48 protein-coding genes, 1 tRNA gene, 1 other RNA gene and 1 pseudogene (1 of these 51 running past the window's edge) are annotated in these 57671 nt (G+C 30.0%); 42 read left to right on the forward strand and 9 right to left on the reverse strand.

Translation table 11 applies throughout. The features are described from left to right. Positions 1–249: 249 nt before the first annotated feature. The 3 genes from ACWOBP_RS00005 to ACWOBP_RS00015 all read left to right on the forward strand — a co-directional run bounded on the left by ACWOBP_RS00005 (position 250) and on the right by ACWOBP_RS00015 (position 2546). Positions 250–657: a MarR family winged helix-turn-helix transcriptional regulator gene (locus tag ACWOBP_RS00005; RefSeq protein ID WP_455336919.1), complete on the forward strand. Its 408-nt coding sequence runs from the start codon at positions 250–252 to the stop codon at positions 655–657. Between the two features lie 62 nt (positions 658–719). Then, a complete protein-coding gene (locus tag ACWOBP_RS00010) occupies positions 720–1769 on the forward strand; it encodes an LLM class flavin-dependent oxidoreductase (RefSeq protein ID WP_455336920.1) in 1050 nt (349 codons plus the stop codon). Positions 1770–1862: 93 nt separating this feature from the next. Then, complete coding sequence (locus tag ACWOBP_RS00015) at positions 1863–2546, forward strand: YjjG family noncanonical pyrimidine nucleotidase (protein ID WP_455336921.1); 684 nt, start codon at positions 1863–1865, stop codon at positions 2544–2546. A 45-nt stretch (positions 2547–2591) separates the two neighbouring features. Here ACWOBP_RS00015 and ACWOBP_RS00020 read toward each other — a convergent pair whose 3' ends face one another. After that, the gene (locus tag ACWOBP_RS00020; RefSeq protein WP_455336922.1) at positions 2592–3497 is read right to left on the reverse strand and encodes a cation diffusion facilitator family transporter; all 906 of its coding nucleotides are present in this window, start codon (positions 3495–3497) and stop codon (positions 2592–2594) included. Positions 3498–3668: 171 nt separating this feature from the next. Between ACWOBP_RS00020 and ACWOBP_RS00025 the strand changes: the two genes are divergently transcribed. Then, positions 3669–4316: a GDSL-type esterase/lipase family protein gene (locus tag ACWOBP_RS00025; RefSeq protein WP_455336923.1), complete on the forward strand. Its 648-nt coding sequence runs from the start codon at positions 3669–3671 to the stop codon at positions 4314–4316. Between the two features lie 43 nt (positions 4317–4359). Here ACWOBP_RS00025 and ACWOBP_RS00030 read toward each other — a convergent pair whose 3' ends face one another. Both ACWOBP_RS00030 and ACWOBP_RS00035 read right to left on the reverse strand, forming a co-directional pair. Further along, positions 4360–5241 carry a hypothetical protein gene (locus ACWOBP_RS00030; protein ID WP_455336924.1) on the reverse strand — a complete coding sequence of 294 codons (882 nt, stop codon included), beginning with the start codon at positions 5239–5241 and terminating at the stop codon, positions 4360–4362. A gap of 277 nt (positions 5242–5518) precedes the next feature. After that, positions 5519–6841 carry an APC family permease gene (locus tag ACWOBP_RS00035; RefSeq protein ID WP_455336925.1) on the reverse strand — a complete coding sequence of 441 codons (1323 nt, stop codon included), beginning with the start codon at positions 6839–6841 and terminating at the stop codon, positions 5519–5521. 408 nt (positions 6842–7249) lie between these two features. Between ACWOBP_RS00035 and lysS the strand changes: the two genes are divergently transcribed. From lysS to ACWOBP_RS00090, 11 genes are all read left to right on the forward strand, one after another. Further along, positions 7250–8749, forward strand: coding sequence for a lysine--tRNA ligase (gene lysS / locus ACWOBP_RS00040; RefSeq protein WP_455336926.1), 1500 nt, complete (start codon positions 7250–7252; stop codon positions 8747–8749). Positions 8750–8910: 161 nt separating this feature from the next. Continuing rightward, complete coding sequence (ftsY, locus tag ACWOBP_RS00045) at positions 8911–9972, forward strand: signal recognition particle-docking protein FtsY (RefSeq protein ID WP_455336927.1); 1062 nt, start codon at positions 8911–8913, stop codon at positions 9970–9972. Positions 9973–10193: 221 nt separating this feature from the next. Next, a complete protein-coding gene (locus ACWOBP_RS00050) occupies positions 10194–10697 on the forward strand; it encodes a PTS sugar transporter subunit IIA (protein WP_455336928.1) in 504 nt (167 codons plus the stop codon). A 39-nt stretch (positions 10698–10736) separates the two neighbouring features. After that, on the forward strand, positions 10737–12176 hold the full coding sequence (locus tag ACWOBP_RS00055; RefSeq protein ID WP_455336929.1) for a tetratricopeptide repeat protein: 1440 nt from the start codon (positions 10737–10739) through the stop codon (positions 12174–12176). Between the two features lie 10 nt (positions 12177–12186). After that, a complete protein-coding gene (locus tag ACWOBP_RS00060) occupies positions 12187–12387 on the forward strand; it encodes a YqgQ family protein (protein WP_455336930.1) in 201 nt (66 codons plus the stop codon). Positions 12388–12396: 9 nt separating this feature from the next. Then, positions 12397–12681, forward strand: coding sequence for a DUF1507 family protein (locus ACWOBP_RS00065; protein WP_455336931.1), 285 nt, complete (start codon positions 12397–12399; stop codon positions 12679–12681). 1 nt (position 12682) lies between these two features. Beyond that, a complete protein-coding gene (locus ACWOBP_RS00070) occupies positions 12683–13900 on the forward strand; it encodes an FtsW/RodA/SpoVE family cell cycle protein (RefSeq protein WP_455336932.1) in 1218 nt (405 codons plus the stop codon). 150 nt (positions 13901–14050) lie between these two features. Further along, entirely contained in the window at positions 14051–15079 is a 1029-nt protein-coding gene (queA, locus tag ACWOBP_RS00075) for a tRNA preQ1(34) S-adenosylmethionine ribosyltransferase-isomerase QueA (protein WP_455336933.1), read from the forward strand. A gap of 21 nt (positions 15080–15100) precedes the next feature. Then, positions 15101–16255: a tRNA guanosine(34) transglycosylase Tgt gene (tgt, locus tag ACWOBP_RS00080; protein WP_455336934.1), complete on the forward strand. Its 1155-nt coding sequence runs from the start codon at positions 15101–15103 to the stop codon at positions 16253–16255. An 87-nt stretch (positions 16256–16342) separates the two neighbouring features. Beyond that, entirely contained in the window at positions 16343–16606 is a 264-nt protein-coding gene (gene yajC, locus ACWOBP_RS00085; RefSeq protein ID WP_274459341.1) for a preprotein translocase subunit YajC, read from the forward strand. Between the two features lie 369 nt (positions 16607–16975). Next, entirely contained in the window at positions 16976–20494 is a 3519-nt protein-coding gene (locus tag ACWOBP_RS00090; protein ID WP_455336935.1) for a Rib/alpha-like domain-containing protein, read from the forward strand. Between the two features lie 47 nt (positions 20495–20541). Here the strand turns inward: ACWOBP_RS00090 and ACWOBP_RS00095 are convergent, their stop codons facing one another. The 4 genes from ACWOBP_RS00095 to glyA all read right to left on the reverse strand — a co-directional run bounded on the left by ACWOBP_RS00095 (position 20542) and on the right by glyA (position 25266). Beyond that, positions 20542–21012, reverse strand: a complete 471-nt coding sequence (locus tag ACWOBP_RS00095) for an S-ribosylhomocysteine lyase (protein WP_048802077.1) — start codon at positions 21010–21012, stop codon at positions 20542–20544. A gap of 114 nt (positions 21013–21126) precedes the next feature. Continuing rightward, entirely contained in the window at positions 21127–22440 is a 1314-nt protein-coding gene (locus ACWOBP_RS00100; RefSeq protein ID WP_455336936.1) for a uracil-xanthine permease family protein, read from the reverse strand. Between the two features lie 34 nt (positions 22441–22474). Then, a complete protein-coding gene (gene guaD / locus ACWOBP_RS00105; protein WP_455336937.1) occupies positions 22475–23836 on the reverse strand; it encodes a guanine deaminase in 1362 nt (453 codons plus the stop codon). A gap of 212 nt (positions 23837–24048) precedes the next feature. Further along, on the reverse strand, positions 24049–25266 hold the full coding sequence (gene glyA / locus ACWOBP_RS00110; protein ID WP_455336938.1) for a serine hydroxymethyltransferase: 1218 nt from the start codon (positions 25264–25266) through the stop codon (positions 24049–24051). A 480-nt stretch (positions 25267–25746) separates the two neighbouring features. On the opposite strand from glyA, the gene ACWOBP_RS00115 reads away from it, so the two are divergent. From ACWOBP_RS00115 to murB, 6 genes are all read left to right on the forward strand, one after another. After that, a complete protein-coding gene (locus ACWOBP_RS00115; protein ID WP_304094048.1) occupies positions 25747–26697 on the forward strand; it encodes a ribose-phosphate diphosphokinase in 951 nt (316 codons plus the stop codon). 95 nt (positions 26698–26792) lie between these two features. Further along, complete coding sequence (gene pth / locus ACWOBP_RS00120) at positions 26793–27350, forward strand: aminoacyl-tRNA hydrolase (protein ID WP_455336939.1); 558 nt, start codon at positions 26793–26795, stop codon at positions 27348–27350. A gap of 64 nt (positions 27351–27414) precedes the next feature. Then, entirely contained in the window at positions 27415–30966 is a 3552-nt protein-coding gene (gene mfd / locus ACWOBP_RS00125) for a transcription-repair coupling factor (protein WP_455336940.1), read from the forward strand. Continuing rightward, positions 30959–31522, forward strand: a complete 564-nt coding sequence (locus ACWOBP_RS00130; protein WP_455336941.1) for a DNA-3-methyladenine glycosylase I — start codon at positions 30959–30961, stop codon at positions 31520–31522. The genes mfd and ACWOBP_RS00130 overlap by 8 nt, the downstream gene beginning before the upstream one ends. A gap of 133 nt (positions 31523–31655) precedes the next feature. After that, positions 31656–32177 carry a GrpB family protein gene (locus tag ACWOBP_RS00135; RefSeq protein WP_455336942.1) on the forward strand — a complete coding sequence of 174 codons (522 nt, stop codon included), beginning with the start codon at positions 31656–31658 and terminating at the stop codon, positions 32175–32177. Beyond that, positions 32170–33072 (forward strand): UDP-N-acetylmuramate dehydrogenase, encoded by a 903-nt coding sequence (gene murB / locus ACWOBP_RS00140; RefSeq protein ID WP_455336943.1) that lies wholly within the window; start codon positions 32170–32172, stop codon positions 33070–33072. Before ACWOBP_RS00135 ends, murB begins: the two co-directional genes overlap by 8 nt. A gap of 44 nt (positions 33073–33116) precedes the next feature. Here murB and ACWOBP_RS00145 read toward each other — a convergent pair whose 3' ends face one another. After that, positions 33117–34364 carry a replication-associated recombination protein A gene (locus ACWOBP_RS00145; protein WP_455336944.1) on the reverse strand — a complete coding sequence of 416 codons (1248 nt, stop codon included), beginning with the start codon at positions 34362–34364 and terminating at the stop codon, positions 33117–33119. Between the two features lie 148 nt (positions 34365–34512). Between ACWOBP_RS00145 and ssrA the strand changes: the two genes are divergently transcribed. The 18 genes and pseudogenes from ssrA to tnpA all read left to right on the forward strand — a co-directional run bounded on the left by ssrA (position 34513) and on the right by tnpA (position 53291). Then, positions 34513–34869: a transfer-messenger RNA gene (ssrA, locus tag ACWOBP_RS00150) on the forward strand. A gap of 147 nt (positions 34870–35016) precedes the next feature. Further along, positions 35017–35736 carry an MBL fold metallo-hydrolase gene (locus ACWOBP_RS00155; RefSeq protein WP_455336945.1) on the forward strand — a complete coding sequence of 240 codons (720 nt, stop codon included), beginning with the start codon at positions 35017–35019 and terminating at the stop codon, positions 35734–35736. 6 nt (positions 35737–35742) lie between these two features. Then, on the forward strand, positions 35743–36366 hold the full coding sequence (locus tag ACWOBP_RS00160; RefSeq protein ID WP_455336946.1) for an NfeD family protein: 624 nt from the start codon (positions 35743–35745) through the stop codon (positions 36364–36366). A 21-nt stretch (positions 36367–36387) separates the two neighbouring features. Then, a complete protein-coding gene (gene floA, locus ACWOBP_RS00165) occupies positions 36388–37377 on the forward strand; it encodes a flotillin-like protein FloA (RefSeq protein ID WP_455336947.1) in 990 nt (329 codons plus the stop codon). A 23-nt stretch (positions 37378–37400) separates the two neighbouring features. Beyond that, positions 37401–37880: a crotonobetainyl-CoA--carnitine CoA-transferase gene (locus ACWOBP_RS00170; protein ID WP_455336948.1), complete on the forward strand. Its 480-nt coding sequence runs from the start codon at positions 37401–37403 to the stop codon at positions 37878–37880. Continuing rightward, the gene (locus ACWOBP_RS00175; protein ID WP_448904974.1) at positions 37877–38203 is read left to right on the forward strand and encodes a hypothetical protein; all 327 of its coding nucleotides are present in this window, start codon (positions 37877–37879) and stop codon (positions 38201–38203) included. The genes ACWOBP_RS00170 and ACWOBP_RS00175 overlap by 4 nt, the downstream gene beginning before the upstream one ends. 18 nt (positions 38204–38221) lie before the next feature. Continuing rightward, a complete protein-coding gene (locus tag ACWOBP_RS00180) occupies positions 38222–38770 on the forward strand; it encodes a hypothetical protein (protein WP_455336949.1) in 549 nt (182 codons plus the stop codon). A gap of 51 nt (positions 38771–38821) precedes the next feature. Then, positions 38822–40126, forward strand: a complete 1305-nt coding sequence (locus tag ACWOBP_RS00185; protein WP_455336950.1) for a thymidine phosphorylase — start codon at positions 38822–38824, stop codon at positions 40124–40126. A gap of 10 nt (positions 40127–40136) precedes the next feature. Continuing rightward, a complete protein-coding gene (deoC, locus tag ACWOBP_RS00190) occupies positions 40137–40775 on the forward strand; it encodes a deoxyribose-phosphate aldolase (RefSeq protein WP_455336951.1) in 639 nt (212 codons plus the stop codon). Positions 40776–41259: 484 nt separating this feature from the next. Continuing rightward, positions 41260–47244, forward strand: coding sequence for a ZmpA/ZmpB/ZmpC family metallo-endopeptidase (locus ACWOBP_RS00195; RefSeq protein WP_455336952.1), 5985 nt, complete (start codon positions 41260–41262; stop codon positions 47242–47244). Between the two features lie 324 nt (positions 47245–47568). Next, positions 47569–48900 (forward strand): DEAD/DEAH box helicase, encoded by a 1332-nt coding sequence (locus ACWOBP_RS00200; protein ID WP_455336953.1) that lies wholly within the window; start codon positions 47569–47571, stop codon positions 48898–48900. Continuing rightward, positions 48900–49775 carry a deoxyribonuclease IV gene (locus ACWOBP_RS00205; protein WP_455336954.1) on the forward strand — a complete coding sequence of 292 codons (876 nt, stop codon included), beginning with the start codon at positions 48900–48902 and terminating at the stop codon, positions 49773–49775. The genes ACWOBP_RS00200 and ACWOBP_RS00205 overlap by 1 nt, the downstream gene beginning before the upstream one ends. Positions 49776–49794: 19 nt before the next feature. Beyond that, positions 49795–50244, forward strand: coding sequence for a Fur family transcriptional regulator (locus tag ACWOBP_RS00210; RefSeq protein ID WP_455336955.1), 450 nt, complete (start codon positions 49795–49797; stop codon positions 50242–50244). Further along, entirely contained in the window at positions 50244–51167 is a 924-nt protein-coding gene (gene truB, locus ACWOBP_RS00215; RefSeq protein ID WP_455336956.1) for a tRNA pseudouridine(55) synthase TruB, read from the forward strand. The genes ACWOBP_RS00210 and truB overlap by 1 nt, the downstream gene beginning before the upstream one ends. 10 nt (positions 51168–51177) lie before the next feature. Beyond that, complete coding sequence (locus tag ACWOBP_RS00220; RefSeq protein ID WP_455336957.1) at positions 51178–52095, forward strand: bifunctional riboflavin kinase/FAD synthetase; 918 nt, start codon at positions 51178–51180, stop codon at positions 52093–52095. Between the two features lie 155 nt (positions 52096–52250). Continuing rightward, on the forward strand, positions 52251–52523 hold the full coding sequence (gene rpsO / locus ACWOBP_RS00225) for a 30S ribosomal protein S15 (protein ID WP_003144987.1): 273 nt from the start codon (positions 52251–52253) through the stop codon (positions 52521–52523). 332 nt (positions 52524–52855) lie between these two features. Continuing rightward, positions 52856–52929: transfer RNA gene (locus ACWOBP_RS00230), tRNA-Arg, on the forward strand. Between the two features lie 183 nt (positions 52930–53112). Beyond that, positions 53113–53291: pseudogene (gene tnpA / locus ACWOBP_RS00235) on the forward strand (IS200/IS605 family transposase). Positions 53292–53714: 423 nt separating this feature from the next. Here tnpA and ACWOBP_RS00240 read toward each other — a convergent pair. Next, positions 53715–53969, reverse strand: a complete 255-nt coding sequence (locus ACWOBP_RS00240) for a NifU family protein (RefSeq protein ID WP_455336958.1) — start codon at positions 53967–53969, stop codon at positions 53715–53717. A gap of 462 nt (positions 53970–54431) precedes the next feature. Here ACWOBP_RS00240 and ACWOBP_RS00245 point away from each other — a divergent pair, with 462 nt between their 5' ends. From ACWOBP_RS00245 to ACWOBP_RS00255, 3 genes are all read left to right on the forward strand, one after another. After that, positions 54432–54794 carry a HesB/IscA family protein gene (locus tag ACWOBP_RS00245; protein WP_455336959.1) on the forward strand — a complete coding sequence of 121 codons (363 nt, stop codon included), beginning with the start codon at positions 54432–54434 and terminating at the stop codon, positions 54792–54794. A 37-nt stretch (positions 54795–54831) separates the two neighbouring features. After that, on the forward strand, positions 54832–56022 hold the full coding sequence (locus ACWOBP_RS00250; protein ID WP_455336960.1) for an NAD(P)/FAD-dependent oxidoreductase: 1191 nt from the start codon (positions 54832–54834) through the stop codon (positions 56020–56022). Positions 56023–56232: 210 nt separating this feature from the next. After that, positions 56233–57671: the 5' portion of an aminotransferase class V-fold PLP-dependent enzyme gene (locus tag ACWOBP_RS00255; RefSeq protein ID WP_455336961.1), read on the forward strand. The gene runs 136 nt beyond the window's last position; the window shows 1439 of its 1575 coding nt (coding positions 1–1439); its start codon is at positions 56233–56235; its stop codon lies off the right edge, out of view.

Consider the following 57671-nt stretch of genomic DNA (forward strand, 5'->3'; position numbering starts at 1 on the left):
AAACTAGGATGCTTAAGTCCTAAGCAATATAGAATAAAACATATGACTGTATAAATATAAAAAAGATAGCGTAGCAGTCATTATAACTACTACGCTATTCTAAGTCTAACTTTTTGGGGTCAGATCAATTTATCTCTAGATGTCTTTAGTTTTATTTCTTTGACAATACAAAGTGTATAAAGTATAATTATCTCATATTCGAGATAATTATAAGATAAATAAGTGTATAATAAAAGCAGGAGAATCCTTATGAATAATGAGTTTAAAGCTGTTATTGGAATTATGAGAGCAAGTAATTTATTAGTGGGTGATTTAAAGAAAACTTTAAAGAATTATCCAATAAATGCAACTGAATTTTCTGTTATGGAATTTTTATATAGTAAAGGTGAGAAGAGTATTCAAGAAATACGTGATAGAGTATTACTTGCTAGTGGAAGTGCAACATATGTTGTTGATAACCTTGAAAAAAAAGGATATATTAATAGAAAGATTTGTCAAAAGGATAAAAGAGTAACTTACATTAAGTTAACAAAGGTAGGGGAAGATTTAATGGATGATATTTTCCCTATACATAAAATTAATACTAAAAAAATTTTCGATGATTTAACTGAAGAAGAATTAGATACATTGAAAAAAATATTAAAAAAAATAAACTAGAGGCTTATGCCTTTTTTAACAAATAAATATCTTGAAATTGAGATAATACAGGAGGATAAAAAATGATAGAGCTAGGAATTAGTACATTTGGTGAAACAACTGAAATAGAAGGAACAGGTATAATACCAACGCATGATGAGCGTATTAGAAATATGATTGAAGAGATGAAACTTGCAGATGAAGTTGGATTAGATCTTTATGCAATAGGGGAACATCATAGAGAAGATTTTGCAGTATCAGCACCTGAAATATTATTAGCAGCTGGAGCTGCTGTAACTAAAAATATAAGATTAAGTTCTGCGGTGACAGTGTTATCATCTTCGGATCCAGTAAGAGTTTATCAACAGTATGCAACAATAGATGCTATTTCTAATGGTAGAGCAGAGGTTATGGTGGGACGAGGTTCTTTTACAGAATCATTCCCATTATTCGGTTATGATTTGGCAGACTATGAGGAGTTGTTTGACGAAAAATTAGCTATGTTGGAGAAAATAAAAGCTAATGAGAAATTAACATGGGAAGGGAAACATACACAAAAGGTAGAAAATAAGGGAGTATATCCGAGAAGTGTTCAAAAAGATTTTCCAATCTGGGTAGCGACTGGAGGGAATATAGAGTCAACTATTAAAATAGCTCAAAAAGGATTACCTATAGCATATGCGATAATTGGTGGACAATACAAAGCTTTCAAGGGATTAACAGATTATTATATAGCTATAGGACGTAATGCGGGTCATAGTGAAGATAGATTAAAAATTGCTTCACACTCATGGGGATTTGTAGCTGAAACTGATGAAGAAGCGATTAAAAAATATTTTCATCCAACAAAACAAGTAGTGGATGCAATTTCGAAGGATAGGCCATTTTGGAGACCGCTTACCTTTGAGCAATATTTAAATAGTGTAGGTTCAGACGGATCGATGTTAGTAGGAAGTCCTGAAACTGTCGCAAATAAACTTATTGATATGATAGAAATATTAGGATTAGATAGATTTATGTTACATCTTCCACTGGGTTCTATGCCACATGAAGACATTATGAAAGCTATAAAACTATTTGGTGAAGAAGTTGCGCCGAAAGTTAGAGAGCATTTTAAGAATAAAAATTTATAGAAGATAGTGTGATTCTCATTCCAGTAAATTATAGCGAAAATAATATATATCTATGTTATAATGAGTAAGTAATATAAGAAATGGAGTGTATAGATGATATTAGATAAGTATAAATATTTATTATTTGATTTAGATGATACCTTATTAGATTTTGGTAAGGCACAAATTTTGGCTTTTAAAAAACTATTAGAGGATGAAAATATTGAGTATAATGATGAGCTATTTGAAAAATATGAAACTATAAATAAATCTTTGTGGAGAAGTTTTGAACGTGGAGAAATTTCGAATAAAGAAGTTACGAGTGAAAGATTTATAAGATTTTTTACATTGTTCGATAGAAAAGTCGATGGTAGCGAAATAGATAATAGATATAGAGATTATCTTGCTGAGGGAAATCAACTTTTTGAGGGAATAATTGAAATGTTAGAGAAATTAATAATAACACATAAATTATATGTGGCTTCTAATGGAATTGGGATTACTCAGCATACGAGATTAAAAAATAATAATCTTAATAAATATTTTGAGAGGATTTTTATCTCTGAAGAAATAGGGAGTAAAAAGCCAGATAGAGAATTCTTTGATATTATTTTTAAAGAAATAGGTGTTGAGAATAGGGAGGAAGTTTTAATGATAGGCGATACGCTAACATCAGACATACTAGGAGCTAATAATGTAGGGATTGATAGTTGTTTAGTAGATATTCATAAAATTTCTAATTTAGAAATAGTACCTACATATAAAATTGATAAGACGATAGATTTATTGGAATTATAAAAGAAAATGTCTAGGTTGATATATTATCAACTTAGACATTTTCTTTTATAAACTGTGATCGTTGTATTTAATGTTTTCTAATGCGATGAAGCAATGTTCAATATCGTATTCTTCCTTAAGTACTATTTTAACATTTTCTACAATCTTATAATCATGACTTGTTTCATATTCATCTAGTAAAATATGCATTGCAGCATTGATTTCATTTGTATCTGTGTGCCAGATGTGAAATTCGTGAATATCTGCAATACCTTCTACTTCTTTAATTTTATTGTAAATTTCTTCCGTATCCAAAGTAGTTGCTTCCATTAAAATAACAAATGATGATTTAGTAATTTTATAACCACCTTTGAAAAGAATTATACTGATGATAATACTCATAATAACATCAACGATTTGATAGTTTGTAAAGTAAATAATAGTTGATGAAATTATGATTCCGATTGAACTTATTAAATCACCAAGGAAATGCCATAGAGCACTTTGAATATTTAAATTATCTTCTTCTTTTAAACTTTTTGTTAAAATTATAGTAACAACTATATTAAAAATTAATCCGATAGTTGATATTATAAGCATTGATTTGAAATCAATATCTTTAGGATTGAAGAATCTCATGAATCCTTCAAATATTAAGTAAATCGAAATACCAATTAGCATAAGACCATTGATAAAGGCTGCTAGTACTTCTAATCTGACAAAACCAAAAGTATATTTTTTATTTGGTTTTTTTGAACTGAATAGTAATGCAATTAGACTGAACCCTAATGCAATAACATCAGAGAACATATGGAAAGAATCTCCTAAAAGTGCTAATGAGTTAGAAAGAAGACCTCCGATGTATTCTAATAACGCAAAACCTATTGTTAAAATTAATGTTGTATAGAGTACTTTTTTTGAATATGCTTGAATTTTGTAATGTTTTTTATGATGAAAATTTGTTTGTATCATTTTATTCTCCTTTTTTCTAGAATATTGCTATTATAATTCATGTTAAAGAACATTACAAAAATACTGCACTGATAACAATTATTAGTACTTATATCATTAGGTTCTATTGCATTTTTTATATTAGTTTGATAAAATTAAGAAGAATTTAGAAGAAAAAAGGTGGAAAAAATTATGCGTATTTTATGTATTGGGGATAGTAATACTTGGGGCTATGTTCCAGGAGAAGATGGAGTAAGAACAGACAAACGTTGGACGAAATTATTAGAAAAACTTCGTCCTAATGATACAATAATAGAAGAAGGACTTTGTGGTAGAACTGTAATTGCAAAAGACACAATCGTACCTGTTAGATGTGGTATTGATACATTACCAATTCTAATGTTAAGTCATGTACCTGTTGACTTAGTAATCGTAATGTTAGGTACAAATGATCTAAAAAAACAATTTAATCCAAGTGCTAAACTAATTGCAAAAGGGATAGAAGAATACATTAAATATATTAGGAATCCACATTTAATAGCTGGGTATAAAATCCCAAAAATTCTTGTTGTATCACCAGTTCCGTTACGTGACGAAATAGTGGATAGATATAGTTTATTTGGTGAATTCGATGAAAATAGTTTAAAACAATCAAAATTCTTAGCACAAACATTTAAAGAAGTTAGTGATAAGTACGAAGTTGATTTTTTAAATGCTGGGCGTGTAGCAGAAACTTCATTAGTGGATTGCATTCACCTAGATGATAAAAATCATGAAAAATTAGCGAAGTATATCGCTAGTAAAGTTTCAGAAATCCTGGATTACGAAGAAGCAAGATAAAAAAAGGTAGTAAACTTTCTAACTTAGAGAGTTTACTACTTTTCTATTTTTTATATTGTTTAAAAGATTGATAACTTATAGCATAACATAAAATACATAGTAGAATATATTTCCAATCAAATTCTAAAACAAAAAACAGATTGGTGAATAATAAATTAAATATTGTAAAATATACACCAATTATATACGTGTTACCTGATTGCTTAGTCATTGTTCTATTAATAGTTTTTAGAGTTTTATAAAATATGATTAATAATATGATGAAAATAATACTAATTGACCAATATATATTTGTAGGTAAATCAATTTTGAAATTATTTAATGCTAGAGCAAAGGCAGTCGTGTTAGTCATAATAAATAAATGACTAGTTAAGTGATAAAAATTTATATCTCTTACATGAACACTTCTAGATATAAAGCTTGGAAATAGTTGGCTTACAGTGAAAGTAAGAAGTATAAACCAGTAACTATAATCTATAAATATTAAACCTAATAATAAAGAAAGTGTACGACCAGTATGAATATAACAAAATGGTTCTGTTAGTTTTTTTATCATAAGCTCTTTTTTATCTGTAAGAATATACTCGGTTATATGTTGAACACTTAATATTACAGATAGTATAATTAATGTTGCAAGTATATATTTAATATTTAAAGAGTTTCTCACTAGTAAATTCACTAAAACGAGTATTTGTGAAATTAAAAAGAAGTAATTAATAAAACTATCTTTTCCATATCTGTTTAGATGAACAACTTCCAACAGCCAACTATTAAAGAAAATAATAAAAAGTAGTATAAAGTGAAAGAAGTCATATATTGATTTATTTGAAAATGAATACTCTACTGAGAATTTACTTATTAATAAAGACAATGAAATTGTATAAAAAGAGATTAGAATGGTCTCTTTTTTTAAAATAAAATTCAAGATAAAGCTTCCTCCTTACTACTATAATAACTCTCATTTTGATAAAAAAATATTGAAGTTATCCGTAGCATAGAGCTAGGGGGATAACTCCAACCTTCTAAACAAAACTGAAAGAAGTTATAATCATATTCTAACAAAAAAGTATGAAGATAGCAATAATATAGAAAATGATAAAATAAATATTAGGTGAAAAATGTATTTGTAATAGAAAATTTTGAAAAAGTAACTCCCGATATTAGTTTTTTTAATACTGGGAGTTAGCTATAAAATTTATTAGTTATTTTTTAAATTTTTTATGAGTTTCTGTATAGAATACTAATCCTAAAAGTGTAAGAAGAACGCCACTTATAGCTAATGTAAATTGTGTGATAAGTGCAGCGATAACTATATAGGCGCCACCAATTATAGAAATCCATGGAATTATTGGATATAAAGGAACTTTATAAGGCCTTGGCATATTTGGTTCTTTTTTACGAAGAACAAATACAGCAAAGAATGTTGCGATAAAGAAAATCCAAATTGTAAATAATAAGAAATCTGTCAAAGTATCAAATTCTCCTGTAAACATCATTCCAATTGTTAAAATTAATGTAACAAAAGCAGAGTAATAAGGAATTGAAAATCTATTTAGTTTAGTCCAAAATCTTTTAAATGGAATTTGATTTTTCATAGCCATTGCATACGGGACGCGAATAGCTGTCATAGTAAATCCATTCATTGTTCCATAAACACTAATCATAATTCCAATGGTAATTATCTTTCCTCCATTAGGACCGAATAATTTAGTAGCAACATCATTAGGGACATTTCCATTTCCAGAAATTTGTTCCATAGGCATAGTAAGTAAATATGCAACATTTATTAGTAGATAGATTGTAGTAATTACTAACAATCCATATAGAATCGCTCGTGGTAAGTCTTTTTTAGGATTCTTCATTTCTCCCGCAATTGTGCCAACATTACTCCAACCATCGTAACCATACATGGCGGCTAACATCGCAGCGCCAAGAGCAGCTAGTGCTGAAGATTCAACTGTAGTGTTAGAAGTACTACTAGGGAAAAGCATTATAGTAGTAGGATTTGGTTGTAGAAGTCCGAAAATAATAATAGAAATAATAGGAATAAGTTTACAAATTGTTGCTATAGTTTGTATACGGCCACTCGCTTTACTTCCTAATAAATTTAAACCAGTTACGGTTGTAGCAGCACATGCTCCAATGAAAATTGAGTATTTTTTGTCTATTTGAAATAGATTTAGGAATTGTGTTGCAAAAATAGCAGCAGCTGCAGCAATACTTGCCGGATAATAAATTACAGCTTGAGCCCAACCTAATAAATATGAAACATTTTTTCCATATGCACGCTCTACCCATACAATCATCCCACCTGTTTCAGGCATCGAAGCTGCAAGTTCTGCAGTGGTTAGTCCTGCGCAAATGCTTATGATTCCAGCAAGAACCCATGCAAGTAGACCGAGACTAACACTTCCAGTGGTTTTATAGATTACAGCGGCTTTAAAGAATACCCCTGATCCAATAACAACACCGACGACTGTTGAAAATGCTCCGAAAAATCCGATTTCTTTTTTTAAATTTTCCAAAATATACCTCCTTAATGAATTTTTTGTAATTAATATTTGAAAATTAAGTAAAAATAGTGATAAATGACATAAGTTTTAAATAATCGTTTAAGTATTTAAAGTTTATATTTTAGCGTATTTATTATATATTATTTTTATATTCTTAACAATAGTTTAATTAAAAATAAAGGATAAATTTTAAGGGGAATACATTGTTTAAGAGAAGAAGAAAAAACATAGCTAAATATAAATAACATCTAATTATTATTTATTGTGATAGTCTAATTAATACATTTGATAAAACAAGATAAATTATAGTATTAAAAAATAGTGAAATTCTTATTAAAGATTTAACAAAATCAGTGAAAATATGTTATAATAGTGAGTATCTGAATAAAAATACTAGATTATACTAGAAAGGAATTTAACATGACAGAAGAAATTAAAGTAGATGTACAAGATTTAAATGATCAAATGCTTGTTCGTCGTGAAAAAATGGAAGCTATGAGAGAAAGTGGTTTAGATCCATTCGGAACTAAATTCGAAAGAACTCATCTTTCAAATGAAATTGTAGCAGAATATGATAAATATAGTAAAGAAGAATTAGAAGAAAAAAATATCTCTGTAACAATTGCAGGACGTATTATGACAAAACGTGGTAAAGGTAAAGCAGGATTTGCTCATGTTCAAGACTTAGGTGGTCAAGTTCAAATTTACGTTCGTCAAGATAGAGTAGGAGATTCTTATGAATACTTCAAGACTCTTGACCTTGGTGATATTGTAGGTGTAACAGGAGTACTATTCAAAACTAACGTAGGTGAATTATCTGTTAAAGCTGATAAGTTTGAAATTTTAACAAAAGCACTACGTCCACTACCTGACAAATTCCACGGCCTTAAAGATGTTGAAGAGCGTTACAGAAGAAGATACGTTGACTTAATTATGAATGAAGACAGTAAAGAAACATTTATTTTACGTTCAAAAATTATTCAAATTATGCGTAGTTATTTAAATGAACGTGGATACCTAGAAGTTGAAACTCCAATGATGCACTCTGTTGCTGGTGGGGCTGCAGCTCGTCCATTCGTAACACATCACAATGCGCTTGATATGCAATTATTTATGCGTATTGCTCTTGAATTACCATTAAAACGTTTGATCGTTGGTGGTTTAGAAAAAGTATATGAAATTGGTCGTGCATTCCGTAACGAAGGTGTATCAACAAGACACAACCCTGAGTTTACAATGATTGAGTTATATGAAGCATATGCTGACTATAATGATATTATGGACTTAACTGAGTCTATGATTGCATACATCTGTAATGAAATTCACGGTACTACAAAAATTATGTATGGTGAAGATGAAATTGATTTAACTCCAAAATGGCGCCGTGTTCACATGGTAGATGCTATTAAAGAAGTAACTGGTGTTGACTTCTGGCAAGAAATGACAGACGAACAAGCTCATGCATTAGCAAAAGAGCACAATGTTCCAGTTAGAAAAGACATGAAAGTTGGGCATATTATTAATGAATTCTTCGAAACATTTGTAGAAGAAACATTAGTTCAACCAACATTTGTTTATGGACACCCTGTTGAAGTATCACCATTAGCTAAAACAAATGCTGAAGATACAAGATTTACTGATCGCTTTGAGCTATTTATCGTTAGACGTGAACATGCGAATGCATTCAGTGAGTTAAACGATCCAATCGATCAAAAAGAAAGATTCTTATCTCAAATGGATGAAAAAGATGCTGGTAACGAAGAAGTTTATGAAATGGACGAAGACTTCGTAGAAGCACTAGAATACGGTATGCCTCCAACAGGTGGATTAGGAATTGGAATTGATAGATTAGTTATGTTATTAACTAACTCAGCTTCAATCCGTGACGTATTACTTTTCCCATATATGAAACATAAATAAGAAAATGTTTTCCGGAAAAATCCGCAAAATATCCGCTTATTGAAAAAAGGGCAAATATTTATAAAAATTAAATCTCCCTAAAATTTAGGAAGCTTTAATAGAAAATTAAAGGGAGCTTGGTCTCCCTTTTTGTATATAATAAGATATATAAGGAGTATCAAATGGCAAGTTTTTTTGATAAATTAAAAGAAAAATTTTCTGCTAAGGAAGAATTAAATGAAGAACTGATTTCACTTGATGAATATGAAGAATTCGTCGAGAGTCAGTTTGTAACTGAAAAATTTAAAAAAGGACTTAAGAAATCACGCGATAATTTCTCTAATGCACTTAATAACTTAATTAGTTCATATAGAGAAATTAACGAGGAGTTTTTCGAGGATTTAGAAGAACTATTAATTCAATCAGATGTTAGTTACAACACAGTATTAGAGTTAGTTGATTACTTAAAAGCCGAGTCACAAAGACAAAATCTAAAAGAACCAAGTGAACTTCAAAGTATGATTATAGAAAAACTTGTAGATGTTTATATGGAAGGTACTGTAAAATCTGAATTAAACTATGCACCAGAAAAAGAACTTTCAGTATTTCTATTTGTAGGAGTTAATGGTGTTGGTAAGACAACTTCAATTGGTAAACTAGCTCATAATCTTAAAAAAGAAGGGAAAAAAGTTCTTATAGCTGCTGGAGATACATTCAGAGCTGGTGCAATTGATCAGCTTGATGTATGGGCTAAACGCAGTGGTGCTGATATAGTTAAATCACATGAAGGAGCTGATTCAGCAGCGATAATCTTTGATGCGATTCAATCTGCCAAAGCAAAAGGTTACGATGTATTATTATGTGATACGGCTGGTCGTTTACAAAATAAAGATCATTTAATGAAAGAGCTTGAAAAAATAGTTCGTGTAATTAAGAAGGAAGTTCCAGAAGGTCCTCATGAAGTGTTATTAACAATCGATGCGACAACAGGACAAAACGGAATTCTTCAGGCTAAAACATTCAAAGAAGTCAGTGATGTTACAGGGGTAATCCTTACTAAACTTGATGGAACGGCCAAAGGTGGTATTGTTATAGCTATTAAAAAAGAGTTAGGAATCCCTGTTAAACTAGTTGGATTAGGAGAGAATATTGATGATTTAGAAGTGTTTGATCCTGAGCAATATATCTATGGATTATTCTATCAAGAAAATACCGAACATAAAGATGAACAAGTAGAAGAATAAGAAATAATTTTTATAAATATCCATTTTACAATATTTTATAATATAGTAAAGTGGATATTTTTTACTAATTTATTAATAATTATTAAAATTAAATTGCTATAGTAAATCAATTAAAATATTTTAATATTAAATTAGAATTATTTATTAAAATTAATTGAAAAAAAAGCAATAAAAGTATATAATAGATATATTAAGAAGGCAATAATATATGGAGGATTATAATGGGATTTTTATCTAAATTATTCGGAAAAAAAGAAGAACAAGTACAAGAGTTAGTTTTAAACTCATACATGAAAGGTAAAGTAGTAGATATTACTGAAGTACCCGATCCAGTATTTGCTCAAAAAATGATGGGAGATGGATTTGCGATTATTCCAGAAGAAGGAAAATTAGTATCTCCAGTTGCAGGAGAAATTATCCAAGTGTTCCCAACAAAACACGCTTTTGGTATTAAATCAGGAGAAGTTGAACTTCTTATTCACGTAGGGTTAGAAACAGTTGCTATGAAAGGTGAAGGATTTGATGTAGCTGTATCTGCTGGAGATAGAGTTGAAGTAGGTCAAACTTTATTAACTTATGATTTAGAATTAGTTAAAGAAAAAGCTAAAGATATTATTACTCCTTGTGTAGTTACAAATATGGATTCAGTAGCTAACATTGGTGTATTAAAATTAAATGAATCTGTTGATTTCTCACAAGAAGTAGCAAAAGTAAAACTTAAATAGACCTAGGTCTATTTAAGTTTTACTGTTAGTGGCGAAATTATGAATGATAAGAAATTTTGGAAGATTATATATCTGTATATAACAAAATATAATTATAATATATTATATTATCGTCCAGAAAAGAAAGATGTCTGGCTTATTAATGAAGATAATGAATTAATAAGATTTATATATGGGGATAGTTTTAAATCAACAGAAATAGATAGTATAGTTTCTAATGTAATTAGAAATGAAGTTAGACTTAAAAAAATGTTTAAACTGAGTAGTTTAAAAATGAAAATCCTTTATGTTTCTCCTGACTTTGATGATGCTATCGATGACTACAAAAAATATAGAATTTCAAGTGGTTTAATTATTGAACGCATACTTTATAATACAAAAAATAGTAAACTATTTTTAAGGGAAAAAGATGCTAAATTTATTGAAGAAACACCTGATACTCTTAGATACAAAAATAGAGTAGTTGAACTTTATAAAAATCAAACACTAGATAGAAATACTTTTAATATAAAATATAATATTTTATCTGGAATGTATTTATTATTATTCTTAGTGAATTTCATTGTTGTATATGCATCGTATAGCAATAATTCATTATTTAGTCATTTAGAATATAGTTATCAAAAAATAATTAGTGGACAGTTTTATCGAATGTTTACAAGTGTTTTTGTTACTGATAATTCTTTGAAACTATTATTTATATTACTATTTATTTTTGTAAGTTCGATACTGTTTAATAGAACAGTAAGTATATTAAAGACTACAGGAATATTATTTTTAGTATCATTTATTTTTAATTTATTGTTGATATTAGGTTATTCTGGTACACTTGATATTGCTTTAGTTTCTAATATTGCAATATTCGGTTCGATTTTTATGAATCAACTCAGTAAAAAAAATGATAATTTGAAATTTTTATATTCTGGAGCGGTATCAATAGCTTATTTAATTCTAGTCACACTCGTGTTTGAAACATCCATAATACTTTATATTTTTTCATTCATATTGGGAGTATTTTTAGAACTACTTCTAATGAAGAGAAAGAATTTGAATTTTTTACTTTTATTTATATTAATTTTTTGTATTTCAGGAGAATTGATTCAGGTGATGGGTGTTAATACTAAAAGTATAATAAATGGATATAGAGCGAGTAGAATAGACAGTAGATTAGTAAAAGCGTATACTGATGAAGATATATTTAATTTAGAAAAAGAATTAATCTCTAAGAATAAATCTGTGCTTACATATTATGAATTGGGTATGGTAAAAATAACAACTTCAACTAAGCAAGATGCTAAAAAAGTTTTTCTTGAGGGAATAAATTTTGATGATACTTTTGCGCCAATTTACTATAACTTAGCTGTTATAGAGCGTCAAGAGGGAAATTATGAAAAAGCTAAAGAGTATGCTCGAAGAGCTTTTGCTCTAGATGGTAGTGAAAAAAATAAAAATCTTACAGATGAATTGAGTAAGTTTTAAGGTGATGTAAATGATAAATTTTTACGATTTGCAACAGTTTTTAAAATCTTTTGGTATAATAATATATATGAAAGATAGAAAACATACACTAAGTATGGTAGAATATGAAGTAAGAGAGTTAAGACGTTTAGAATTAATTACTAAGGAAGAGTTTATAAGAGCAATAGCAATTATTAGACATGAACTTAATTGTGAATTATCAAAAGGATAGGTGAGGATAATGGAAAATAACCTTATTTTTATAAAGGTACGTAAGAGAATAGAAGAAGATGTTATGAAAATAGAAGAGATGATAAATGCATGTGTTTCTGTAAAAGGTCAGAGAAAATGTCCATTATATCAAGATGTAATTGATACACAGATTTATGGTCTTTCAAAAGAAATTAATATTGCAGTAGAAATAGGGTGTATTTCTGAAGAAGCTGGACGTATTATTTTGGCTGATTTAGAAGATAAGGCCAGTGAAATGTATGCGAGTGTAATTTCAGAAAGTAAAGCAAATTAGTATGATTTTTTTTAAAAGATTACATAGAGCTATAAAGCATGAGAAAAGGCATGTAAGATTAGATTGGATGGTTGCATTAACATTATTAATTTTACTTGTTTTAAGTTGTATGATGGTTTATAGTGCAAGTATGATAGGAAATAAATATGGAACATTTACTTCAGGAGTTCCTGTACCTGAAACTTATTTTCTGCGACGACAGGCAGCGTGGGTAATATTATCATATGTAATATTTTTAATATTTTCAGTTGCAGTGCCTTTCGAAGTTTTTAAAAATAAATCTGTATTGAAAAATGGATTTTTAGTGATGGTATTTTTACTTCTGATACCTCAACTTATGCCAGCTATTAATGGAGCTAAATCATGGATAAGAATAGGTGGATTTAGTTTCCAGCCATCTACATTGGCTCAGTTATTTATTATTATGTACATGGCGTTTATTTTAGAGACAAGAAAAGAAAAATTGTTACACGTATGTACAAGCTCAGAGTTGATAAAAGTCTTTTGGATTCCGTTGGCGTTAGTAACGTTAATAGCGATGCAAAATGATACAGGAATGATGCTTATAACATTATCTGTAATTGGTATAATGACTTTTTGTTCTAATATGCATTCGCAAAATGTGAAAAAAATCTTATTACTCGCTTTGATTGCAGGTGTAGCAGTTCTTTTCTTATTCATGTTAAAAAGTGCAATATTTAGTAGTGGTACATCGTATAGAACCAATCGTCTTAAAGTATTTTTAAATCCTTTTTCAGAAGATTTAGCAGCGGCAGCCGACCAAGTGATAAATTCATATGTTGCCTTTGGTAATGGTGGATTATTCGGAAGGGGATTAGGTAATTCTATCCAGAAGTTAGGTTATCTGCCTGAAGCTCATACTGATTTTATTCTTGCGATTATAGCAGAGGAGTTAGGATTTATTGGAGTATTATTTGTAGTTAGTTTGTTAATAATAATAATTGGGAAAGTAATTTTTTCTGGTACGAAGTCAAGAAATACATTCTCAGCGATGTATTCTTTAGGTTTTGCTAGTCTATTAGTTGTCCAAGGAGTTGTTAATATAGGTGGGGTTACTGCATCTATTCCAATGACAGGTGTCCCATTACCATTTATTAGTAATGGTGGTAGTTCTATTTTAATATTAAGTATGGGGTTAGGAATAGCTACTAACATTTTATCTCATGTAAAATATTTGCGTAGTAATAGTAAAAAATAATTGAGAATTTGGGTTGATAATATTGATCCAAATTCTTTTTATATTATTTAGATTATGAAATAGAAAAATTTATAATTTATTATGATGAGGCTTGCTAACTTTAGATAATCAAGCTATAATAGTAAAGGTAACTTTTAAAGGAGATTTTAGATGAAATTAGAACAATTTGATTTTTATTTACCTGAGGAACTTATAGCACAAACACCTCTTTTAAAAAGAGATACTAGTAAATTACTTTGTGTAAATAGAAAAAATAATTCACATGAACATAAAGTTTTTTCAGATATTATAGATTATTTTAATCCTGGTGATACTTTAGTACTTAATAATACTCGAGTAATGCCAGCACGATTATATGGTGCTAAAAAGGATACAGGTGCTGCAATAGAGGTACTTTTGTTAAAAAATCTTGGTCATAATGACTGGGAGTGTCTTGTTAAACCTGCTAAGAGAATAAAAGAAGGTAGTATAGTATCTTTTGGTGACGGTATAATGGAAGCAGTTTGTACAAAAGTATTAGATGATGGATTTAGACATTTTGAATTTATATATGAGGGAATTTTCCAAGAAAGATTAGATGAACTTGGAACTATGCCGCTTCCACCATATATTAAAGAAAGATTAACTGATAAAGAAAGATATCAAACAGTTTATTCGAAAGAGGTAGGAAGTTCAGCTGCTCCAACAGCAGGGCTACACTTTACGAAAGAGTTATTAGAAAAGATAAAAGAAAAAGGTGTAAATATAGCTTATTTAACCCTTCATGTAGGACTAGGAACATTTAGACCTGTTGCTGTAGAAAATATTGAAGAACATGATATGCATTCAGAATACTATACTTTAGACGAAGATACAGCAAAAATAATTAATAAAACAAAAGAAAAAGGTGGAAGAGTATTTTCTGTAGGTACTACTTCTACAAGAACATTAGAAACAATTGCACGTGATAATAATGGGAAAATTGTTGCGGCTTCAGGATGGACAAATATTTTTATTTATCCAGGATTTGAATTTAAATGTGTTGATGGTCTTATTACAAACTTCCACTTACCAAAATCATCATTAATAATGCTTGTAAGTGCATTTTATGATAGAGAAAAAGTTATTGAATTATATAACATAGCAGTTGAGAATAAATACCGTTTCTTCAGTTTTGGAGATGCGATGATAATAATCTAGTTTAAGAAAGGAAATATTTATATGAGAGATGTAAAAGAAAATGCAGTATGGTATGAACATATAAAAACTTGTAAACAATCGGGTGCAAGATTAGGTATTGTTCACACACCTCATGGTAGCTTCGAAACACCTGTATTTATGCCAGTTGGAACGCAAGCTACTGTAAAAGCAATGTCACCAGAAGAAGTAAAAGGAATGGGGGCAGATATTATTTTATCTAATACTTATCATCTTTGGTTGCGTCCTGGTGAGGAGATTGTTGAAAAAGCTGGTGGACTTCACAAATTTATGAATTGGGATGGAAGTATCTTAACAGACTCAGGAGGATTCCAGGTATTTTCTCTAAGTGAGATGAGAAAAATAGAAGAAGAGGGAGTTCATTTTAAAAATCATTTATCTGGAGAAAAATTATTCTTATCACCAGAAAAAGCCATGCATATTCAAAATGCTCTAGGATCAGATATTATGATGGCTTTTGATGAATGCCCTGACTATAATCATGACTATAAATATATTCGTCAATCTGTAGAGCGAACAAGTCGTTGGGCTGAGAGATGTCTAAAAGCACATAAAAACCCTAAGACACAAAGTATCTTTGGTATAGTTCAAGGTGCTGGATTTAACGACCTTCGTGAACAAAGTGCGAAAGACTTAGTGAGTATGGATTTTCCAGGATATGCTATTGGTGGTTTATCTGTTGGAGAACCAAAACATGAGATGTATAGAGTTTTAGAACATGTAACACCATTATTACCAGCTAATAAAGCAAGATACTTAATGGGAGTAGGATCTCCTGATGCACTATTTGAAGGTGTATTAAGAGGAGTTGATATGTTTGACTGCGTATTACCGACACGTATTGCACGTAATGGAACATGTATGACTTCTGAAGGGCGTGTTGTAGTTAAAAATGCTAAATATGCTGAAGACTTTACACCACTTGATCCAGAGTGTTCTTGTTATTGTTGTAAGAATTATACGAGAGCCTATCTTCGCCATTTATTCAAAGCTGATGAAATCTTTGGAGCAAGATTAGCAACAACTCACAATATACACTTTTTAATTAATATGATGAAAGATATTCGTCAGGCAATTAGAGAAGATAGATTATTAGATTTTAAAGAAGAGTTCTTTGAAAAATATGGATTAAATCAAGAAAATCCTAAAAATTTCTAAGAATTTAATAAAAAAAGAATAATAAAGGTTTATTTTTTACTGAGTATATAGTAGAATAAATATATATTAAACAAATGGAGGTAAATCATGCAATATTCATATATTAATATTATTATGATTGTAGTTCTTTTCGCTTTCATGTACTTCATGATTATTAGACCACAATCTAAAAGAAATAAAGAATTAAAACTTCTTCAAGATTCTTTAAAAGAAGGAGATAGAATTGTAACTTTCGCAGGAATTTACGGAGATATCGTAGAAGTAGGGACAGTAACAGTAAAAGTAAGGATTGCACCAAAAGTAGAAATCGAATTAGACAGAAATGCTATTCGTAGTCTAGTTGCAAAATAATAAATATAAAAAGCAGATTATTTGAGTAATCTGCTTTTTTTTTTTTTTCAAAAGAAGAGAGTTAAATTAAATACATAGTATAAAAAATAGTTTGTATACTTATTATATTGTATCATATGTATATATTGATAGTTAAGGAAAAAACAGCTTAATAGCGATAAATAATGTAAGTATTCTATAAATAATAATATGAATATAAGTATAAAAAATCTTATCATTAAAAATAAATAAAAAAATGAATTGAAAATTAAAATTGATATATATTATATTTTAGTTTATACTAAAAGAAATATAGAAACAATAGATAACTATTAAGAGTGTTAATTGCTTTCTATATAAATATTTTTAATAAAATTATTTGGAGGCAATATGATTAAAGATAATAAAATTCTAAAATATGGAATAAAAAAATTAAGTTTTGGAATAGTATCTATAGCTGTTGGAGCTGTCATATTCTTGAGTGGAGATGCTAGTGCACACGAAGAAATTCTTACAAAAGATAGTGGTAATATAGAAAAAGTTACTTCTAAAAATAGTGTTTCAATTACTGAAAAGAATAATATATCAAAGGATTATAATATAAAATCTAGTAATAAGTTAGGTATTGAGGAAACTAAAGAAGAACTTAAAATTGAAAAAAATTTACCCAAGAAAACAGAATTAAATACTAATATATCGAATATTTCCGAAATAGAAATTATAAAAAATAAGAATGGTATAACAGGTTCGAATTCTTTAAACCATAATTTAAATGTTATTGATAAGCGAGTAGATGATAGTAGTGATATTGCTAGTTTACTAACGAAGGTAATTAATAAAAATTCAGAAGAAAATAAAGTAATACCTGAAACAGTTGAAAATACGGAAGAATTTGTAGAAAAAGGGACAAAAATTATTTCTAGACTAACTAGCAAATATGCTGAAGATATAGCAAGAGGATATATTGGTTTAGAAGGTGGGAAATACGATAGTCTAATTTATAAAAAAGCAGTGCTTAATCCTGATGGGGATGATGACGGGGATGGTATAACCAATAAAGATGAATTATATATTTATAAAAAAGATGGACGTACTTATCTTGGATACGATATACATCCAAGATTAGCAGATACTGATGGAGATGGATTAAATGATAAAGTAGATAAGGATAAATTAATCTGGAACATATCAGCAAGGGATATGGCTATGTTTATCAATTTAGTTTATGAGAATGACAAAAAAATAGACGATATCCTAAGAAAGCAAGCTCCAGTAGAAAAACTTTCAAATAATATCCAAAAGATGGCTAACAATGAACTTGGACCATATTGGAGAGTAAAAGAAACATATCACCAAGACAATGGACTTGATGCGGTGCTATTTGAAACAACTAATAATTTCCCATTTTTAAAAGGAGATAAGATTCAAGTTCTTGCTTTTGCAGGTACAAATGTTAAACAAGCAGGAGATTTGAAGGCTGATTTAGCATTGTTTTTTGGTAATGAATCGAATCAGAGTGAAGCAGCTATTCAATTAATGAAAAAAATTAAAAGTGATAGTACTATTACGAATTTATACATTACTGGGCACTCATTAGGTGGTTACCTATCTTTAAGAGCTACAGCAACAGCAGAAAAAGATAAATTTGGTAAGTATAAACAAACTTATACGTTCAATGCTCCAAAAGTTAAGAGTGGTTGGTTCTGGGGAGTACCTAAGGATGATGTGAAAATTTCAGAAGAATTAGCGAAAACAGGCAAGATAAAAAATTATTATACTGATAATGATAACATAATTCCAGGAAATCTTCAGCCTAGTAATAAAATAAGCATAGGTAGAAGTGCAGGAGCACATTCATCAACATCATACTTTGAAAGTAGAGTTAATTCAAATTCAGCTTTTAATTTTGGAAAACGTCAAGGAATGGATGGAGTTGGATATCGTGATGAGAATATAAATAAATTAAGTATAATTGATCCAGAAAAGGGTACATTGAGTAAGACATTCTTACCAACTTTAGTTGATGATAAACCAGTTTCTATAATGATTGGAGAAAAGATTAAAGATAGAGATGTCCTTAATAAGATTAATCGTGATTTATTACCAGTAAATATCAAATTAACAGTAGTTTCAACAGATGAATTAACAACATTAGGTTTAAAACATGCTAGGGTTAAAGTTTCTTATTTAGATGATAATACTAGCAATAATATTAATGTTCCAATTTTTGTAACTGAGGCTGATAAAAAAGAACTAATTTCTGTAGTAAATGCTGCTAAAAAACTAGTAGAGTCAGTTGTAGATTTATCTGATAAAACAGTAAAATCAGTGGAAAATTATAATCGTGCGAAATATAATTTAACAAAAAAATTAGAAGAAGCCGCTACTACTGTTTCAAGTTCACTTACTCCCCAGTTAGTCATTAATAATATAACTAAAGAAGTTGCTAATTTAGGTATGAGTGTTATTAATACACGTGCTGCTTTAGAACTTACAGAAGCGGGTAAATATGAACCTAGAGTAATAAATGATGAACAGATTTTATTACATCGTGGTTCTAGTATAAATTTAGATACAGTTATAAATAAAATTTTTAAGGATAATATACCTCAAAATACTAACTATGAAATACTAAATTCTACAGAGTTTGGAGAATTAGGTGATATTGTAGCAAAGGTGAAAGTAACATATTCAGATAATTCGTTTGATATCGTGAATATACCGATTAGAATTTATACTGATTCTAAAGGAGATTCCTTAATACAAGAAGAGAATCCCGAGCTAGTAATAAGTGAAAAAGGTGAGTCATTGGTACAAGAGGAGAACCCAGAACTAGTGATAAGCGAAAAAGGTGAAGCGTTGGTGCAAGAGGAGAACCCAGAACTAGTGATAAGCGAAAAAGGTGAGTCATTGGTACAAGAGGAGAATCTCGAGCTAGTGATAAGCGAAAAAGGTGAGCCATTGGTGCAAGAGGAGAACCCAGAACTAGTGATAAGCGAAAAAGGCGAAGCCTTGGTGCAAAAAGAGAATCCCGAGCTAGTGATAAGTGAAAAAGGAGAATCACTAGTAAAAGAAGAGAATCCCGAGCTAGTAATAAGTGAAAAAGGAGAATCACTAATAAAAGAAGAGAATCCAGAACTAGTGATAAGCGAAAAAGGTGAGTCATTGGTACAAGAGGAGAAACCTAGTGCTGATATTGAATCTTTAAAAACTAAAAATCTAGGCGTAGAAGTAGAATTATTAAGTAATATTAAAAATATTTCCTTAAATGTTAAGGTTGTAAAAAATAGTAAGCAATTAACAAGTATTAGTAAGACGTTGTCTGTAGAGAAAGATAAAGTAAGAGTGTTAGACTTGAAGTTAACAAAAAATGCTAGTGTGCTAAATCTTAATAATAAAAGAATAGTTCGAATTGCTTTACTAGAAAATGAAAGTAATAAGATTAATATATATCATGTAGAAAAGAATGGTAAGTTAACATTCGTATCATCGGAAGTCAAGAATAAGGTAGTTCAGTTTAACATAGATCATTTCAGTTTATTTGCGATTGTAGATTTTAGTAAAACTATTAAAAATAATGAAAAGAATGAACAAAAACAAATTATATCGGAAAGTAAAAAACAACAAAAGTCTTCAACTGATATAAAAGATAGAATAAATATTGGTAATGAAATTTTAAATTCTAAAACAATTAAGATGAGTAATTTAAATGAAAAAAAAGAGAAAATTGATAATAACTTATTCAAAAACGGCAGAATTGTCAGTGAAAATATTATTGAGTCAAATAATAACTTCAAACAAATCTCTATCTTACCAAAGACTGGAGATAGCTCTTCAAGTAGACTTCCTATAGTAGTGGAAGTAGGATTAATTATAGGAGTTCTAGGTATTAGAAAATATAATAGATAAAAAATAAAATCAAACTGATAAGAAAATTTATCAGTTTGATTTTTAAATTATTTACTAAAAACATTTTTCCATTCAGAACGTTTTTCTAAGAATTTTTTAGCTTCCATTTGGGCACCTTCTAAAGAGTGAGATGCTGCCCAACCGCATTGTACTTCATTACATGCAGGAACTTCAGTAGCTACAAGGACATCCTCTAGTGTTTTCGCAAGTGCTTCTTCAACTTCTTCGTAACTATCATTGTTAATTACTGATAAGTAGAAACCTGTTTGGCATCCCATTGGACCAAAATCTAGTACATTATCAAGGTGATTTCTGATAAGTTCAGCGATTAAATGCTCTAAAGAGTGAAGGTTAGGCATTTCTAAGTGTTCTTTATTTGGTTGACAAAATCTAATATCATATTTATATATTTTATCACCATTATCCCCAGAATATACACCAACTAATCTAATATATGGTGCAACAACTTTAGTGTGGTCTAGATTAAAACTTTCAACATTCATTTTCTTTTCTGTCATCAATATATCTCCATTTCTGTAATTTAATTAGCAGTTATAATTATACTATATTTTTGAAAAATATAAAATTAATAAGAATAAAACTGATGCTCGTGTGAACATCAGCTTTAATAATTATTTTTCCAATGGGATAAGTTTATTCATTATTATTGCTACAATTGCACCAACAGCAATAGGAGAACCTATTAAGTATTGAAGTAATTGAGGAGCGCTAGCTTTTAATTCTGCGGGAATAAATAATAATCCAATTGTAAACATTAATGGTACTCCGATAATGTATAATTCTCTTTCAGAGAAGTCTAGATTTTTAACAACTCTAAATCCGTTTAGCAGGATGATAATACATACTACTGAGAATACCCCACCGATTACTGCAGAAGGAATTGAATTAATTACGGCAGAAAGTTTACCTAAGAATGATAATCCGATAAACCAAAATGAAGCCATAACGAATACTTTTCTGCTGGCTACACCTGTGATAGAAATAATTCCAGCATTTGTAGAATAACCTGTAACAGGAGTTGCTCCGACTAGAGCAGCAACTAAACATCCGATTCCTTCTCCGATAACCCCTTTGTTGACTTGAGTATCGCTTAAAGGTTGATCAATAACTGAGCTTACTGCATACCAAGTTCCTGTAGTTTCAGCTAAAAGTACCATGTAAATAATAATCATTGTAATAATAGCAGAGATTTCAAAATGTATACTATAATCTAAGAATAATAGTTTTGGCATTGAGAAAAAGCTAGCATCTTTAATTCCTTGAGTATTAAAACCACCCATTAAGTATGCAGAAAATGTTCCGATAGCTAAGGCGATTATTACTGAAGAAATTTGGAAAATTCTTTTGAATTTATTAACGTAATTCCCTAAGGTAGAAAATAGAATTAAAGAAGCGGCTGTAATAAATGCTAATAATACATTTTGCTTCATTGTTAGACCGTTTCCTTCGATGTAGATATTACTTACAAAAGCTGAAGGAAGTAAAGTTAATCCTACAATCATAATTATAGTTCCACTAACGATAGAAGGTATGTAATTTTTTACTATATATTTATAAATACCAGAATATCCAAGCAAGATAACTAAAATAGCACCAACAATACTAGCGCCTAGAACAGTACCAAGATTTTTAGTTCCCATATATATACCAATAATAGCACCAAGAGGAATAAATGATGGACCTTGACAAACAGGTAATCTTAGATAGAATAATACCTGAATTAATGAGGCGATACCAGCACCTAGAAAGGTAGATTGAATTAAACCAGTAGCATCACCAGGTGATAATGCAATAGCGGTTGCTAAGATAAAAGGTGGTACGTAGACATCCATTGCAAGGACGTGTTGTAAACCTAAGATTAGGGATTGTGAAAGTGGAATATTTTCTTCAACACCTATAGTTAAATGTTTATTTTGTTTCGTCATAAAAAACGTAATCTCCTTTTTTATTTTTATGTTATTAATCTTTTTTTAGAATTTGTTTACCTTGAACCCAAACTTCACGAATATTTTCTGAAGTAGAAAGGTATAATATTTTTTGAAGAAGGTGTTTTTCTTCTTCATTATCTAAATAATTTGGAAGTTTATTTATTGGTATATTGATATCGATGACTTGGAAATCGCAAATATACCCCTCTTTAAAAATCCCTAGTGGTAATTTTAAAGCTTCACCACCACCAGTAGTTGCAAGATAAAATGCTTCAAATACACTCACTTTTGAATCATGATTACCACGACAACTAGCTTCCAGTCTATTGTCAACTCCGTCATTTAACATCCTACTAGCCATGACCGTATGTTTTATATTGTCATATAGGCTAGGGGAGAACCCTCCGGAGATATCAGTACCTAAACAAATATTTAAACCTTGTTTTTTCAGTCTGCTAACAGGTAAAACTGCATTAGCAAAATATGAGTTAGAAATAGGACAGTGACAAACTGAAGATTTATTATTTTTGAAAATATTAGCATCTTCTGAGTTAATAAAATTACCATGAGCCATTATTGACTTATCAGTTAGTAGACCAAATTGATTCAAAACTTCGGTATCTCTTTTTCCAAATCGTTCAAGAACGAAATTATGCTCCCAATCACTTTCGCTACAATGACTTTGTATATAGCAGTTATATTTCTTTGCTAATTTCCCTAGCTCTAAAAGAGTATTGTCTGTACAACTTGGAACAAAACGTGGAGTAATAACTGGATATACACCTTGAGGTACATCTTTTGAAAGCTTCTGTACATCATTGATAAACTTCTCAGTATTTTCAATAGCTTCTTGTGTACTATTATCTCGGTAAAAATCAGGATTCATAATGTCATCATCCATAACTACTTTTCCGACGAACCCTCTTTGTCCCAAATTAGCACAAATTTTTGCTAATTCGAGAGTAGCATCATTATGAATAGTTCCAAAGTACATTGCAGAAGTAGTACCATTAGCTAATAATGTTTTTACTAGATCAGTATAAACTTCTCGTGCGTAGTTGATATCTTTATATTTTGATTCTAAAGGGAAGGTAAAATTATTTAACCAGTGGCTTAATTCGTCATCCAAAGCAAGTCCTGCTTGTGGCCATTGTGGAGCATGGATGTGTAAATCGATAAAACCAGGTAAAAGAACTTTATCTTTAAAATCAATAAAGTTACTATTATGTGAGTATTGATTTAATATTTGTTGATAATTTTCATCTTCTTTTTTAATAATTTCAGAAATAATTCCATTATCAGAAACTAAAAGTATAGCCTGTTCTAAAAATTCAATTTCACCATACTTTGGACTATGAAAAAAAGATGCTTTAATAATTTTTTCGGTTTCCATATTTTCATTTCTCCTAAAGAATTTTTATAAATATAACATGAAAAACGAACGTTGTCAACAGAAAAATATAAAACTTAAAAATTTTTTTTAAAAAGACGAACATTAAAAGTGTTAATTAAACTTTAAAGTTCGTAAAAAAACAGGAGTGACTCAAAAATCGTGATTTCAGAGAAATCGATTTTGTTGAGTCAGTCCCGTTTGAATTATTATTTTTATCTAAATTCTTTTCTTTCTTTAGCTACTAAAGTTGCTACTCTTTCTTTAGCTTTTTCTAAATAGTTTTCACCTTGTTTTAATAAATCACAAATGATATTTGTAATTTCTACAAAGTCTTCTTCTACATAACCCTTAGAAGTCATAGCAGCAGCTCCTAAACGTAATCCACTAGTTTTCATTGGTGGTAATGTATCGAATGGAATACCATTTTTATTACATGTGATTTTAGCTTTACTTAATAGATCACTAGCATCGTGTCCAGTTACATTATAAGTAGAATATGTATCGATAAGACATAGGTGGTTGTCACTACCATTTGAAACAACAGGAATATTGTTGGCTTTAAACGCTTCTACCATCGCTTGCATATTTTTTACTACTTGTTGTTGGTATACTTTGAATTCAGGTTTAAGAGCTTCAGCAAAACAAATTGCTTTTGCAGCAACAACATGTTCTAATGGTCCTCCTTGTGCACCTGGGAAAATCATTTTATTAATTTTTATTGCAATTTCCTCATTGTTTGTAAGAATAATACCACCACGAGGCCCTCTTAATGTTTTATGTGTCGTTGATGTTACAACATCAGCGTATGGAAGTGGATTTGGATGTAGACCAGCAGCTACAAGACCGGCGATATGAGCCATATCGACCATTAAGTAAGCACCTACTTCATCAGCAATTTCTCTAAATTTAGCAAAATCGATAATACGAGAATATGCACTTGATCCAGCTATGATCATTTTTGGTTTATGTTCTTTAGCAATACGAAGTACTTCATCGTAATCAATAAGATGCGTATCTTTTGTCACGCCATAAGAAACAGCATTAAATAGTTTTCCTGAGAAGTTAACTTTGCTACCGTGAGTTAGGTGTCCACCAGCATCCATACTCATCCCTAAAACAGTATCACCAGGTGTTAATAAAGATAAGTAAACTGCGATGTTTGCACTTGATCCTGAGTGGGCTTGCACGTTTGCAAATTTTGCATCATAAAGTTCTTTTAATCTATCTATTGCAAGAGATTCTATTTCGTCAATTACTTCACATCCATCATAGTATCTTTTTCCAGGATAACCTTCAGCGTATTTATTTGTTAAAATACTTCCTGTAGCTTTTAGAATGTCTTTAGAAACAAAGTTTTCACTTGCAATAAGTTCAATGTTAGTATCTTGCCTATGTTGTTCTTTTTCAATAAGTTCAAAAATTTTATCCATAATGGTACTCCTTTAATTGTATTTATTTAGAAAAAAGAAAAGTATAGTTCTATAAAATAAAAACTTGAATAAAAAATTAGGTAAATTTAAAAGTTAAAATCTCTATAAATTTTCTTTTATTCTATGTCTTATAATAATAGCATAGTATGAATAATAAATAAACTAAAAAATAATTGAAATATTCAAAATCATTAAAAAATATAGAAAATAAGCTATGAAAACCGAATGTTAAAATTTATATTATTAAATATCAATTGCAATAGGCTAACGAAAAAAAATTTAGTTTTAATGTAAAAAACATTAATATAATAACAAGAAATGAATTTTAGATAAATAAAAGTTTGTAAATAGTAAAAAAATTAATGGATTTTAATTGGCCTATACTTGAATTAGTAGAAATTCTTTAATATTTATGCTATAATAATCAATGGAATACATCTGTATTACTATCGAACCAAATTTTAAGGAGAAAAATTTAATATGCTTGTAGATAAACCATTAAAGCTGTTTTCATTAAATGCTAATATTCCATTAGCACAACAAGTAGCGAAGTCACTAGGAGTAGAGTTAAGTAAATGTAGTGTTAAAAAATTCAGTGACGGAGAGGTTTCAATTAATATAGAGGAAAGTGTACGTGGTAGCGAAGTATTCGTACTACAATCAACTAGTGGCCCTGTAAATGACAACTTAATGACTTTATTAATTATGATAGATGCACTTAAACGTGCTTCAGTGGACACTATTAACGTTGTAATTCCTTATTACGGATATGCACGTCAAGATAGAAAAGCAAGAAGTCGTGAACCAATTACTGCTAAACTAGTAGCTAACTTATTAGAAGTAGCAGGAGCAGATCGTATAATCGCATTAGATCTTCACGCTCTTCAAATTCAAGGATTCTTTGATATTCCAGTTGATCACCTTATGTGTGTACCAATTATTGCGAAATATTTCAAAGAAAAACTTCCAGATATGGAAGAAGTGGTTGTTGTATCACCAGACCACGGTGGTGTAACACGTGCTAGAAAACTAGCAGACGCATTAAATACACCAATCGCGATTATCGATAAGAGAAGACCAAAACCAAATGTTGCTGAAGTTATGAATATCGTAGGTAACATTGAAGGAAAAACATGTATCCTTATAGATGATATTATCGATACAGCAGGAACTATTACTTTAGGAGCACAAGCACTTAAAGATAGAGGAGCAAAAGAAGTTTATGCAAGTTGCTCACACGCTGTATTAAGTGGACAAGCATTAGATAGAATTGAAAATTCTCCAATTAAAGAATTAGTATATGCTAACACAATAGATATACCAGAAGAGAAAAAATTAGATAAAATGGTACCGTTATGTGTAGGTGATTTAATAGCTAAGGCTATTTACAAAATCCACAATAACGAACCTGTAAGTGTTCTTTTTGAATAATAATTAATTAAATCTAGCTTAGAGAAGGCAGCGGAGTCCGTTGCCTTCTTTAAGTCATATTTTCGATAGTAAATAAAATAAAGAGAGGATAATCTATGAAATTAATAGTTGGATTAGGAAATCCAGGAAAACAATATGAAAATACAAGACATAATATTGGTTTTATGGTTCTAGATGAACTAGCAAAATCTTGGAATGTAAGTTTTGATAAAACTAAATTCAATGCAGAATATGCTATGAAGTATCACAATGGAATTAAATATTTATTAATTAAACCTACAACATATATGAATTTATCTGGAGAAGCAGTAGGCAAGTTTTATGATTATTTTGAAATTGATATAGAAGATATTTTGATAATCTATGATGACTTAGATACGAAAACTGCGAACTTTAAACTTAAAGCTAAAGGAAGTAGTGGTGGACACAATGGTATTAAGAGTATAATAAGTCACCTTGGAACAGAAAAATTTAATAGATTAAAAATTGGTATTGATAGACCAACCCCACCTATGAAGGTAGTTGATTATGTTTTAGGAAGATTTTCAAAAGATGAAATGGTTGAAATTGAAAAAATTTATTCGAAAAGTATAAATTGTATTGAAGATTTTTCAAAAATGACTTTTGTTGATCTGATGAATAAATATAACTAAAAAATCGCAGCATTAGAGGAAGGAAATTCCCCTCTGCTGCTATTTGTCGTAGAAAGGAGCGTATATGATTAAAGACAATCTTTTACAAATTGTAGATTTAGAATTCGAGAAAAAATATAAAAACATAGGGGTTTATGGACAAAATTTAACAACACGTGCTTTGGAGATATATAATGAGTATAAACAAAGTGATAAGACTGTTGTGGTCTTATCACAAAGTAAAGCAGAGGCTGAAGAGTTATTTACAATTTTAAGTGATTTTGAAGGAGAAACATATATATATCCAGAAATCGATATATTAAAACGTCATACATCTAAAAGTAATGATCTAGTCCAAAATTCAATAAAAGTACTTGAGAACCTAGTTCATAATATACAAAGCATAATTATTATTCCAATAGAAGCTATCTATAGAACAGTAAAAAATCCTAGTGATTTCAAAAATAATAGTTTTGAAATTAATGAGGACACTGTTATAAGTTTTGATGAATTACAAAGAAAACTTGTAAATATGGGGTATCGAAGAGTTGAAAGTGTTGATGTAGTTGGAGAGTTTTCAAAAAGAGGTAGTATAGTTGATATTTTTAGTCCTCTAAGTGAAAAGCCGATACGATTAGATTTCTTTGATGATGAGCTTGATAGTATGAGGATTTTTGATGAAATTACTCAAAGATCTCTAGATAGAATCGATAGTGCAGTTATTTATCCAACAAGTGATTTTTTCCTTACTTCTGAAGAAAAAGATATAGTTGTAGAAAAAATACTTGCTAAATTGGATGATAAAAAGATACAAGAAGATGAAAATTATCAAGAGATTAGCACTTATCTTAAAGAAAAAATAGAAATCTATAGAGCAACTGGGGATTTCAGTGACTTAGAGAGTTTCTCGAATTTAATTTATGAAAATGCATATAGTATTGCTGATTATTTAAACGATGATACTATAGTCTTCTATGATAATTATCATAAAATTTTAGAAAAAATAGAAGGATTAAGAGAGTATTTTTTAACAAGTTTACAGGAGATGAATAGAGGTTATATCTATCAAGATGTAATAGATAATATAGCCTTCGAAAAGATTCAAAATTTAGATACTAGAAAATACTACTTATCTACTTTAAAACTAAATGACAAGATTATAGAAAAAAATTATAACTTAGATATAATCGACTTAGCTTATTATTCTAGTGAAGAGTATTTAGCTAAAGAAATTAGAGAGAAGATTACAGATAATTATAAGGTAATTATTTCGTTAAATACACAAAAACAAAAAGATTATGTTGAGAAAGTGTTATTTGATAATTATTTTTATGATGACATTTATTATGGTGTTAAAGAAGGAAAAATTTTTATTGATGTTAATAAATATCACCTTAAGGGATTAGAAGATAGAAAAAATAAAATATTCCTATTAACGCCACGTGAACTATTTACTGAAGAAGAAAGAAAAAAACGACGTGTAAAATTCAAATATACTAATTCAGAAAAAATAAGAAACTACCAAGAACTAAATATTGGGGATTATATTGTTCATGTTAGTCATGGTATTGGCTTATATGAAGGTATTGAGAATGTAGAAGTAGGGGGAGTATTTAAAGACTTCTTAAAAATTGTTTATGACGGTGGAGATATTATTTATGTAGATATAAATAATATGAACTATATTCAAAAATATACCGCTTCTACAGATAATAGAAAACCCGCATTAAATAAACTTGGTACCAAAAATTGGCAGAAGACTAAGAGTAGAGTTCGTAAAGAAATCGAGGATATATCTGAGGATCTTATTAAGTTATATATTAAACGTGAATTGAGTTCAGGTTATGCGTATAGCATTGATGGTAGTATGCAAGCTGAATTTGAAGCAGATTTTGCATTTACACCAACTGAAGATCAAGTAAAAGCTACTGAAGAGATTAAAAGAGATATGGAAAAAGAACGTCCAATGGACAGACTGCTATGCGGAGACGTTGGATTTGGTAAGACGGAAGTAGCGATGAGAGTTGCATTTAAGGCCGTTACGGATAATAAGCAAGTCGCAGTATTAGTTCCGACAACGCTACTTGCTGAACAACACTATGATAACTTTGTAAGTAGATTTGCGAATTTCCCTATTAATATAGAGGTTGTAAGTAGATTTAAATCTGCAAAAGATATTACAGAAATTTGTAAAAAACTTGAAGAAGGTAAGATTGATATTATTGTTGGAACTCATAAGTTATTGAATGATAAGTTTAAATACAGAGATCTTGGATTATTAATAATAGATGAAGAGCAACGTTTTGGAGTTAAACATAAAGAAAAAATAAAACATCTTAAAAATACTGTTGATGTATTAACTCTTAGTGCCACACCAATCCCAAGAACACTGCATATGAGTTTAATTGGAATTAGGGACTTATCTGTAATAGAGACACCACCAAGAGAACGTCAACCTATCCAGACATTCGTAACAGCTCAGAATAAAATGGTTATCAAAGAAGCGGTTATGAATGAGGTAAATCGTGGAGGACAGGTTTTCTATGTTTATAATAGAGTAGAGACAATCGATGAAAAGTATTTAGAGCTAAAAAGATTATTACCTGATATTAACATAGCTTATGCACATGGTCGTATGAGTCAAAGAGAACTTGAGAATATTATGACTGATGTTATAGATAGAAAATATGATATGTTAATTTCTACTACTATTATCGAGACTGGTATTGATATTTCAAATGTAAATACACTAATAGTAGAGGATGCTGATCGTTTTGGATTAAGTCAGTTGTATCAACTTCGTGGACGAGTAGGTCGTAGTAGCAGAGAAGCATATGCTTACTTGATGTATGAACCATTTAAATCGTTAACTGAAAACTCAGAGAAAAGATTATCAGCAATTAAGAACTTTACATCTCTAGGAAGTGGATTTAAGATCGCTATGCAGGATTTATCGATTCGAGGAGCAGGGGATGTCTTAGGTGGAAGACAACATGGATTCATCGATTCAGTAGGTTATACGTTATATTCTCAAATGTTAGAACAAGAAATTCAAGCTAAAAAAGGGATTTTAGAACCTTTATTAGAGCAGGATAGAACTCAAGATGTAAGTTACTATGAAAATATAATAAAAGAAGCGGCTCCGAAAATTAAAAAAGATATTTTCGAAGTTGAGACTGATGACCTTGAAATCAAGCTTAATGTAGATGCTTTTATTCCAAAAGAGTATATCTCTAGTGATGCAGATAAAATAGATTTCTATAAGAGATTGAACAATGTTGTTAATGATGAAGAAATAGAAAGTATTGTTGAAGATTTAATTGATAGATTCTCTGATTTTGGAGAAGAAGTAAATAATCTAATAGATATTTGTTATTTAAAAGTTATGGCGAAAAATACTATGGTTACTAGCATAAAAGAATTAGCAAATAAAGTTGTTATAACATTCGATAAAGAAATTATGAATAATCTAAAAGGAAAAGAATTATTTACGGCATTAACTCCTCATAAAGATACTCGTATTATTGCGAAGGATGGATTTTTCTTAGAGATTGATAAAAAAGAAAGATATAGTATCAGACGAATTAGAGACATGCTTACTTTAGTAAATGGTAATTTGGAGGCCGAACATGAATAAACATAGATGTCCATGGGCAAAAGATCCCTTAGAAATTGAATATCATGATACTGAGTGGGGAAGAGAAACTCATGACGACCAATTGCTATTCGAGTACTTAGTGTTAGAGGGTATGCAAGCTGGTTTAAGCTGGTCATTAATATTAAAAAAACGAGAGAATTTTAAACGAGCTTTTGATAATTTTGATTATAATATTTGTGCAAATTATACAGATGAATATTTAGAATCATTAAGGGAAGATGAGGGCATTATAAGAAATAAATTGAAAATCTATTCAGTTAGAAAAAATGCTCTTGCATTTATCAAAGTACAAAAAGAGTTTGGAAGTTTTGATAAGTATATCTGGAGTTTTACAGACTATAAAAAAATTAATAATAAATTAACAAGCTATAAAGATGCACCAAGTGAATCTGAGCTTTCTATAAAGATTAGTAAAGATTTGAAAAAAAGAGGATTTAGTTTTGTAGGTGGTACTATTATCTATAGCTATTTACAAGCGATTGGAATGATAAATGATCATGAAAAAGGTTGTTTTTGTTATGAAGAATGCTGTTAGTAAATAAACAATGTAGTTAATATCATAAGTTTATTTACTTAGCTCATAGATGAAATCCAGATATAGCTTTACTTTAAATAAAATAACGTCTATAATAGATTAGGATATTTAATTACAAGATTGGATTTTATAAATGGATAAGAGAATTGTTAAAATTGAAGAAATAAAAGACAATGAAGTCTTTGTTGACATATTTTTAGAAGAAATAAAAAAAATACAAGAAATCCCTAAAATGCCGAAATGTGAGTTTTTACATATTGGAGCAACTAGTACTACACAGGTATTCGGAGAAAAAATTGTAGATATTCTTGTTGTTGTTGAGAATCTACATGAAATAACAACATTTGATGAAAAAAGATTAAATAATATAGGTTATCATCGAATTTCTCATAATGGGATAAAAGGTGTTATTAAGTACGCACGAATAACGGATTACTTAACTATGAGTTATGATGTATTACTAAATGTTGTTCAACGTGATACAGAAGTACATAAAGATTTTATAAAAGCTAGAGAAGTTTTTGGTGCTAATAAGTTAAAAGATGACTATAATTTATTCAAAAATATGAACAAAGAACTTTCATTTAAAGATTATTTAGTACAAAAATTAATATTTATAAATGAAATTTTAAAAAGGATTGAAAATAATGATTAAAATAAAAAATATTGAAGATATTCTTCAAAGTAGTGAAGTATTATATAACGAACCTTTAAGAAATTATAGCTTTACAAAAACAGGCGGTAATGCTGAGATTTTAGTGAAAATAAATAACGAAAAAGATTTACAAAATATAATAGAATACAGCAATGAAAATAATATTGCATTAACTATACTAGGTAATGGTTCGAATGTATTAATTTCTGATAATGGGATTCAAGGAATAGTAGCTTTAACTAGTGATATGAATGATATAGAGTTACTAGAAGACGATGTTATTTCTTGTTATGCTGGATTAACATTAAAAGAACTTACTAATTTTTGTATCGAAAATAGCCTAACTAATCTTGAATTCTCATGTGGGATTCCAGGTAGTGTAGGTGGAGCAATCTTCATGAATGCTGGAGCATATGGTGGCGAAATGAAAGAAGTTGTTCAAAAGGTTGAAGTTTTCACTAAAAACGGTGAAAAGAAAATATATACTAATGAACAAATGGAATTTTCATATAGACATTCTATAATTCAAGAAACTAAGGAAATCATTTCTAAAGTTTATTTCCAAATGAAAAAAGGAAACAAAGAAGAAATTATCTCTAAAGTGGAAGAATTAAATAAAATGCGTTCAGATAAGCAACCTTTAGAATACCCTTCATGTGGTTCTGTATTTAAACGACCAGAAGGTCATTTCGCAGGGAAATTAATCCAAGATGCTGGCTTACAAGGTTTAACTGTAGGTGGTGCTCAAGTGTCTAAAAAACATGCAGGATTTATGGTTAATATAAATTCAGCAACTTGTGAAGATTATAAAAACTTAATTAAAGAAGTTCAGAAAAAAGTTTTAGAAGATTCAGGTATTGAACTTGAGTGTGAAGTTAAAATATTAGGTGAATAGAAAACAGTAGTAACTCGAATAATTTTGAGTTACTACTGTTTTCTTTATTTTATATTATCTATAAATTTTTTATATTGTGCTAGATTTTGTTCATTTTTATTATTTGTTTTTGGTGTGTAGAATGTTCTGCCTACTAAGTTATCTGGAAGATATTGCTGCTTAATATAACCTGTTGGATGATTGTGTGGATATTGATATCCGACTCCACGATTTAGTTTATCAGCACCGTAATAATGTGCATCTCTCAAATAATCAGGAATTATGAATTTTGGATTTGTTTTAGTTTCGTGTAGTGCATTGTCGATAGCCATATAAGCACTATTTGATTTTAAAGAAAGTGCTAGTTGGATAACTGCATTCGATAAAGGGATTCTTGCTTCAGGGAGGCCGAGCATCTTCGCACTTTCAATAGCAGCATGGACAAAAGGTCCGATGTTTGGATTAGCAAGACCGATATCTTCATAAGCTATAACGCTCATTCTTCTATAGATTGTATCTAAGTCACCACTATCAATTAAAAGAGCTAGGTAGTATAACGATGCATCTACATCACTTCCACGTATAGACTTTTGAAAAGCGCTGATGATGTCATAAAAAGCATCACCATCTTTGTCGTATGCTTTGAATTTTCCTAGAGATAAATTTAATAGCTTATCATTTGTAACAATTTCACCTTCATTTGATAAATTATATAAAATCTCAAAAGTATTTAATGAGAATCTTAAATCACCTGAAGAGTTTAGAGCGATTGTTTTAAAAACATCATCTTCGATTGTTAAATCTTTTGGGAAGATTTCTTTATTGTTTGATATTTTTTTTAGATATTCATAAATGTCATCGTTAGAAACTTGTTGTAATTCGAAAATAATTAAACGCGATCTAATTGCAGGATTAACAGTATGATATGGATTATTCGTTGTGCATCCAATAACGTAAATATTGTCAAACTCGATTTCAGGAAGTAGGATATCTTGCATAGGTTTAGTTAGTCTGTGAAATTCATCGAGAAGAAGAATAACTTTTTTAAATCTTTTAGATTCTTCGATTACAGTTTGTAAGTCCTTTTTTGTACAATTTACAGCATTTAATATCTTAAATTTATAATCTAGTTCATTAGCTAATGCATTTGCAATTGAAGTTTTTCCAGTTCCAGGGGGACCATATAGAATAAACGAGAACATTTTTTTGCTTTCTACTATTTTAGTAAGAACTTTTCCATCACCGATTAAATGATGTTGACCGATAATATCATCGATTTTACTTGGACGTAATTTATTAATAAGTGTTTCCATGGTTCCTCCTTTAGTTTTGTTATATAAATTATTATATCATAATAATGATTAATGATGTTAAGAGTTTAATTTAAATCATAGAATACACTAGAGATAATAAAATTTTACATATTTTGAAATTTATGATAAAATATAATAATCACAATTAGGGGATGTTTAGGATTCGACAGGGATGCTAGTCTTCTTGGTGGCATGTAGGAGGGTTGTCTCCTTTAACAACACATCAGTTAAATATAACTGGCGAAAAAACAAATTACGCTTTAGCAGCTTAATAAGCTAAAGGCTGATTACTTTGTTTGACTGTGACAAAGCTAATCGGTTCATTTTTAGCAGTCTACGGTTTTTTTCTTCCGTTTGTAGAAAAAAATAAGAGATTAATCAAACTCGTTTTTCATTGCCTGTTTATCGGCTTAAGTGGAGAATTAAATTTAATAGGTAAACTAAACATGTAGAAGCTAAGGGGAGGTATTTTTGGACGCGGGTTCAAATCCCGCCATCTCCATTTAAAATTTAAAGAAAGTAAACCTCTTTGGTATTGCTTTCTTTCTTTTTATATTAAAGGTAATTAAACACGTAAATGTTCAAATATATTAATATACTTTACATTTTCTGTGTGGTATAATGTAACTATAATCAAAAGGAAGTAAAAAGAATGCTAATTAAATTTTCAGATAGATTTTATTATACAAAACAACGATATATGTATTTAGAACCAACACTTGGTTATGTAAGGGGGGAATACTTCTCGGTAATGTTAGATTCAGGAAATGGACCTGTGCAAGTGGAAAATTTTCTAAAAGAATTAAAAGAAAATGACTTACCAATGCCAAGTTATGTGATATTAACACACCATCACTGGGATCATAGTTTTGGAGCGGCGTATTTAGAAATTCCAGTAATCGCTACTGATAGAGCTAGAGAATCTTTAATAGAATTATCTCAACTAGAATGGGATGATGAGAGTTTGTATCAAAGAGTCAAGGATGGAACGGAGATAAAATACAGTGCCGATGTTATAAAGAGAGTGTATGAAAATCATGAGATAAAAATTAGAATACCAGATATGCCTAAAATGGCAGATTTCAATTTAAATCTTGGAGGAGTTAAAATTAATTGTATATACAATAGTAACTCACATTCTAATGATGCATTTTTAATTTATATTCCAGAGGAGAAAGTATTGTTTTTAGGTGATAGTCACGCTAAAAATTACTATACAAAACCGATGGCATATAATAAACAAAAGCTTCGTGATTATATAGATAGAATATCGATTCTTGACTTTGAACATGCTGTTCCTGGGCATGGGAATATTTTCACAAGGGAAGAATTGTTAGACTATCTAGAAAAAGAATATGCAAAAATGAGGTGATTATAAATGGATTTAATGATGTCACTCGATTGGATTCTTTTAGTTACAATGTCGTTAACTTTTTGCCAACAATTGTTCTCAAAAAAGTTTAACTTATTTGGAATATTATCTATACTTAGTTTGGCGACATATATAGCCCTTCATTCTTATTCTACAGGATTAAGCATTTTTGTATTATTGCTGTTCATTGGGGGATTAGCCCTAATTGGACTAGAAATGTTTATACCTGGAGGAATAGTAGGGACTGTAGGAATCATTACCGTAATATATGCGATAATTTATGTGAATAAATCAACATATTATATTGCTTTTATACTTGTAGTATCTCTAATTCTTGCAGTGATACTATATTATGTAAATCGAAATGTTTTCCATAAAAAACTGATGTTTTTAGATAGACTTGTCTTGAATGATTCTATTTCTACAGAAGATGGCTATGTAGCTAGTGAGAGTAGAGTAGAATTAGTAGGGAAGAAATTAAAAGCATATACGGATTTACGTCCAGCGGGTGTTGCTGTATTTGGTGACGAAAAATTGGACGTGGTTACTGATGGAGATTTCATAGAAAAGGGTAATGAAATTGTAATTATACGTGTTGAAGGAATGCGTATAGTTGTTAAGAAAATATAAATAAAATAAGGAGGTAGTATTATGCCAGAATTAGTTTTTACAGGTATAATTGTAGTAGTAGTGCTGATTGTGCTATCAATCTTCTTTACTTTCTTTCCACTTGGTCTTTGGATCAGTGCGATTGCAGCAGGAGTGAAGGTGAGTATTTTCACACTTGTTGGTATGAGGTTGAGACGTGTTATTCCAAGTAGAGTAATTAATCCGATGATTAAAGCACACAAAGCAGGATTGGCAGTTACTATTAATCAACTAGAAAGTCACTATTTGGCAGGGGGGAATGTGGATAGAGTAATTAACGCTCTTATCGCAGCCCACAGAGCTAATATAGTAAGTTTAACATTTGAGCGCTGTGCAGCTATTGATTTAGCAGGACGTGATGTTCTTCAAGCGGTTCAAATGAGTGTTAACCCGAAAGTTATTGAAACACCATATATTGCAGGGGTTGCAATTAATGGTATTGAGGTTAAAGCTAAAGCTAGAATTACAGTTCGTGCAAATATTGAGCGTCTTGTAGGGGGAGCTGGAGAGGAGACTGTTATTGCCCGTGTAGGTGAAGGTATTGTTTCTACAATTGGTTCTTCTGAATCGCATACAGTAGTTTTAGAAAATCCTGATAGAATTTCTAAAACAATTTTAGATAAAGGATTAGATGCTGGTACTGCATTTGAGATCTTATCGATTGATATTCTGGATGTTGACATCGGTCAAAATATCGGTGCTAATTTACAAACTGAACAAGCTATTGCTGATAAGAATATAGCACAAGCAAAAGCTGAACAACGTCGTGCAATGGCGGTTGCAGCTGAGCAAGAGATGAAAGCTAGAATCCAAGAAATGCGTGCGAAAGTTGTAGAAGCTGAAGCTGAATTACCACTAGCAATGGCGAAAGCTTTCCAACAAGGTAATCTAGGTATTATGGATTATATGAATTATAAGAATTTAGAAGCTGATACAGGTATGAGAGATTCAATTAAACGTATGTCACAACCTGAAACAGGAGCAGGTAAATAATTAGATAAAAAGGAGGATGTGAAATGTCATTTTTAATTTTCGCAGCACCAATAACATTTATCATAATTTTTGCTATTTTCGCAATGGTTTTTGCTTCTGACAGTAAAAGATACAGAAAAAATTTAGATAATTCAAAACAAATGGAGCTAGACAATGCTCGAGCTCAAGCGCTAAAGGCAGTTGAAGAGATGAAAAGAATCAAAGAAACTGCAAATAAGGATTCTAATGAATTTAGAAATAGACAAAGTTCTTTATCTAATCAACAAGTTTATGAAGAAGATATATATGAACAACAAGTTGATAACTCTACTATGAACAAATATCAACAGTATTATAGTGAAAATTACAATAAAGGTCGTAATAAGTTTTCGATGCAAAGAAATTTTGATCAGCCAAGTAATTTTAAAAGCAATACTAAAAAATTAGAGTTTTCTCAAGAAAATCTTGTTCGAGGATTGATTGCAAATGAGTATCTTAACAGAAACTCTAGGAGGGGAAGATGAGTAGTTTAGCGATTCCTATAATTTTCCTAATAGTTTCACTTATTATTGATAAAGCCAAGAACAATAAAAAAAATAATAAAGAAACTGTTAAGAAAGTTAAGCAGAAGAAAGTACCTAAACAAGTTTATAAAGAGTATAATCAAAGGGATAATCGTATTCCAAAACATGAATCTTCTCAGCAACAATTTTTTGAAAGAAAACCACGTGTTATAGTAGATAAAGAAAAAGAAATATTTTCAAACTCTTTAACTTTTGATAAAGAAAAAATTGTGAATGATATAATTTTTTCGGAGATTTTGTCTAAACCAAAAAGTAAAAGATAATAAATTAGGAGGTATGAGATGAAAAAATCATTTAACTATATTAGTTATTGCATTTATTCATTTATGCCTCTTTATTTTGTTTTACTTATTTATACTTTTGTAAAACAAGATTTAGATGCACTCATATTAACTACAATACTAACGATAATATCTATTTTTTTCTTAATAATTCAAAATGCAAGTAAACCTACAAACATATTTGTTTGTGAAAAAAAAGAAATATTTAAACAAAAAGGTATAGATTACTATTATTTAGTTTTAGTGATAATTATTACATTTTTAATAATAAATCAAAAAGTACAATTAATTTTTAAAATTACTATATTAGTATTCATCTTTTATCTATTATTCTGTACGATGCTTAGTTATAAAAATTATGCGTTAACATTATTAGGGTACAAAATATACACGATTCGTGATAAAATAGTATATAGTAAAAAAAGTCAAGAAGAGCTGTATAAAGTATTAAAAGATAAGAAGAGTTTGCAGATATTAGAAGTATCTAATAATATTTATATAGAGAATGAAAAATATAGTATGACGAATTTTTATTGTAAAGATTTTTAAGAAGATATATTTGTTTATATTTAAATGAAAAATATTTAAGGAGAATAAACTATGAGAGTTGTTGATATCATAGATAAAAAGAAAAAAAATAAAGAACTTACAAAGGCTGAAATTGAATTTTTACTAGAGGGCTATCTTAAAGGAACGGTACCTGATTATCAGATGAGTTCATTTTTAATGTCTGTTTATTTTAATAATATGACAAAAGATGAACTTACTAACTTCACTTTAACTATGAGGGATTCTGGAGATACAATTTATTTTGACGATTTAAATCATTATCTTGTTGATAAACATTCTACAGGTGGAGTAGGTGACAAGGTTACTGTAGTTTTAGGCCCTATCTTATCAGCTGTAGGAATGGCTACAACAAAGTTGTCTGGTAAAGGTTTAGGTCATACTGGAGGAACGATTGATAAGTTCGAAGCTATTAGAAATTTTAAATTCAGTACAACAAAAGAAGAGCTAGTGGAAGTAGCTAGTAAAACTGGGGTAGGGCTAATGGGTTACAGTGACAACATTGTTCCATTAGATAAGAAAATCTATGCATTACGCGATGTAACAGCAACTGTAGATAGTATTCCATTAATAGCAAGTAGTATTATGAGTAAGAAACTTGCAATTCAATCTGATTTAATTATTTTAGATGTAAAAGTCGGTGACGGTGCTTTCATGAAAACTATTGAAGATGCGAGAGAATTATCTCGTAGAATGGTAGAAATTGGAAATAGTGTAGGTAGAAAAACCATAGCAGTACTGACTAATATGGAAGAACCATTAGGATATAATATCGGAAACGCTAATGAAATTATCGAAGGAATAGAAGCTTTAAAAGGAAACTGGTCTGATGATCTTAAAGAAGTAGTTTATGAGATTATCTATCTAGCTTTAAAACACAAAGGTGAAGTTAAGACATACGAAGAAGCTACTAAAAAAATAGATGAAGTTATTGCTAATGGTCATGCTTTAGAATTATTAAGACAGTTCATTGAGTTAAGTGGAGGAGATGGCGAAGTAGTAAACAATTACGAACTGTTACCAACACCTAAATCAGTATTAGAGGTATTCTCAGAAGAGGATGGTTATGTAACAAAAATCAAAGCAGAAGAAATAGGAAAAGCAGCGATGGTTATTGGTGCTGGGCGTGCTACTAAAGAAGATGAGGTTGATCATGCTGTAGGAATCGAGCTTAAGAAAAAAGTCGGAGATAAAGTGGAAAAAGGTGAAGTTATTGCTGAAATTTACTTTAACGATGAAAAAAATGTTCAATCTAGTAAGGCCATGGTCTTAGATGCCTATGTAATTGGACAAGACAAAATAGAAAATATTAAAAATATATTAGAAGTTATAGAATAGAGGTAAAGAAATGGGATTAAATAAATATATTGATCATACAATTTTAAAGGCAACAGCAAGTAGTTCTGATGTTCAAAAACTATGTGAAGAAGCAATAGAACATGAATTTTATAGTGTTTGTGTTAATGGTTGTTATGTTGCAGATGCTAAACAACTTTTACAAGGAACTGATGTTAAAGTTGCGGCTGTAGTAGGATTTCCATTAGGTGCAATGACTACTGCTGCAAAAGTCTTCGAGGCTAAAGAGGCAGTAGAAAATGGAGCAAGCGAAATAGATATGGTTATCAATGTTGCTAAATTAAAAGATGGTGAATTTGATTATGTAGAAAATGAAATTCGTCTTATTAAAGAAGCAATTGGTGATAATGTTCTGAAAGTTATTATCGAAACTTGTTATTTAACTGATGAAGAAAAAGTTAAAGCGTGTGAGTTATCACTAGTAGCTAAAGCAGATTTTGTCAAAACTTCTACTGGTTTCGGAACTGGCGGGGCAACTTATGAAGATGTCAAACTAATGAAATCAGTTGTTGGTGACAATGCAAAAGTTAAAGCAAGTGGTGGAGTTAGAGATAAGGAAACAGCACAAAAATATGTTGATCTTGGAGCAGAGAGATTAGGAACAAGCTCAGGAATAGAGATTGTAAAATAATATAATTTATTAAAGGTCTAAATGTTAAAATGTTATTTTACTTATTGTAACTAAGAAATTTCTGGTGATAAGATAAAAAGTATTAAGTTATACTGTTAAGAAGATAAAAAAACTCAGATTAACATAGAAAAATAATTTTAATAAGTTTTAGTGTATAATTCCTAAGAGGTTATTGTATATCTAATAAATATTATAAGGAGCGATTTACCAATGATGATTTTGTTAATCATCATATTGGTAGAACGTTCCTTTTTTATTTTCTGATATTAATTAATTCTTTAGAAAAAGTATATCTTTATTTTTTAAAAGTAAGAAAGCATTACTTTTATGTATTAAAAGAACTTAAACTAGTGATATTTTAATTATCTTTAAATAAAAAAATTATTTTTTTTTGTTTTATTTTGAGGAGGGAGGCTAAATTGTAATAGCTATATTTTTTTGATAGAATAGAATTGCAATAATATGTATTTAGGAGCAGATTTTTATGCGAACACAAAGTAAAAATAATAAAATTTTAAAGTTTTCAATTAGAAAATTATCATTTGGGGTAGCCCCTGTTGTTATTGGTGCATTAATATTTGGAAGTTATATGCCAACTAAAGCTTATGCAAATGACAATGGTATAAATGTTAATTATACTTATCTAACTGAAAATGAACTTACAGAATCAGAAAAAAATTTAATTAAAAATAGTATACCAAATGATTTAAAAAATAACGAAACCTATTATATGGTTTATAAGAAAGAAAGTCATAATGCTAGCGCTGATACACTGAAAACAAAATTATTACCTAATACAGGAGAAAGAACACTACCACTCGCTGGTTTAGGCCTAGGAACAGCTGTTCTAATAGTACTTTTAATTTCAAAAAAACATAGAAATAAAGTACTTAGTGTAGTTTTGATTGGGACTCTAGGGCAAAGTGTTGTAGTACCGTATCATTCTTTTGCTTTAGAAAATAAAGATTTAGTTCAATACAACACAAACACAACAATTACTAATTCTTCTGAACTTGCCAAAGGTGTAATTCAAATAGCAGGATACAGATATATAGGATTTTTCACGCAAAATGATTTAGAAGAACACTCTCGTGTTACAGAAAAGATTTTTCCAAGTGAAACGAAAGTATCATCAATTAAGCAAAGTGAATCATTAACTAAGACGGAAAAAGTTGAGGAGATAGAGATACCTAAAATTGAAATTCACAGACAAGATACAGAAATCTCAAAACCAAAGATCGAATATAAAACAACACCAGAGGAAGGGATACTTAACTTATCAATAAATAAACCAGAACTTAGAACAACCACGGAAGTTATCCCTTTTGAAACTATTAGAAAACTTGACAATACATTACCAAAAGGGAAGACTAAAGTTCTTAATGATGGTGTTAACGGGGAAAAAGTGGTATTTAGCGAAGTAACTATGGTTGATGGCAAAGCTATTAGTAGAATCATTAAAACTTCTATTACAAAGAATGTTGTTAATAAAGTTATTGCTGTCGGTACTTTAGAAGTAGCAAAAGGTAAAGCATTAGTACAGTCGGAGAAACCGATAGGAGTGGTAAGCGAGAAAGGCGAACCGTTAGTACAGCCAGAGAAACCGATAGGAGTGGTAAGTGAGAAAGGTGAACCGTTAGTACAGCCAGAGAAACCAGAAGGAGTGGTAAGTGAGAAAGGTGAACCGTTAGTACAGCCAGAGAAACCGATAGGAGTGGTAAGTGAGAAAGGCGAAGCATTAGTACAGCCGGAGAAACCGATAGGAGTGGTAAGTGAGAAAGGCAAAGCATTAGTACAGCCGGAGAAACCAATAGGAGTGGTAAGCGAGAAAGGTGAACCGTTAGTACAGCCAGAGAAACCAGAAGGAGTGGTAAGTGAGAAAGGCGAAGCATTAGTACAGCCAGAGAAACCAGAAGGAGTGGTAAGCGAGAAAGGTGAACCGTTAGTACAGCCAGAGAAACCAGAAGGAGTGGTAAGTGAGAAAGGCGAAGCATTAGTACAGCCAGAGAAACCAGAAGGAGTGGTAAGTGAGAAAGGTGAACCGTTGGTACAGCCAGAGAAACCAGAAGGAGTGGTAAGTGAGAAAGGTGAACCGTTGGTACAGCCAGAGAAACCAGAAGGAGTGGTAAGTGAGAAAGGCGAACCGTTGGTTCAGCCAGAGAAACCAGAAGGAGTGGTAAGTGAGAAAGGCGAACCATTGGTACAGCCAGAGAAACCAGAAGGAGTGGTAAGTGAGAAAGGCGAACCGTTGGTACAGCCAGAGAAACCAGAAGGAGTGGTAAGTGAGAAAGGCGAACCGTTAGTACAGCCAGAGAATCCAGTAAAAGAAATTCCAAAAGAGAAAAAACCACCTGTATTAACATTAGCTAAGATCGAAGAACATACTCTTGATCGTTCTGCTAACTTGTCATATACTTTAGAAAATGAGGATTCAGTCGAGATTAAATCTATTGTAGCAGAAGTTCGTGATGGTGACAATGTAGTTAAACGATTAGATTTAACTACATCTAAATTAAAAGATATTGCAGATAATCTTAAATTGTATAAAGACTATATCGTCAGAACAACTATGATTTATAATCGAGGAAAAGCAGATGAGACTTCAGTATTAGAAGAAAGACCACTAAGGCTTGATCTTAAAAAAGTTGAAGTTAAAAATATCAAAGAAACAAGTTTGATACATGTTAATGAACAAGGAGAAGAAATCGATAGTAGTTTATTGAATTCTATTCCTAATAAGATAAAAGAATATTACTTGAAAGTTACTTCTAATGATAATAAAACTACAAAACTTGCTGTTGATAAAATAGAAGAAGTAAAAGTTGGGGAAGATTGGTTTTATAAAGTTAGTGCAAAAGCTCAAGACTTAGTACGAAGAACGAGTGAAAATAAAATAGAGGATACTTATTCTTATTATATTGCGAAACCAAAACCACATATTGGAGATGTGTACTATGATTTTAAAGATTTAATAGATGCTATGCAAAAAACTCCTTCGGGAACATTTAAACTTGGGGCTGATTTGAGCGCAGTTAGTATAAAACCACTTGGAAAATCTTATGTTACTCAGAAATTTACAGGAACCTTAACAAGTGTTGATGATAAGCATTATTCAATTCATAATTTAGGGCACCCTCTATTTAGTAAATTAGAGAATGCAACTATTAGAAATATAAACTTAGAGAATGTAAATATTAATTTACCAGGAACAAATGATGTCGCTTCACTTGCACAGATAGCAAAAGGTGGAATTATTGAAAATGTTAAAGTAACGGGTAGTGTCATCGGGGCAAACGAAGTGGCTGGTATTGTTAATAAGTTAGATGAAGGGAAAATGACTAATATTGCATACATTGGTAAAGTTCACGCTACTGGTAATAGGGGATCTAATCTTGCTGGAATAGCAGGTGATGTTTGGCGTGGTAATATTGAAAAAGCCTATGTTGATGCTAAAATTACGGGTGATAGATCACGAACAGGAGGAATAGCAGGAAACATAAGTCATGGTTTAAATTCTGATGGTATAGGTAGATGGGGATATATAAGAAATTCTGTAGCAAAAGGAATTATTGATGTTCCCAATAGTGGAGAAAATGGAGGTCTTATAGGTAAAAACTGGCCTTGGGGTGTTATTGAAAATACCGTTACAATGATGGATGTTAAGAAAGGTGACGTATTCTTTGGATCAAGAGATATGGACGATGAAAATGTTACAAATTGGGTTGTTAATAAGAATTTCACAGTAACAGGTATTAGCAAAGGTGGAAAAACTCATAGGAACTCTCATAGAATCAAAGATATCACTAAAGATGAAGCAGATATGAAAATTCAAGCGATGATGATTACTGCTGATAAATTAGTTAGTACACAACCAACTGTAGATAAGCTTAACAACAAAGTTTCTTACGTAGATGAATATAAAAATATTCAAGATTACCAAGAAAAGCGTGATCAGGCATATCGAAATATAGAAAAACTACAACCATTCTATAATAAAGATTGGATTGTAAATCAAGGTAATAAATTAGATGAAAATTCTAACCTTGTAACTAAGAAAATTTTATCGGTGACAGCTATGAAGGATGCAGAATTTGTAACTGATTCAGAAAATGCTAATAAAATAATGGTTCACTATGCTGATGGAACAAAAGAATTGTTTAATATTTCGGAAAAAGATTCTCAAGTAGCTCAAGTGAAAGAATATAGTATAGAAAACTTAGGGGATATAGTATATATACCGAATATAGTTATTAAAAATAGAGATGCTTTAGAAGCCAAAGTTAAAGAATTATTGCTATCTGTTGAGTTACAGTCTCAAGCTGTTCGTAATATTCTTGAAAAGAGAGATACTAAAAATGATCCTACAGCTAATAGTGAAGCGCGTCAAAATGGATATATTCGTGATTTATTCTTAGAAGAAAGCTTCAAAGAGGTTAGAGATAATATCGATAAGTTTGTTAAGAAACTTGTAGAAAATGAAGAACATCAATTAAATGAGGATGAGTCTGCTAAACTTTCATTAATTAAAAAAATCGAAAAAAATAAAACTAATATTATGCTTGCTTTAACATACTTAAATAGATATTACGGAATTAAATATAATGGTGTAAATATAAAAGATATGAATATAAAAGATATGATGACTTTCAAACCGGATTTCTATGGGAAAAATGTAGATGTGCTCGATAGACTTATCAAAATTGGTTCTAAGGAAAGTTATATAAAAGGTGATCGTACGTATGATGCATATAGAGAGGTTATTGCTAGCGGTACTGGTAAAGCTAATTTACATGAATTTTTAAATTATAATATGAAATTATTCACAGCGGATACAGATTTAAATGATTGGTTTAAACACGCAACAGAAAAAAATGTTTATATATCTGAACCGACTACTACAACTCAAGATTTTGTAAATAAAAAACATAGAGCCTATGATGGATTAAATAATTTCATACATGGTCGTATGATTTTACCGTTATTGACTTTGAAAAATGCTCATATATTCTTAATTTCAACATATAATACTTTAGCGTATAGTTCTTTTGAAAAATATGGAAAATATACAGAAGAAGAACGAAATAAATTTAAGGCAAAAATTGATGAAGTGGCAAATGCGCAACAACGATACTTAGACTTCTGGTCTCGTTTAGCATTGTCATCAGTTCGAAATAGATTATTGAAGAGTGACAATATGGTACCAACTGCAGTTTGGGATAATCAAAATTATAGTGGTGGTTCTAACCGTTATGGATTTGCGAATAATGGAAAAGTAGTAGCTCCTGTTCGTGAGTTATATGGACCAACATGGCGTTATCACAATACAAATGGAAGCATGGGAGCTATGGCTAGAATCTATGGAAGACCATATGAAGATGATGCAGTGTTCTTTATGGTGACAGATATGGTTAGTCAATTTGGTATTTCGGCATTTACTCATGAAACAACCCATGTAAATGACCGTATGTTGTACTATGGAGGTAACTGGCATCGTGAAGGTACGGATCTTGAGGCGTATGCACAAGGTATGCTACAAACACCTGATAGTTCTACGACAAATGGAGAATATGGAGCTCTAGGGTTAAATATGGCATATGTTCGACCAAATAATGGGGATCAGTGGTATAATTATGATCCTAATAAATTGAGAAATAGACAAGAAATAGATGCCTACATGAAACGCTACAATGAAGCGATGATGATGCTAGATCATTTAGAAGCTGATGCAGTCATTAGTAAAGGACTAGCTGACAATAGTAAATGGTTTAGAAAAATAGATAAAGAATATCGTTATAAAGATTCATTTAACGAGTTATTAAAACCTAATCAATGGGATAAAGTAAGAGACTTAACAGAAGAAGAAAAAACTAAACAATTAACTTCTATTAATGATTTGGTAGACAATAATTTTGCGACTAAGCATGGTGTTGGAAATGGACGTTATCGTCCGGAAGACTTGATGCCAAATTCTGCATATGTAAATGTAAATATGATGGCAGGTATCTATGGAGGTAATTCAAGCGATGGGGCACCTGGTTCATTATCATTCAAACATAATGCATTCCGTATGTGGGGATACTATGGTTACGAAGATGGATTTATCAGTTATGTTTCAAACAAATACAAAGATGCAGCTAATAAAGAAAAACTTTCAACTTTAAGTGATAAGTATATTATCAAAAAAGTATCTAAAGGGGCATTCGAAACTCTTGAAGCTTGGAAAAAACACTGGTATGGAGAAGTTTTAGAGAAAGCTAAACATGGATTTGCTGAGATAGATATTGATAATGTTCATATAACATCTTATGAACAACTGCAACAAATGTTTAAAGAAGCAGTTCAAAAAGATTTAGACCAAATGACTAAGACTGGTAAAGAATATTATGGAAATACAGTCTCACTTAAAACTAAGGTGTTTAAACAACTTCTAAAAGTTACAGATGGATTTTCAGAAAATCTATTCAAATAATTAAGGTTATATCTTAAATACTTTGTAACTTTATAAAATTTTTAGGATAATTATAGAAGAAGCGACTTAAAAATAGAATTCTAAGAAATCTAGATTTTGGCGCTTCTTTTTTATGATATTTATAAAAATATAGCTATAGAAAACGAATAATAGCTAATAATACATTGTTTTTTATAGCTAATTCTACCTATTTATAGTATAATAAAGGATGGTTTATTATGGCGTGAAACAAGAATCGTTATTATAAATTAATTCACGCAGGATATTGTGGACTGATAAAAAGTCTATGTAATAAGATTAGAGAAATCGTAAAGGAGATTTTAAATGTTACCAAAGTCATTTGAACAATATAAATTTAATGAATTTGTAAATAAGGCAGTAATAGATTTAGGATTTGATAATCCAACAAAAATTCAAGAGAGAGTGTTCTCACCAGTATTAAAAGGAAAAAATATTGTAGCAAAATCACAAACGGGAAGTGGGAAAAGTCATTCTTTCTTGCTACCAATTTTTAGTAAATTAGATGTAACTAAGAAAAAAACACAAAGTATAATTTTAGCACCAACAAGAGAGCTTTCTAGACAATTATACGATATGGCATTGCATATTGCTAGCTTCAGCGAAGAAGATATTAAAATTACACTCTGTATCGGTGGACAAGATTTAAATAGAGATATTGAAAGAGTATCTAATGCTCCACATATTATTATCGGTACACCAACACGTGTATTAGAATTAGATAGAGCAAGTGCCTTAGCTATTAAAGAAGTTGAGAGTCTTGTAATTGATGAATGTGACATGATGATTGACTTAGGATTCATGGAAGATGTTGATAAAATTTCTAAAAGAGCAGCAGAAAACTGTCAATTCTTAGTATTCTCAGCAACTATTCCAACACAAATGAATCACTTCCTAAAAAAATATCTAAAAAATGCACAGTATATCGAAGTCGATAATGCGAAATTTGGAAAAATTGAATATATTTTAATTCCAGAGAAAAGTTCATCTCGTCTAGAAAAATTACATGAAGTTACTACAGTTATTAATCCATATTTAGCACTTATCTTCGCTAATAAGAAAACTGAAGTAGAGGAAGTAAGTAGTTACCTTATTTCTAAAGGATTAAATGTGGGTGTACTTCACGGAGATTTAACACCACGTGAACGTAAGCAAATGCAAAGAAGAATTAATAATCTAGATTTCACTTATGTTGTAGCTAGTGATTTAATGAGTCGTGGAATTGACATTGAAGGAGTGAGTCATGTAATCAATTTCAATATACCGAATGATTTAGATTTCTTTATTCATAGAGCTGGTCGTACTGGTCGTGCTGGATTAAGTGGTGACTGTATTACGATTTATAACAACAAAGATGAAGAAAAATTACAAGATTTAGAAAAACGTGGAATTGAATTTAATCACCAAGATATTAGAAACGGTGAATTTGTTGAAGCTAAAGACAGAAATAAACGTCAAAGTAGAAAGAAAGTCGTAGCTGATCATAACTTAACTGAGAAATTAAAATCAAAAGTAAAAGTTTCTAAAAAAGTTAAACCAGGTTATAAGAAAAAATATAAATATAAAATGGATAAACTTAAACAAAAAGAAAGAAGAAAATTTGCTAAACGTAGCAATAAGGCGAATAGAGGTAAATAATGAAGAACTTGAAAATTGGATCCCATGTATCAATGTCTGGAAAAGAAATGATGCTTGGTTCTGTAAAAGAAGCGGCTAGTTATAATAGTGATACATTTATGATTTATACTGGAGCTCCTCAAAACACTAGAAGAAAACCGATAGATGAACTGCGTATTGAAGAAGCTCATAAGCTAATGAAAGAAAAAAATATTAATGATATTGTAGTACATGCACCTTATATTATTAATTTAGCAAACACTATTAAACCAGATATTTACCAACTTGCTGTTGATTTCCTAAGGTTAGAAATCGAAAGAACTGAGAAAATAGGTGCTAAAAATATCGTTCTACACCCAGGATCACATGTTAAAGCCGGAGCTGATGTGGGTATAGCAAATATTGTCAAAGGATTAAATGAAGTCTTAACAAAAGATATGAAACCTAATATCGCTCTAGAAGTAATGGCAGGTAAAGGAAGTGAATGTGGAAGAACATTTGATGAAATTGCTCAAATTATTGATGGAGTTACACTAAATGAAAAATTAACCGTTACCTTTGATACTTGTCACGTTTTTGAAGGTGGTTATGATATAGTTAATGATTTAGATGGGGTACTAACTGAGTTTGATAAGATAGTAGGATTAGACAGAATTCAAGTATTACATATTAATGACAGTAAAAATACATTAGGTGCACATAAAGATCGTCATGAAAATATCGGATATGGTGGTATTGGATTCGATGCAATTAATCGAATTGTACACCTAGAAGAATTCGCTAATATTCCTAAAATTTTAGAAACACCTTGGTATGGTGAAAAGAAAGATATTGCACCGTACAAAGATGAAATTGCAATGCTAAGAAATAAGACATTTGTAGACTTTAAAAAATAATTAGTACAGGAGGTTGCTTATGAAAATATCAGAAGAAAAAGTTGAGAAAATAATGAAACTTTTAAAAGAAAAAGGATATAAGTATACTGAGAAGAGAAAAGCTATGGTTGAGCTTTTAGTAAATGAGGATAGATATATAAATGCAAAATATGTCTCTGAGACTCTTGGAAAGATGTATCCTGGACTTAGTTTTGATACAATCTATAGAAATCTAAGTACTTATGAAGAATTGGGAATTTTAGAAACAACTGAAATAAAAGGTGAAAAATATTTTAAAATAGGATGTTTAGAAACTGATCACCATCATCACCACCATATTTGTTTAAGTTGTGGAAAAGCAAAAATAATTCATGTCCATGTATGTGATAATTTAGAAATAGAAGAATTGAAAGGTTATCAAATTGATGGGCATAAATTTGAGGTTTATGGTTTGTGTCCGGATTGTTTGAAAAAAGAGGATAAGAAATAATGTTTGAAGGTATTTTACCAATTTACAAAGAACGTGGAATTACAAGTCACGATGTTGTTTTTAAAGCAAGAAAAATTCTTCAAATGAAAAAGATTGGGCATTCGGGAACACTAGATCCTGAAGTTGATGGAGTATTATTACTCTTACTTGGTGGAGCTACAAAAGTAAGTGATTATGCTATGGATTTAGGGAAAAGCTATAGAGCGGAAATTTGCCTAGGTCTTAAGACTACTACTGAAGATCTTACTGGTGAAGTAATAGAAGAATGTAAAGTAAGTGATATTAACATTAATGAGATAAAGGAGATATTATCTTCAATGATTGGTGAAATAGAACAAACTCCACCGATATATTCTGCAATTAAAGTTAATGGTAGAAAACTTTATGAGTATGCTAGAAGAGGTCAATTTGATGTAGAAATTCCAACGAGAAAAGTTAACATTTATGATATTTCATTTATAGAAGACAGTGAGTATTATAAAGATGATAAGTTTTATTTTTCAATTGATATTAGCTGTGGTAAAGGAACTTATGTTCGAACTATAGCCACAAGTATTGGAGAAAAATTAAATTTACCTAGTACGATGAGTAAGTTAACAAGAACTAGAAGCGGTGAGATAACTTTGGAAAAGTGTTTGAAGTTATCAGAAGTTGAACAAAAAGTTCAAGAAGGGAACTTGGAGCAAAGCCTTTTAAGAAAAGAATATGCTCTTGAGGAGTTTCAATTTGTTGAAATACCGAAATTTAGAGCGAAGCAAGTAATGAATGGATTAAGATTTAGAAAAAATCAATTTCCAGATTACGATTTTACAGATGGAATAGTTTTTACATATGAGAATGAGGCAATTGCAATTTATCATTTAAAAGATAAAGAAGATGAATTATTATCAGTAAAAACGACATTTCCAAAAATAATAGAGTAGGTAGATGAAGATGGAAATATTTAATATTTCAGATATTAGTAATATTAAGGAAGAAAATAAAAAGAGAGTTGCAGCATTAGGATTTTTTGATGGTATTCATAAAGCTCATCAAAGTATAATAGGGCGTGCTGTAGAAGCGGCAGAAAAAGGTTATATATCTGCAGTAATTACTTTAGATAAAAGTCCAAAGGAATATTTTGGAAAAACTAGTGAGGAATCTCTTACACCAACTAATAAGAAAAACGAACTGTTAGAAAATCTTGGTGTAAATGAGGTGTACTATCTAGAATTTAATGAGAAATTACAAAATTTATCGGCTGAAGAATTTATAAATAATATCCTGAAAAAATTAAATGTAGAAAAAGTTTTTTGTGGATTTGATTATAGATTTGGTTTTAAAGGATTGGGAACACCAGATTTGATAAAAGATAGTGGTATAGAAGTAACTGTTCAAGAAAAAGAAAAAATAGATGGGGAGAAAATATCTACGACGGTATTAAAAGAATTCGTTAGAAAAGGTGAATTCCCAAAATATAAAAAATATACAGGAAGATTTTATTCTATTTCTGGTTTAGTAGTGAAAGGTAGGCAACTAGGAAGAACAATTAATTTTCCGACGGCTAATCTTGAATTGGATGGTAAATATCTATTACCTGATACGAATGGTGTCTATATAACTAAGATTAAAGTTAATAATAAGATTTATAAATCAGTTACAAATATTGGTTATAACCCAACAGTATCAGATGAAAAAAATAAAAAATTTATAGAAACACATATTTTAGAATTTGATGAAGATATTTATGGAGAAAAAATAGAAATTTACTTCTATGAATTTTTACGAAAAGAACAAAAATTTGAGAGTTTTGACCGCTTAAAAGAGCAATTGAAGCTGGATAAAAGAACTTGTGAAGAAAAAGATTACTAAAATCTTGAGTATTACACTGATTTTAAGTGTTATCTCTTGAATTATATTAAAAAATGTTGTACAATAACTAATGTTCCTTATTCGTGGTATAGAAACCCTCCAGGTTCTACACTAGGATTAAGGTCGCAAAATAAAATTATATGGAGGAAATTGCAATGGCAGCAATTAGTCAAGAAAGAAAACAAGAAATTATCGCTCAATACCGTACTCACGAATCAGATACTGGTTCTCCAGAAGTACAAATCGCAGTATTGACTGCAGAAATCGATGCTTTAACTGAGCACTTAAACACTCACAAAAAAGATCACGCAGGTCGTCGTGGATTACTAAAAAAAGTTTTCCGTCGTCGTCACTTACTAGATTACTTAATTAAAAAAGATATCCAAAGATACCGTGAATTAATTAAAGCTCTAGGATTAAGAAGATAATTTTTAAAATGCTTATAGGAAAGCCGTTTGAGAGACTTCGGCTTTCCTTTTTTGGTTTTTTACCAAGTTTTGGATATAAAAAATTACTTTAGACATCTAGAATCCATTTGCGATAAGTATATTTAATGAAATAACTACTTTGCTGAAAAATATAAATTCCCAAGCAAGTATCAGTAAGAAATTAAAGTAAAAGTTAACAAATAATAATAAAAATATTACTTAGATAATTTTTCAAGTGAAAAATATATATAATTTTCTAAAAAAGTATTGACATAATATAAAATAATTGATATACTATTAAAGTACTTCAGAGAGAGGTAATTATTAAATGTGTCTCAGTAGCTCAGCAGGATAGAGCAACGGCCTTCTAAGCCGTCGGTCAGGGGTTCGAATCCCTTCTGGGACGTCATTCAGAGTAGACTTTTGTCTACTCTTTTTTTATGAATTTATCCAGTAGAGGATGCGGAGTATTCGAAACAAAAAAATACTCGCTATGCGGGTGCGATATAAAAGTTAAATAATTGAAAAATCATCCTTTCTTGATAAAATAAAGAAAGGATGATTTTAAGAAAATAAACATAAAAGTTTATTGAATACAAAGTGGTTATGTAAATACCATATTGTATTTACACCTAAATATAGACGAAAAATAAAATTTAATCAATACAAACGAGATATAGTAGATATAATAAAAAGTTATGTAAGTATAAAGAAATAGAAATAATAGAAGGACATATAATGCCAGATCATATACATTTGCTATTATAAATATCACCGAAATATAGTGTATCAGTTTCGTGGAATATTTGAAAGGAAAGAGTTCACTGATGATATTTGACATGCATGCAAATCTGAAATATAAGTATGGAAATAGAAAGTTTTGGGCATAAGGATACTATGTAAGTACTATGTTTTTGAATGAAGGTACAATAAGAAAATATATTAGGGATCAAGAAGTGTATGACATTGAAATAGACAAACTGATAACAAAAGAATATATAAATCCATTTGGAAATAAGAAAAAAATAAATAAACCCGTTTGACGGTAGCGGGGTTAAAATACAATAGTGCTTGAACAAATGTGAAAGCCAGCGCCTTGAGGTGCGTATTAGTAACAAAGGGATATACCCGAAGAGAAAATCATCCCTTTAAGTGGGAATTATTATTTTTTAGGTATAATAAAAAAAGCGTCTAAACGACGCTCATCTTTACTTGTATTACTTTTTTTACTTCGGGTATTTTTTCTTTTAAATTTTTTTCTATTGCGTATTTTAATGTAATATGGGATAGTTCACAATTGGCGCATTCTCCAAGAAATCTAACTTTAAGTATGCCATCTTTGAAATTGATAAATTCAATATTTCCGCCATCCATAATAAGTTTGGGGCGTATTTTTTCTAATTCAAATTTAATTTTTTCAACAGTTTCATAATATTCTTTATTCAAAATACAACCACCTTTCTATATGATATTATACTTGTGACTATAGAAAAAGTCAATAAACTGAGTAAGCGTTATAAGATTTAATGAACACACATGAAAAAAACCTGTATTAAGATTTAAAATGTTTAAGTTAGAAGTTATAAACTTGAAGTGTTAATATAGTATTGAATTTGGGATTTTATTTATCTTAATAAAAAAGAGTGTAAAAGATTCCTTTGTGCTCATCGACTACAATTGTAACTATTGAAATATTATTAGATTCATGATTAGAACTTAGAATTTGAGGTTTTATTTGACTTATGTAAGTATACTGATAGAATACTGTTTCATGAAATTTAATAATTTTAAAAAAATTCATAAAATTTTCACAAATAATTTTATGAAAAGTAAGCAAGATACTATTATTTTATTAAAAAAACGGTTATAATAATAAATAGAAAATAAAAATAAAGAGGGAAACATTTTATGGCTAATACAGAGAATCATTTAATCTTGATAACAGATGTAGCAGTTGGAAAATTCCAAGAGATGTTATTTGATGCTGATAAAAGAGATAGTTATTTAAAAATTTCTATAGAGTTACAAGGTACTCAGATGCAATATGCAATTGATATCAAGGATGAATTAGAAGCAGGAGACAAAGTACTTAACTTCGGTGATTTAAAAGTTATTGTTAATGAAGAAGACGAACTTCTGTTAAAAGGTCTTGAAATTGATTATGTTCAAGATGAATTTGGAAGTGAATTTACATTACACAATCCAAATATGATTGAAATCTATGATGATGAAGACGGTGGGTGCTGTGGAAATGGCTGCTGCTGCGGATAAAAATACAAAATAACAGTTAAAAGGAGAAATCAATACTATGAAAAACGTAGTAATTTTAGGTGCTGGATATGCAGGACTAACGACTTTAAAAGGATTAAAAAAAGCTGCTAAAGCTGGAGAGGTAAAAGTTACTTTAGTAAACAAAAACTCTTATCACTATGATACAGTAAACTTACACGAAGTATCAGCAGGGAACATTGCATCAAGAGATATTTGTATCGATGTTAAAGATTTAGTATCTCCAGGTGTTGAATTTGTTCAAGATGAAGTAATTAAAATTGATACAGAGAAAAAATTAGTATTAACTAAAAAACACGAACTTGATTACGATATATTAGTAGTTGGATTAGGTTTCCAACCTGAAACATTCGGAATTGAAGGTATGGCTGAAAATGCAATGCCAATCGCTGATATTAATGCTGCAGAAAAAATCTCTGCTACATTAGAAGATAACTTCAGAAAATATGCTACAAGTGAAGAAAAAGATATTAAAGACATCTCTGTAATCGTTGGTGGTACAGGTCTTGCTGGTATGGAATTCTTAGGTGAATTAGTTCACCGTAAAAAAGAATTATGTTCTAAATACGGAATTGATGAAAAATTAGTTAAAATTTACGGATTAGATGCAGCTCCAACATTATTACCAATGTTCACTAAAGAGTATAGTGACTATGCAAGAAAATACTTAGAAGATAATGGTATTGAAATTATTTTAGGAGCTGGAATTAAAGGTGCAACTAAAGATAGCTTCACTATTGAAGTTGACGGAGAAAGAAAAGAACTATTTGCATCTACATTAGTATGGACTGCAGGTGTTCGTGGTAACAAACTTATGGATGAAGCATTCCCAGAACTTTCTAAACGTGGACGTCTTGTTACAACTCAACAATTAACAGTACCAGGACTTGATGATGTTTATATCGTAGGTGACTGTGCTGCATTTATCGAAACTGGTCAAGAAAGACCGTACCCAACAACGGCTCAAATTGCAAACCAAATGGGAGCATATGTTGGAGCTAGAATTAGTGGTAAACAAGTTGGCGACTTTAAATACATCAACCGTGGTGTTGTATGTTCACTAGGTCACAAAGATGGTATTGCTGATGTTATGGGTGGTAAAAAAGCTAAAGGTTTTGCAGCTGCTAAACTTAAAAAAATCATTGAAGCTAAAGCTATTTATGAATTAACTGACTTTATCACAGCACTTAAAAACCAACGTATTCTTTAAGAATAGTATTAAGTAAATTTTGAAAAGAGGACTCAATATATATATGAGTCTTCTTTATTTTTTGAAATGTGATTTGTATTGATGTTAAATATAAATTAATATATTTGTTATTTACTGAGTTTTCAACTATGTAGAATTGAAAAAAAGTTGTAATTATGGTAAGATATAATGTAGAGAAAATTTAACCAAATAAAATTATGGGGAAAAATTATGATTTATAAAATAGCAAATACAGCGGAAGAATATGAACAAATTTTCAAGTTAAATTATGAAACATTTGTTGAAGAAATTCCTCAACATGAAAAGAATGAAACAAAGAAATTGAAAGATAAGTTTCATGATAAAAATATTTATATTATAGCGAAAAAGAAAAATGATGTAGTTGGAATGATTTCATTATCTGATCAAAGGCCTTTTTCTTTAGATTTAAAATTGAATGATATCGATAAATTCTATAAAGGTGATTATAAAAAGCCTGTAGAAATTAGATTGCTTTCAATTAAAGAACAGTATAGGAAAACAAAAGTTTTTACAGAATTATTGCAAAGAACATTTAATTATATAATTCAAAATGCCTATGATATTGTATTCATTTCAGGCACAACTAGACAAGAAAAATTATATAATCACATAGGATTTGTAAAATTCCATGAAAATGTAGGAACAAAAGAAGCAGAGTATATGCCTATGTATCTTAAACTGGATAATGGAAATAAAGTTATAGAGAGATTAGCAAACGCTCAAAGAATTAACTTTTTACCGGGGCCAGTTGATTTATCGAAAGATGTAATCACAAAGCTGTCTAAACAGCTTTATTCACACAGAAGTAGCGAGTTTGTTGCTTTAACAAAAGATACACTAGCGAAAATCGAAAACATTCTAGATGTAAGGCAAGCGACAATATTACACGGCTCAGCAACACTAGCAAATGAAGCTATTATGGCTCAATTGAAGGGAAGAAATCTACTGAATGGTCTAGTTTTAGCTAATGGAGAATTTGGGAATAGATTGATTCGTGAGACTAAGAGACACGGTTTAAATATTGAAAGTTATTCTGTTGGATTTGGTGAAAGTTTTGATCTTGGAATTTTATCAGATAAACTAAAATCTGGAAACTATGATTTTGTTTATGTAGTTCATAATGAGACTAGTGTTGGAATTTTAAATGATTTAGATGAAATTACTAGAATCGTTAAAGATAATAACTTAGTTTTAGCAGTAGATGCAGTTTCAGCAGTAGGAGCTATTAAATATAGCTATAAGAATGTTGATTATGTAGCTTGTTCATCTGGAAAAGCATTTTGTTCTGTTGCAGGTTTAGCAATAGTTGGTTCTAATTGTGAGTTAGTACCATTAGAAAACACACCATTATATTTAGATTTACACTATGCGAACAAACTTACGTCTATACCTTTTACTCAACCATCAATATTAATGGAAGCTTTAAACACAGCATTAGATGCCTTTAAAACAGATGAACGATATGAAAAGGTACAAGAAAAATATTCATATATGAAGGAAGGCTTAAAACAATTGAATCTTCCGATTATGAAATTTAAAGATAAAGAAGTTTCTCCAGTAATAATTACTGTAGAGCTTCCTGAAAGTATATGTTCACTTAACGTAGGTTCTTCACTTGCAATAAATAA

It is taken from the genome of Gemella parahaemolysans, assembly GCF_053758945.1.

What these genes read in the sequence shown, in the direction of transcription:
- truB (WP_455336956.1), top strand. Translation starts at nt 50,244, where the DNA reads ATGTTTGAAGGTATTTTACCAATTTACAAAGAACGTGGAATTACAAGT.
- ACWOBP_RS00210 (WP_455336955.1), top strand. Translation starts at nt 49,795, where the DNA reads ATGAAAATATCAGAAGAAAAAGTTGAGAAAATAATGAAACTTTTAAAA.
- queA (WP_455336933.1), top strand. Translation starts at nt 14,051, where the DNA reads ATGAAATTAGAACAATTTGATTTTTATTTACCTGAGGAACTTATAGCA.
- ACWOBP_RS00050 (WP_455336928.1), top strand. Translation starts at nt 10,194, where the DNA reads ATGGGATTTTTATCTAAATTATTCGGAAAAAAAGAAGAACAAGTACAA.
- ACWOBP_RS00195 (WP_455336952.1), top strand. Translation starts at nt 41,260, where the DNA reads ATGCGAACACAAAGTAAAAATAATAAAATTTTAAAGTTTTCAATTAGA.
- pth (WP_455336939.1), top strand. Translation starts at nt 26,793, where the DNA reads ATGAAATTAATAGTTGGATTAGGAAATCCAGGAAAACAATATGAAAAT.
- ACWOBP_RS00135 (WP_455336942.1), top strand. Translation starts at nt 31,656, where the DNA reads ATGGATAAGAGAATTGTTAAAATTGAAGAAATAAAAGACAATGAAGTC.
- tgt (WP_455336934.1), top strand. Translation starts at nt 15,101, where the DNA reads ATGAGAGATGTAAAAGAAAATGCAGTATGGTATGAACATATAAAAACT.
- ACWOBP_RS00170 (WP_455336948.1), top strand. Translation starts at nt 37,401, where the DNA reads ATGTCATTTTTAATTTTCGCAGCACCAATAACATTTATCATAATTTTT.
- ACWOBP_RS00015 (WP_455336921.1), top strand. Translation starts at nt 1,863, where the DNA reads ATGATATTAGATAAGTATAAATATTTATTATTTGATTTAGATGATACC.
- ACWOBP_RS00180 (WP_455336949.1), top strand. Translation starts at nt 38,222, where the DNA reads ATGAAAAAATCATTTAACTATATTAGTTATTGCATTTATTCATTTATG.
- ACWOBP_RS00185 (WP_455336950.1), top strand. Translation starts at nt 38,822, where the DNA reads ATGAGAGTTGTTGATATCATAGATAAAAAGAAAAAAAATAAAGAACTT.
- ACWOBP_RS00005 (WP_455336919.1), top strand. Translation starts at nt 250, where the DNA reads ATGAATAATGAGTTTAAAGCTGTTATTGGAATTATGAGAGCAAGTAAT.
- ACWOBP_RS00095 (WP_048802077.1), bottom strand. Translation starts at nt 21,012, where the DNA reads ATGACAGAAAAGAAAATGAATGTTGAAAGTTTTAATCTAGACCACACT.
- ACWOBP_RS00200 (WP_455336953.1), top strand. Translation starts at nt 47,569, where the DNA reads ATGTTACCAAAGTCATTTGAACAATATAAATTTAATGAATTTGTAAAT.
- rpsO (WP_003144987.1), top strand. Translation starts at nt 52,251, where the DNA reads ATGGCAGCAATTAGTCAAGAAAGAAAACAAGAAATTATCGCTCAATAC.
- yajC (WP_274459341.1), top strand. Translation starts at nt 16,343, where the DNA reads ATGCAATATTCATATATTAATATTATTATGATTGTAGTTCTTTTCGCT.
- murB (WP_455336943.1), top strand. Translation starts at nt 32,170, where the DNA reads ATGATTAAAATAAAAAATATTGAAGATATTCTTCAAAGTAGTGAAGTA.
- ACWOBP_RS00065 (WP_455336931.1), top strand. Translation starts at nt 12,397, where the DNA reads ATGGAAAATAACCTTATTTTTATAAAGGTACGTAAGAGAATAGAAGAA.
- ACWOBP_RS00175 (WP_448904974.1), top strand. Translation starts at nt 37,877, where the DNA reads ATGAGTAGTTTAGCGATTCCTATAATTTTCCTAATAGTTTCACTTATT.
- ftsY (WP_455336927.1), top strand. Translation starts at nt 8,911, where the DNA reads ATGGCAAGTTTTTTTGATAAATTAAAAGAAAAATTTTCTGCTAAGGAA.
- guaD (WP_455336937.1), bottom strand. Translation starts at nt 23,836, where the DNA reads ATGGAAACCGAAAAAATTATTAAAGCATCTTTTTTTCATAGTCCAAAG.
- ACWOBP_RS00160 (WP_455336946.1), top strand. Translation starts at nt 35,743, where the DNA reads ATGGATTTAATGATGTCACTCGATTGGATTCTTTTAGTTACAATGTCG.
- ACWOBP_RS00250 (WP_455336960.1), top strand. Translation starts at nt 54,832, where the DNA reads ATGAAAAACGTAGTAATTTTAGGTGCTGGATATGCAGGACTAACGACT.
- ACWOBP_RS00220 (WP_455336957.1), top strand. Translation starts at nt 51,178, where the DNA reads ATGGAAATATTTAATATTTCAGATATTAGTAATATTAAGGAAGAAAAT.
- ACWOBP_RS00115 (WP_304094048.1), top strand. Translation starts at nt 25,747, where the DNA reads ATGCTTGTAGATAAACCATTAAAGCTGTTTTCATTAAATGCTAATATT.
- ACWOBP_RS00130 (WP_455336941.1), top strand. Translation starts at nt 30,959, where the DNA reads ATGAATAAACATAGATGTCCATGGGCAAAAGATCCCTTAGAAATTGAA.
- deoC (WP_455336951.1), top strand. Translation starts at nt 40,137, where the DNA reads ATGGGATTAAATAAATATATTGATCATACAATTTTAAAGGCAACAGCA.
- ACWOBP_RS00020 (WP_455336922.1), bottom strand. Translation starts at nt 3,497, where the DNA reads ATGATACAAACAAATTTTCATCATAAAAAACATTACAAAATTCAAGCA.
- mfd (WP_455336940.1), top strand. Translation starts at nt 27,415, where the DNA reads ATGATTAAAGACAATCTTTTACAAATTGTAGATTTAGAATTCGAGAAA.
- ACWOBP_RS00155 (WP_455336945.1), top strand. Translation starts at nt 35,017, where the DNA reads ATGCTAATTAAATTTTCAGATAGATTTTATTATACAAAACAACGATAT.
- ACWOBP_RS00070 (WP_455336932.1), top strand. Translation starts at nt 12,683, where the DNA reads ATGATTTTTTTTAAAAGATTACATAGAGCTATAAAGCATGAGAAAAGG.
- floA (WP_455336947.1), top strand. Translation starts at nt 36,388, where the DNA reads ATGCCAGAATTAGTTTTTACAGGTATAATTGTAGTAGTAGTGCTGATT.
- ACWOBP_RS00245 (WP_455336959.1), top strand. Translation starts at nt 54,432, where the DNA reads ATGGCTAATACAGAGAATCATTTAATCTTGATAACAGATGTAGCAGTT.
- ACWOBP_RS00025 (WP_455336923.1), top strand. Translation starts at nt 3,669, where the DNA reads ATGCGTATTTTATGTATTGGGGATAGTAATACTTGGGGCTATGTTCCA.
- glyA (WP_455336938.1), bottom strand. Translation starts at nt 25,266, where the DNA reads ATGGATAAAATTTTTGAACTTATTGAAAAAGAACAACATAGGCAAGAT.
- lysS (WP_455336926.1), top strand. Translation starts at nt 7,250, where the DNA reads ATGACAGAAGAAATTAAAGTAGATGTACAAGATTTAAATGATCAAATG.
- ACWOBP_RS00055 (WP_455336929.1), top strand. Translation starts at nt 10,737, where the DNA reads ATGAATGATAAGAAATTTTGGAAGATTATATATCTGTATATAACAAAA.
- ACWOBP_RS00145 (WP_455336944.1), bottom strand. Translation starts at nt 34,364, where the DNA reads ATGGAAACACTTATTAATAAATTACGTCCAAGTAAAATCGATGATATT.
- ACWOBP_RS00090 (WP_455336935.1), top strand. Translation starts at nt 16,976, where the DNA reads ATGATTAAAGATAATAAAATTCTAAAATATGGAATAAAAAAATTAAGT.
- ACWOBP_RS00010 (WP_455336920.1), top strand. Translation starts at nt 720, where the DNA reads ATGATAGAGCTAGGAATTAGTACATTTGGTGAAACAACTGAAATAGAA.
- ACWOBP_RS00205 (WP_455336954.1), top strand. Translation starts at nt 48,900, where the DNA reads ATGAAGAACTTGAAAATTGGATCCCATGTATCAATGTCTGGAAAAGAA.
- ACWOBP_RS00060 (WP_455336930.1), top strand. Translation starts at nt 12,187, where the DNA reads ATGATAAATTTTTACGATTTGCAACAGTTTTTAAAATCTTTTGGTATA.
- ACWOBP_RS00100 (WP_455336936.1), bottom strand. Translation starts at nt 22,440, where the DNA reads ATGACGAAACAAAATAAACATTTAACTATAGGTGTTGAAGAAAATATT.